Here is a 56,409-nt window from a genome sequence, read left to right as displayed (position 1 = left end):
GCGCAGGTTCATGGGAACCAATGTCGCTTTTCCGCCCAAGGCCTGAATTTCATCATCGACTTCTTCCAAGGCGGCAATGGTGCGGGCAATCAAAATCACATGCGCCCCTTCAGCCGCATATCGCAAGGCAACGGCGCGACCAATGCCGCGCGATGCCCCGGTGATAACCGCAATGCGGCCTTCTAATGCTTTTGCCATTGTTTATTTGCCTTTCTCAGCCAGCAGGGGAAGGGAAGGCTGCTTGTCGTCGGCAACCTCGTCATCGTGATCCTGCAGACGGGTCGGATATTCCCCGGTGAAACAGGCATCGCAGAACTGCGGACTGTCATTGTTGCGTTTGGCTTCGCCAACCGCGCGGTACATACCGTCGATGGAAATAAAGGCAAGGCTGTCTGCGCCGATGATTTTTGCCATTTCTTCCACATTATATTGACCGGCCAGCAATTTTTCACGGCGCGGTGTGTCGATACCATAGAAACAAGGCCATGCAGTTGGCGGGCTGGAAATCCGCATATGAACTTCGGCGGCCCCGGCATGGCGCATCATATCGACAATTTTCTTTGATGTGGTGCCGCGCACGATGGAATCATCGACCAGAACAATGCGTTTACCCTTAACGGAGGCAAGGTTGGCATTGTGTTTCATCCGTACACCCAAGTGACGGATTTCCTGAGTCGGTTCGATAAAGGTCCGCCCGACATAATGGTTACGGATAATGCCCAGTTCAAACGCAACATTGGCTTCTGCGGCATAACCGATGGCCGATGGTACACCGGAATCGGGGACAGGAACGACCATATCGACATCGACACCGCTTTCACGGGCCAGTTCTGCGCCGATGGCTTTACGAACTTCGTAAACGCTGCGGTTTTCAATCAAGGAATCTGGACGGGCAAAATAGATATATTCAAAGACACAGAAGCGACCTTTTTGCGGGCCAAACGGTTTGATAGACTGAATGCCGTCTTTATTGATGATGACGACTTCGCCCGGTTCCACATCGCGTACAAAATCGGCACCAATAATGTCAAAGGCGCAGGATTCAGAGGCGATAATATAGGTATCGTCCAATTTCCCGATGGCAAGCGGGCGCACACCGTTGGGGTCGCGCACACCGATCATGCTGTCTTTGGTCATCGCCACAAGGGAATAGGCCCCTTCGATTTGGCGCAGCGCATCAATGATACGATCTTCCACCGTTGCATAAAGGCTGACGGCGACAAGATGGACAATGACTTCGGTGTCCATATCGGATTGGAAAATACAACCCCGGCGTACCAAGGTGCGGCGCACGGCCTGTGTATTGGTCAGGTTGCCGTTATGGGCAATCGCAAGACCGCCGAATTCGAATTCCGCAAACAGGGGTTGAACGTTGCGCAAGACCGTGCCGCCGGTTGTGGCGTAGCGCACATGGCCAATGGCTGTGTTCCCCTTAAGCTGGTCAATCACCGCACTTTCAGAGAAGTTATCTCCGACCAGTCCCATACCTTTGTGGGAATGGAACTGTTGACCATCAAAAGAAAAGATACCGCAGGCTTCTTGACCTCGGTGTTGCAGGGCGTGCAGGCCAAGGGCAGCGTGCGCGGCAGCGTCTTTATGGTCGTAAATACCGAAGACGCCGCATTCCTCATGGAGCTTGTCGTCGTCGAAAGGGTTGGTGCTCATCAGGTCGATATCGGTCATGGCTTCTCGATGCTCGTCAAAGGCCCTATTGGGCGTTGCGGATAAGACGGTCCAGATTGTTGCGTTCCTGTTGGTCATATCCTTGTGGGTCCGTGGGTGGGGTTGTATCCGATTTCGCGTTCGGGGTCAGTATTTTTTCGAAGGTTTTTTGCAGTTCGATCGCGTTATTGGTTTTATCGCGGGTATCATCCGCTTTTTTCTTAATTTCGTCTGCTGTATCGCTGGGAACCAGTCCCTTTAAGAAGGACGTGCCTTGCTCGATCAGGGGCATGGTTTTTGCGTCCCGCATCCAGTTGGGTTGTTTGTCGGCCGGCAGCATCCATTCGATTGCCCCGTAAAGCAGACAAACGATAATCACGCCGCGCAACAATCCAAAAACAAATCCGAGGCTGCGATCCAACGGGTTTAGGGCACTGCCTTGAACCTGTTCTGCCACCAGTTTGGTGACAATGGTCAGGACAATCAAGGCAATGATAAAGGTGCCTGCCCCGGCGACAATATCGGCAATAAATTCAGTTTGGATCAGGTCGCGTACATAAGGGCGAACATACGGAAAACCATAAAGCGCACCAAAGGCCGCACCAACCCAGGAACCGATGGAAAGAACTTCGTGAACAAATCCGCGCGACAGTGCCAACAGTCCAGACAAAAGCAGAATCACAAAGACAACAATGTCCGTGATACTGATGGGCAGGTTTTCCATTCAATAAGGCTCCATTTTCCTTTGGGTCTATTTATCCTTCATCGGGAAGAAAGACAACAGTTCTTGTACGTGTCCGATCTCCCAAACTTCAAGGCCACTATCTTTCAGGCCTTTATCTTTATCTTTTTTAGTGCGTTTTTGTCGTTCCGGGATGATGGCGCGTGTAAAGCCCAGTTTTGCCGCCTCTTTCAGGCGCGATTCCATTTGTCCAACGGCGCGGACTTCACCGGATAGACCGATTTCACCGAAAATAACCGTTTCTTGCGGCACCGCAACCCCGCTTAGGGAAGATGCAAGTGCCGCTGCCACGGCCAAATCTGCGGCGGGTTCGGCAATTTTCAATCCGCCGGCAATATTAAGATAGACATCATTGCCACCCATGCCAAGGCCGCAACGGGTATCAAACACCGCCATGATCATGGCAAGGCGCGAACTGTCCCAGCCGACAACGGCGCGTCGAGGCGTGGCAAGGGCGGACGGGGACAGCAGGGCTTGAACCTCGACTAACATCGGACGTGATCCTTCGATCCCGGCAAAAACACAAGATCCGGTGACATCACCTTTGCGGTCGGACAGGAACAGGGCAGATGGATTGGGGACTTCCTGCAAGCCGCCTTCGGTCATTTCAAACACACCGATTTCGTCCGTTGCGCCAAAACGGTTTTTAACACCGCGCAAAATGCGGAACTGGTGTCCGCGATCCCCTTCGAAATAAAGCACCGTATCTACCATATGTTCCAGCACGCGTGGACCGGCGATTGTCCCTTCTTTGGTGACATGACCAACAAGAAACAGCACAAACCCCTGTCGTTTGGCATGACGGATCAATTCATTGGCGGATGATCTGACTTGCGAGACCGTTCCCGGTGCGCTGTCCAGTGTGTCGATATAAAGGGTCTGAATGGAATCAATGACCACCACATCGGGTTTTTCATCTTCCAGGGTGGTCAGGATGTTGCGCACATTGGTTGCAGAAGCCAGCTTGACCTTGGATTTTTCATGGCCGAGGCGCCGGGCACGCAAACGAACCTGATCGATGGCTTCTTCACCAGAAATATAGGCGGCATTGTACTCTTTGGATAGAGATGCCATGACTTGCAGCAAAATGGTGGATTTTCCGATCCCCGGATCACCCCCGACCAAAATCACGGAACCGGGGACAAGGCCGCCCCCGCACACACGGTCAAATTCACTGATACCTGTGATACGGCGCGGCGGTGTTTTTTCTTCCCCGTCCAGACTGACGAAATCGATTTTACGCCCTTTGACGGTGCCCATTCCCTTGGGGATGCTTTCCGGGACGGCCTCTTCGGACAGGGTATTCCATTCATTACAGGAGGTACATTGTCCCTGCCATTTATTGTAAGACGCCCCGCAGGACTGACAGACAAAAGATGTTTTGGATTTTGCCATTTAAGAAGAAAGCCTTATCGCCGAAATTAGAATACTGTTTATGGCATAGCGCAGGTGCGGAGGAAAGAGGGAATTACTTACGTTTGAAGGTTTCAACCAATTGATCAATTTCACCACTTTTCACAAGTTGGTCCATTGTGTTGTTGAGTTGCGGTAAAATTTCAACAAGGGGCGAAAGTTTCGAGATTGCAAAATATCCCGCCGTTTGTGATTTATAGATCAATGAGGTCTTGCGCAAATGTGTACAATTTTCTTTCTTGGAAAGGATATAATCCATAACCAGTTCTGTCCCGACAAAAGCATCCAGACGATTAACGCAGACAAGTTTCAGGCCATTTGATGTTCCATTGATCGGGATCTTTTGTATTCGGGTGTCCTGATCAAATTCCGGGAATGTCGTGGCTCCGCGTGCAACGCCGATACGATATCCATACAGGTCCGAGATACGTTTGATATCGTTCATACGGGCCGGATTGTAATAGATAACTTTATTGGTATGGGACTGGTATGGCGGTTCGATAAAAGCAAGATATTCTTCGCGGTTTCCCTGTTTGAGCAATCCTGTTTTCAGATCAAGTGCGCCCATTTGTAATTCACGCAGGCAGCGTTTCAGCGGGCATTTTTTAGGAATAATCCTCAGGTGAATATCGTGTTTTTTCTCGAGCTCAACGACCAGCTTGTCGAGAATGAGCTTGTCCAGCCCACCTGTCCAGTTTTTCCCTTCGGAGGTTTGCCAAGGCGGGAAATGTGAAAAACCAACGCGAACTTCAATATCTTTTGCACTTACCTGCGAGCTTAACACAAGGAAAATAAACAAAAAAGGAAGGGGGTGTCCCTCTTTTTGCAAGCAACAACAGACTTTCCTTATAAGTTCAAACATAATTTGGTCCTAAGCTATTTTCTTGGCGGTATGTTTATTAATGGTGCTTACCTCGTATAGGACAGTGTGCAATAAAGGTTGCCCCGCATATCGTTATGATCAAATGAGTAATGCAGTCCACGGCGATATTGATGGGTTGTTGCAACAATGTCGGTGCAGGATTTGTTATTGCGACTATACCCGGTTGGTTCTTTGCGACAAAGGCTCAGGGTCATTCCATTATCGTCTAGGCCGACCCACAGGGATGCTGTCTTTCGGTCGCGGGCAGAAGAGTGTATATCAATCAGCTTACCTTCACCGCGCACCAAGGTGAAACCGACAGGTTCGCCATCGCGCCAGCCGGGTTTGAAATCAATGACGGCCTTTTCCAGAACGCACTGAATGACATCGCCGTACCGGGCATGGCGATACTTGTAATCGATGCGGTCCTGATAGGCTTGTTCTTCCATTGTTTGACGTAAACGTTCTGCTTCGGCGCGGGCTTCGCGTTCCATGCGTTTTTGTTCATCAATCTCGGCCTGTTGACGGCGGGCCTGAAATTGCTGATCGGGATTTAAACGCATCCATTCTTCTTCGCTCATTCCCAAGGGATAACTGTTTAAGCATCCGCTCAAGAGAAGAAGGAAAGACGAAGCAATCAGGAAGCGGCGCATGATGTTACTTTCGAACCGCCATTTCAATGGGACCATCGGCACGCCCATTGATGAATTGCTGAACATAGGGGTTATCGCAATGATCAATGCTGTCAGCCGGGCCTTGCCAAATGATCTTCCCTTGATAAAGCATGGCGATACGATCTGCAATTTTGCGTGCACTTGCCATGTCATGTGTGATGGACAGGCCCGTGGACCCTAACTCACGCGTGACCTTGACAATCAGGTCATTGATGACATCGGCCATGATCGGGTCCAGCCCGGTTGTGGGTTCGTCAAAAAAGATAATTTCAGGATCGCCGGCAATGGCACGCGCCAGACCAACCCGTTTTTGCATGCCACCGGACAATTCGCTGGGATAAAGATCGGCAACCTCAGCCGGCATGCCAACCTGGGCAAGTTTTTCAATGGCGAGTTCCTTGCCTTGTTTGCGTGTGATGGTCTTGTCGGCAATGGGGCCAAAGGCGACATTTTCCCAGACGGGTAGGGAGTCAAATAACGCACCGCCTTGAAACAGCATGGAAAATTTGTGATTGATGCGTTCGCGATCACGCGAGCCCAAACCAACAACGTTTTCACCATCGACTTCGATGGTGCCGCTGTCCGGTTCCATCAGGCCAAGCGTACATTTCAATGTGACGGATTTCCCGGTTCCGGACCCGCCGATAATAACAACGGATTCACCGGGCATCACATCCAGATCAAGGCCGTTTAAAACGGTTTTGGGGCCGAAGGCTTTATGCACATTGCGCAGGCGGATTTTTGGAATATCGCTCATTTGTCAAAAAACATCATGGTGAGAAGATAATTGAAACACAGGATGAGGATGGAGGCGGAAACCACCGCATCCGTCGTCGCCTTGCCGACGCCTTGCGCGCCGCCCTTGGAGGTATAACCGTGATAGCAGCCCATCAGGGTAATGATAAAGCCGAAGACAGCCGCTTTCACCAGACCGGAGACCACATCCATATTTTCCATAAATTCCCATGTGGACTGGATGTAGTTGGAAGCATTGAAGCCCAATTGATAAACGGCAACCAGATATCCGCCCAACACGCCGATGATATCACCGATCAAGACCAAAATCGGTAACATGGTGATCCCTGCCAGAATGCGGGGCACAACCAGATATTTGAACGGGTTGGTGGACAGGGTGGTCAAGGCATCAACCTGTTCTGTGACACGCATGGTGCCCAGTTCAGCAGCCATTGAGGCACCGATCCGCCCTGTGACCATCAGACCTGCCAGTACAGGGCCAAGTTCGCGGGTGATGGAAAGAACCACCACATTGGCAATCGCACCTTCGGCAGAAAAACGGGAAAAGCCGGTGTAGCTTTGCAGGGCAAGGACCATTCCGGCAAAGACAGTTGTCAGCCCGACGACAGGCAGAGAGAAATAGCCGATTTCAATCATCTGGCGCAGAATGGCGCGCGGATAGAATGGCGGGCGGATACAGTGGGACAGGGCGGTCAGGGTAAACAGAACCAGACGACCGACCGAGCCAAAAAATTTCAGAACATAATGCCCGATAGGCTGAAGAAAATTCATTTTTTTATTGTGTCCCTATCCCTTGTAGACCCGCTTGTAACGACGACCCAGCGATGTCAAAATTTCATAGCCGATTGTCCCCGCCCAGTGTGCCAAATCATCCGGCGTATTATGAGGGCCGATGACATCGACGTACTGGCCTTCTTCGCATTTCATCCCACTGACATCAATGCCAATGGCATCCATCGATACCCGACCGATAACCCGTGCAGCTTGATCCCCCACATAAACCGTGGCCTTGGAACTGAGGCTGCGCAAGTAGCCATCGGCATAACCCACGGCGATTGTTGCCAGTTTTTGTCCCGCATGCAACTTGTAAGTGGCACCATATCCAACGCTTTGTTGAGTGTCAATCTCATGCACCTGTATGACCTTGCCTTGTAAGTGTACAGGATTTTGCATTGGGTTAGTGGTATGGGGTGTCGGGTTGATCCCATAAAGGGAACATCCCGGTCGCCCAAGATCGAAATGGGCCTGTTCCCCAAGGAAAATACCGGCGGAATTACACAGGCTGGCCCGTTTATGTTCAATCTGTTGAACAGCCTGCGCAAATGTTTCGATTTGTTGAATACTTAACGGATGGTCCCGTTCATCGGCACAGGCGAAATGGCTCATCAACACATCTATATCTAAACCGGATGGGATTTGCCCGATGTCTTTTGGGGCGATTCCCAGCCGTGTCATACCGGTATCGACCTGAATGTCGGCGCGGGCACGGTTTTGCCAGTCCTGAATTTGTTCAAGGCTGTTTAAAACCGGGACAAGGTTGTGCGTTGTGTAAACATCTGCACTGCCTTTAAACAGACCGCCAAGAATATGGATATCGGCGTCCGGCAAAATATGGCGCAATGCGACACCTTCGTCGGGCAGGGCAACAAAAAAGGTACGTGCACCCGCCTCCCACAAGGTTTTTGAAACCGGCTCAAGGCCCAGACCGTAGGCATCGGCCTTGACCACAACGGAACAATCCTTGCCGTTTAATTCGTCGCACAAGCGGCGATAGTTGGCTTGAATGATGCTGAGATCAATGCTCAGCAGTCCGCCTGCGGTTTCAAACATCAAAGCCTCGTCTTTGGGTTAATAGTCGGGGATATGTTCTTCGTCCAGATCCCCGAATTGGGTAAATTCGCCTTTGAAGTAAAGTGGAATATTGGCCAGCGGGCCGTGACGTTGTTTTGCGATGACAACTTCAGACCGGTTTTCCATCTCTTCCTTGCGTTGTTCCCACATCTGGTGACGTTCGGCAAACTTGTCGTCGCCTTCGCTTTCGCGTTTTACGGGTTCGCTTCGATCCAGATAATAAAATTCCCGATAGATGAACATCACCACATCGGCATCTTGCTCGATCGAGCCAGATTCACGCAAGTCGGACAGTTGCGGGCGTTTGTCTTCGCGTTGTTCCACTGCACGCGAGAGTTGGGACAGCGCAATGACGGGTACTTCCAGTTCTTTGGCGAGCATTTTCAGCCCCCGTGTGATTTCCGAGATTTCGTTCACACGGTTGTTTTTCGTTTCCGGGCTACCGGAGACAAGCTGCAAATAGTCAACGATAATACAATCCAGACCATGCTGGCGTTTAAGGCGGCGCGCACGTGTGCGCAGTGCACTGACGGTCAAGCCCGGTGTGTCATCAATATAAAGCGGCGTATCCATCAATTCTTGCGAGGCAGCAACGGTGCGTTCAAATTCTTCGTTCGACATTTCGCCTTTACGCATGGCGCTGGAATTGACCGCGCAAGCCTGTGACAGGATACGACCTGCCAACTGTTCTGCCGACATCTCAAGGGAATAAAAACCGACAACACCGCCTTCTTTGCCTTGGGACCGTTTATAGGCATAGGCCGCATTATAGGCGATACAGGTGACAAGCGCGGTTTTCCCCATAGAGGGACGACCCGCAAGGATCAACAGATCGGATTTGTGCAGACCGCCAAGGGCTTTATCAAGGTCACGTAGACCTGTGGTGACACCCGCCAGGCCACCACCGCGCTGGTGGGCGATTTGGGCTTGCTGGATGGCTTCAAACAGAGAATCGCGGAAACTTTTAAACCCGCCTTCAACCTCCCCCATAGAGGCAAGGTTGAACAAGGCCTGTTCAGCGGTCTGGATCTGGTCAACGGCGTTTGTGGTGACATCACCGCTATGGGCTTTATTGACCATTTCTGTCCCCAGATGGATCAATTCGCGCTTGATATAAAGATCGTAAATAATACGACCATATTCCGCCGCGTTGATGATGGTCACGGCAGAGGCCGCCAGTTCCACCAGATATTCGTTCCCGCCGATTTCACTGAGTTGCTGATCACGATCAAAGAAATTGCTGAGTGTGATCGGGTCGGCAATCTGTCCGCGTTCCATCAATGCGATACAGGCGGCAAAGACCTTGGTATGGATGGGGTCGGCGAAATGTTCCGGGCGTAAAAATTCCGAGATTTTATCATAAGCCTTGTTGTTCGCCATCAAGGCGCCCAGCAAGGCTTTTTCGGCTTCGAAGTTACAAGGCGGTGTGCGGAAACCTTCGATTTCCAGCACATTTTTCTTGCGCGCAGGCAGCCATTCCGTCTGGGTGGCAGGGGGCTGGATTTCAGCCTCCGCCAACTGGATATCACGGTCTATATCCGGGGTGTCAACGGGCGTATCCTGCGGGCCCATTTCATCTGGACCGGCGGCATAGTCGTCGGGATCGGCCAGCGGTGGCTCGTCAGCCCCGCCAAAAGGAATATCGTCGTCGGAATGTGTCATGGTCACGTTATAACATGCTTGTTCACAGAATGAATATATTTGTTACATGAGTTTGGCATTTCCGACGACGATTTTTTGGGAAAACCGTTTTTCAGCTTTCTATAACCTCAACGCCTTGCATCATACCCATATCTTCATGCATCAGGTTGTGACAATGGAAAACATACTTACCGGTGAAATCCAGAAAACGGGTTCTGAACTTGATGCGTTGAAAAGGCGGGAATTCCATCGTATCCAGCCATGTGCCCGGATCAATGCCGCCGCCGGAAACAACTTGAAACGGATTAACATGGATATGGAAGGGGTGGGGGTAGGCTGTATGGTTGTAAACGTCCCATTCCTCCACCGCATTCAGGGGAACTTTCCATGTATCGTCACAGGAAAAGGGCTGGTTATTGATGGTGAATTTGGGATGTTCACCATAGACGAAATCAAAATCAAGACGGCGCCCGAAAGTAACTTCACTTTCCGGGATCGGGGCCAGTTCCGGCGCAGTAGGCAGGGGGCCAGCGTATAGCGACATATCAGGAACGGCTTCGTCTTCGACAATTACAGTTGCCAGTGTGCCATAGTCGGGGCCACCCACCAGAAAATAGGTGCCGGGATCGAACCCTTTGACCAACACATCGGCCCGATTACCCGCAACCATATAAAGGCTTTCGATTTCTTTGGTCGCGGGCAGTGGGTTGCCATCACGACACAGCAATGTCATCGGCATTGTTGTGGTGTAGCGATAAGTCTGGATAGACAGGTCAAACGGCACCATATGGCTGGCATTGACCAGACGCCAGCGTTGTACTTGGCCTTTTTTAATGCGGATAACAGGCTGATATTGCCCGTTGATATAGGCCTTGTCTTCGTTGTTTAAGATGCTGAAACTTTCACATTTGCCGTCTTTGTCAAAGCGCTGGGTCTGGATGAAAATGACTTTTTCTTCTGCGGCCTTGATTTCCGGGATATCGTCCAGTTCACCACGTACAATCAGGCAACCTGCCATACCGCTGGCGACCTGCATGGCGGTCGAACCATGAACATGGGCATGATAGAAATAGGTGCCCGGCGGATGGGTCTTGGGAATATGGTATTCGTAATCGAAATGTTCCCCCGATTGCAGGGTGATAAAGATATCGTCGGCAGGTTTTTTTGGGGAGACATGCAATCCATGCAAATGCATATTGGTGACGTTAAAACCGCGTGGTGTGTTGTCGATACTGGGGTCGGGTTTGGTCAGGCATAGGCCGTCATAGGGACTGAAAGGCAGGTCGTTGCGCAGCGTCAGCTTTAACGTATCGCCTGCGCGCACATCCAGTGTATTGCCCAATGGTTTGTTGTTATAGCAGCGTAAGAAAACCTCTTTACCCGCCAGCTTGAAGTTTCCCATCCGGGCGATGACTTTGGTATTGAGTTCTCCGTCTCTGGATTGTTCGACTTCGGGCTGGTGCAAGGGTTCACCCGTATAAATCCATCCGGGGGTGGCTGTACATGCCCCCAGCCCCATGGCAGTTGCACCAACGCCACCGATCCCTTGCAAGAAACGGCGACGCGGCATGTTCAGCAATGAAGTATGTTTATCGTTCATGGTACTGTGCCCCTTATGCGTGCTGGAATGTTTCAAAAATATGATCGGCGCTGCGTACACTGATGGCCGCAGCCGTCAGGCTGGGGGAAACGGACCCGCTGGTGACGTACGTGCCGGTCCCGACGATAAACAGGTTGTTGTGATCGTGGCTGCGGCAATAGGGATCAACCACCGATGATTTTGGATCATTCCCCATCCGTGTGGTTCCGGCAATCATGGCCGCACCGCTGGCAATGCCGTGTTTGGCAACATAAGCATCAAAGGCTTTGCGGGTGGGTTTGGTCAGGGGATCGCCATACATATCGGTTTTGGCCCCCAACGCCCACAGCATATCCCATGCCCGTTTCCATGAAATGTAAACGCCTTCGACCGAATATTCGTCGATTTTATAGCTGATTTTGGGACGCGGTAACCCGGTATCATCCAATTGATCCCATGCCAGTGTCATGCGGTTTTCAGGGTCGGGCAGAACTTCGACGGAATTGTCGAAATAGACTTGGGTTGCCGTTGTGTTAAAGACCTGATTGCGCAACGCAGTTCCGAAGCGACCTTCTTTAATGGCGCGGTCTGCTTCGTTAAGGGGGCCGTTGGTCGGGTCAAACCCACCATTGATGATGATGGTGGCGATACTGGCAAAATCTTTGCGAAATTCCCCGTTGCGCAATTGCCAGAAAGCCCCTGTCGCATTGACCGGGCCGCGATAGGGATAAACCGGCATTGGGGCATAGCCACCGGCGTTAATGCCGACCATGCTCATTAAATTACGTCCGACCTGATCGCTGGAATTGGCGACCCCATGCGGGGCATGTTCATTTTTGGACATTAACAGCAGGCGGGGGCTTTCAATGCCGTGGGCCGCAAGGATAAACAGCTTGGCTTTGGCAATACCGTCCACCGGATTATTGGGATCTTCATAATTTCTAAAACGGATATGATCAATCTGTTGATCTGCACCGACTTCGATATGACGCACCACATGATTGGTATAAAGTTCAGCCCCGAGGTTTTGCGCTTTTTCCACATGAACACTGCCATCGTATTTTGCCCCGATGGGACAGATGAAGCGACAGCTGGCATTACCGCAACATTGTGGGCGACCGTCATAGGGAACGGCGTTGCGACAGTGGGGCATGGGGCCGACGGAATCACCAAGCTTATGCGCGGCGACATCGACCTGCTGATCCAGATAGGTTAAGGGCGTATAGGGCAGGGGGTAGGGATGCGGGTTTGGTGCAACCACTGTGTTATTGCCCGATACCCCCCATGCCTGTTCGACACGGGCGTAATAGGGTTCAAGCGTTTCATAGGAAATCGGCCAGTCTTCGCCGCGTCCATATGCTGTTTTCAGTTTGAAATCCTGCGGATACATGCGTTCGGCATGACCGGTAAAATGCCAGGATGTTCCGCCGACATTACGTAAATAAAGTGCGCCAAAGGCCACACGTTTCAGCGGATCGGTCTCGCCTTTTCCATCCTGAACATAATAATCAGTTGGGTCTTCTTCCGATGGAATGGGGGCCCAGGGTTCTTTGGGGTAGGGGGAGTTTCCACTTTTAACCGGGCTTTTCTTAAAACGCTGAACGGCTTCAACCCGATCAACAACCGGACCTGAATCGATCATGGCAATCTTCAGGTCTTTGTTGTGTATGTCTGCTTTTTTTGCCAGTTCATAAGCCATCAAACCACCAAACAGGCCGGCCCCGATGATGATGATATCGGCCTCGATATCCGTTTTGATCATTGTATCGTTCATTTATATGTTCCCCGTCCCGCTATAGGGATGTTGCCAATATCCAAAATGCCCACCGCATGTAACAGGGGGTTTGGTGAAGGTGCAGGCCTGCCAGACAAGGGCCTCGTCATAGGTGATGACCTCGAATGTACCGGCCGATGCCCCGGATTTGCGTTCAATGCGTCCGGTGTACCAAACACGGGCGAGCAGGCGCGCCTTTTCAAGATAACGCGGCCCCATTGATTTCAATTTTTGGTGAAGATGTTTTTCTGTTGTTTTGGCGGGGAGTTTGGCAAGCACGTCAATAAGACGCTGCCAGTTCTTGATGTCCTGTGGGGTCGCTCCTTGTGTGAGGGCACGATATATACGTTCACCTAATTGAATGTAGGAACGATCCAGTTCGATCCCGCATAAAAGGGAGGATGCTTTTAAAAAAGGCATCATGTCCGATGCGCGAGCACTACCGGAAAAGCTGGTTGTCAGGATGACGGCAGATGTTCCTGCAATCCCCTGAATAAAACGGCGACGTGATAAATCGGTGAATGAACGGCTGATCAAGGCCATTGGCAATATCCCTCCCTGAGTTTTGTCTTTTATTGATTACTTTAGGTTATTATGGGGAGATTAAAATAAGGAAGGCAAGTAAAATAATATCATATATTTATTATGTTAGCTCTATTTACACTAAATAAATGCATAAAACTTTTGGATGTGTATCTAGCCAATAAAAAACGCGCCCCATAAAATCAGGGACGCGCTTTTTTAAAGCCTTGAAAAGAGTATTCGAACTTACTCGGATACTTCTTCTTCAGCCGCTGCCTCTTCTACTGCGTCTTCCGCAGTTTCTTCGACAACTTCTTCGACTTCTGCTTCGTCTTCGTCAGAAGCTACTTTTACAGAACCTGTTTCGGCCTGAATGGCGGCTTCTTCTTCTGTACGGGCGATGTTTGCAACAACTGTTACAACCACTTCCGGGTGAAGTCTGACGCTAACATCGTGCAGGCCGATTGTTTTCAGTGCACGATCAAGGGTCACTTGCTGACGAGAGATGGTGAAACCAGCAGCGCTTACGGCCGTTGCAATGTCACGCGTGGACACTGAACCGTAAAGCTGGCCCATATCGCCGGCTTGGCGGATAACTGCAACCTTGATGCCGTCGAGTTTAGAAGCAACAGCTTCTGCTTCTTCTTTGGCTTTCAGGTTCGCGGCTTCCAATTGTACTTTTTGCGCTTCGAAGAATTTTACGTTTTCGTCAGAAGCGCGCATCGCTTTTTTCTGCGGCAGCAGATAGTTGCGAGCGTAACCGGGCTTAACAGTGACGAGGTCACCCATCTGGCCCAATTTTTCTACGCGTTCAAGCAGGATAACTTGCATTAGTCATTCTCCTGAAATGGGGGCTGCGAAGGAATTCTTTTTCGCAAACCGATCCATTGTTCAATCAATCCCAATCCAATGACTGGCAACGCCACCCATATGGATAAGAGCAACAGCAAATAAAAGGCGGCCAATAAAGCACCGGAAAAACGGGTCATGCGCACCAGCTTGTGAACCACAGTCAGGCCCAAAGCCAGAAACGGCAATGCCATTACCACTGTCAGGTTACGTGCGACATATTCAATGTCGCCGCTGGCCACAACAGTAACGGTTGCACAAGCCACAAACGCCCAGGATGCGAGGTCCGGCAATGTCAATTCCCCATATTTTGGGGAAGGACGAAGCGCTTTGCCCGATTTGGTCAAAACACCTTGTGCCAAGACGGCGTTTATAGTGGTCATCAACATCCACGAAACAAGGACCATCGCCGGAAAGAAGTGGCTCATCTGATCGACGAAACCTTCTTTATGCTCCGCTGAAAGCGAAGGGGCGATTGTACCAATCAGCGTGGACAAAAAGTCTTTGACCAATTGTGCAATACTGTCTGTCGGTGTGATCAAAAAGATCAAAGCCATAACAAACAGCGCGCTGCCGTAACCCGCAAAAGTCACAAGAATGTTGCCCAACGGGAACCATTCTTCACGACCATCTTGGGTGCGGGACGTTAAAGCCAACCTGATCGCAAGCCAACATGGAAGCGTATTCATCACTGCAAAAATTGATCCCGATAAGGGACCCCCCAGCAATGTGGCAAATACGATGCCAGTGAAGGCGGCAATGGCGGCAGGTTTGCCTCCGTTTCCCAATCCCACCAAAAACAGTGGGAAAGGCGCCAGATATGCAAGCATAAGAGCCAGGCCGGAACCCGTTACCAGCGATAACGCCAGTATCGCGCTCAGTGCGCCTGCGCCCACAGCGAAGAAAACGACCTTCATATTGAAAGGGAGTTTTTTGTCTTCACCGAGTTGCATTTCCATGCGCTCCTTTTATGCAAGGTAGAAACCTTGCAAAAACCAAGTTAAATAACTTAGTTGCTGCTGACGTACGGCATCAGGCCCAGGAAGCGGGCACGTTTGATGGCGCGAGACAGCTCACGTTGTTTCTTTGCAGAAACGGCCGTGATACGGCTCGGAACGATTTTCCCGCGTTCGGATGTATAACGTGAAAGCAGCTTTACATCTTTATAGTCGATTTTCGGTGCACCTTCGCCTGTGAACGGGCAAGATTTCCGACGACGGAAGAAAGGACGACGACCAGCCATTAGGATTCTCCCTCTTTTTTGCCGCGACGCGGACGCTCTTCACGACCTTTTTGCATCATGACAGACGGTTCTTCTTCGAGTTCTTCAACGCGAATAACGAGGTGACGCAGAACGTCTTCATTGAGACGCAGCTGACGGTCAAATTCGTCAATAGCAGCAGACGGAGCATCGAGGTTGAACAGAACGTAGTGGCCTTTGCGGTTTTTCTTCATGCGATACGCAATGTTGCGCAGGCCCCAATATTCGCGCTTCGTGACCTTACCGCCGTTTTCTTCGATAACGGACGCTAAAGAGTCTTGCAAACCCTCAACTTGGGCAGCCGAAGCGTCTTGACGTGCAATAAACACGCTTTCATAAAACGCCATAGATATAACTCCCTATGGATTGTCTCAGCCCTTGAAAATACTCCCCATGAGCATTTCTTGCAGGCATAGCCAGAACCGACCGGTTCCGGCAAGGAGGCAGTTTGAAAGGCGGGAATATACAGAATAATGTAGGGAATGCAAGGGAAATGAATCACATAGTGACCTTGAAATGAAGGCAAAAATTTCGAGGCGGGTATCCCCTTTTGTTTTCAATTGTGGATATACATGGTTATACTCTTCATCAAAAGAATATAAAGAACATCGTTGCGTAAGAATACCGAGTATTGAATATGAAACTTCGCAATAAATTGATTATCAGTTTTATATGTCTTGTCGGCATTCTGGGCTTTCCATTTCTTGTGATGGTTGTGACCAGTCAGGGAAGTCGTGACCATATCGACAAGATGGTTCATGTGAATGTGAAGGAGATCGAGTTCTCGTCCAATTTCAACTACGCAATTCAGCGAGTAAAATCGAATTTGCGTGAAATGATGTTGGAATTGTTGATTGACCCGAAAGCGGCGGAACTCTCTCGCGCCCGTGAAAATGTTGAGCGCAATATTGAATATTTGCAACGTATAGGGGCTGAATGGCAGGCCATTGTGGAAATGGACCTTGCTGAAAATCATAAAGATCAGGATTTCGATGCCCTAAATCTTGAAAAGGAAGAATTGGCAGAAGTGAGGGGCTTGTTGGTTCTCATGGAAAAATTCGTCAAAGCAACCAATGAGCTTATGGAATTATATAATGATAAGGTGGCAACGCCGGCGACACTTTATGAACGTTTTGAAAAAAATGTGGAACCAGTGTCCCAGATTATTCAGTCCAAGGCTTTTGAATTGCATAAAGACGCACTGAATGAGGCCAAGCGCGAAGGGGAGGCGTTTGAAAAAGAATTAATCTATGCCGAACAAATAACACTTCTTTTTGTGGTTTTTTCCTTTGTTCTGGCCTGTGTGATCGCAGTGATTATTGCCCTGCGAATGACAACGCCCCTCAAACAGTTAAGTGATTTGACGGCTCGCATTTCACCGGAAAACCTTGAGGAACGATTACCCGTTGGCGGCAATGATGAATTTAGCGTCTTGGCACGGCGGTTTAATGCCATGCTGGATTTACTGAAAGCCAATATTGAAAAACGCGAAGAAAGCGAACGCAAGGTTATTGAGGCAAATAACGAACTGGAACAAAAAGTTCGCGAACGTACAGCCACCTTGAAAGAAGCCCGCGAAGCTGCGGAGCGGGCCAGTGCCGCAAAGACTGAATTTTTGTCTTCCATGAGCCACGAACTGAGAACACCTTTGAATGCGATCCTTGGTTTTGCGCAGTTGCTTAATCAATCGCGGCGTTTTCCGTTGGCGGAAAAACAAAAAAAATCTGTTGATCAGATTATTATAGGCGGCAAGTTTCTTCTGGCGTTAATTGATCAGTTGCTGGAATTGAATAAAATCGAAGCCGGCGAGATGCAAATCGATCTGGACTGTGTGGCGGCCGAAGAGGTGCTTGCGGAAAGTCTTTCTTTTGTTTCAGCGCGTGCGCGTGATGAAAAGGTGATGATTGTCAATATGACGCAAGCCGAGACATTGCCTTATTTAAGAACCGACCAAACGCGATTGTGTCAGGTTTTGGTGAATTTGCTCTCCAATGGCATAAAATACAATAAAATAGGGGGCGAAGTCCGCATATGGACGGAGCTTCAAGAGGACCGTTTGAAAATTATTGTTGCCGATACGGGGGTCGGTATCAGCGAGGAATTACAGGATAAGTTATTTCAGCCATTTGAACGTTTGGGCCATGATGGCGGGCAGGTTGAAGGAACCGGGATTGGTTTGACAATCGCAAAGCGTATCATTGAAAGTCTCGGCGGACGTATCGGTTTTGAAAGTCGCAAGGATGAAGGCTCTGCGTTTTGGGTAGAGGTTCCGTTGTGTGATCAAATCGATAACACTGGCAATATCTGTCTTCCGGATACTGTCGTAGAAGACGTTGCGCAGTCAGGTGTTAGGCCTTTACATCGCAAAATTTTATATGTCGAAGACAATCGCGAAAATATTAAATTGATGACTGCGGTGATTCAAGAGGTGGAAGGTTGCGAGTTCCTTGTGAGTATGGATGGGGCAAAAGGCGTTAAAATTGCGCAGGAACAGCGCCCGGATTTGATTTTGATGGATATTTGTATGCCGGGGATGACAGGGTTTGAAGCCCTGAAGCAACTGCGCGCAAACCCGCAAACCAAAGACATTCCGGTGATTGCGGTCAGTGCATCGGCTATGCCCAACGATGTGCAAGCTGGGCAAGAGGCTGGATTTGATGAGTATGTGACAAAGCCATTTGATCTGGCTGATTTATTGACGAAAATATATCATTTTTTGGATCGTGTGCCCGCAGGCTGACCCGCAAGATATGCGCTGCAGGGGCAATGTTTCTTAGGTGATTATAAAGGTAATGCCTGTTGCTGAAAATTGAAAAGCTTGACGTTTTAAATATTAAGGCATCCCGACTTTGCCTTGCCTTTGGGGAATGTATCGCCTTGTGTGCGCCCTCGGGGGCGGGGAAGTCTGTCTTTTTAAAAGGGCTGGCTGATTTATTGGAAAATGAAGGAATACTTTCATTAAAAGATCAAGATCGTGATGTCATAGCTGCCCCGACATGGCGGCAACAGGTCACTTATGTTGGCCCAAAGGCCACTTGGTGGGATGATGAGGTCAAAGCGCATTTTCAAGACTTGGACTGGTTGGGGGATATGATGGAGCGTGTTGATCTTTCATCCGAGACGATGAACTGGCCGGTCAGTCGTTTGTCCAGTGGGGAGGCACAACGGCTTTGCCTGCTGCGGGCGTTGGAAGTTCATAAGAGGAATGAGGCCGGTATTCTGCTGCTGGATGAACCAACCTCGGCCTTGGATGATAAACGTGCGCGTCAAGTCGAAGCTTTGTTGCAGAACTATTTGACAGCCAAGCGCATTGGTCTTTTGTTTGTCAGCCATGATGAACGCCAAGTGGACAGGTTTGCCCAAAAAATCTGGCGTATTGAAGATGGCTTTGTCGTTGAAGAGGCAAAGCCATGATAACGATCGGTTATACAGAGCTGGCAATCGGTAGTTTATTGTTATTTATGCATGCGGCGGTGTCTTTATGGTATCGCACCGGTGTTGCCGTATCCTTGTTGGTTGCAGCCCTGCGTATGGTGGTGCAGCTTGCCCTTATGGCTTATGTGTTGCGTTATTTATTCGTCACCCAAGCCGGACTTTGGACATTGATTGCCGCCCTTGTGATGATCGGGTTTGCCGGATATGAAGTAACAGCCAGACAGAAACGGCGTTTGCGCGGGGTTTGGACCTATGGGGTTGGAACGGGCAGTTTGTTTATAGCGGCGGCGATTGTCACGCTGTTTGCTTTATTGGTGCAAATCAAGGCAGAACCCTGGTATCAGGCCCGTTATGTTATCCCGCTGTTGGGGATGGTTCTGGGCAATACCATGACAGGAATGGCGGTGGGATTGTCGCATGTCATGGATGTTCTTTACCGGGAACGCGATATGGTTGAAGCCCGTCTCGCCTTGGGCCACACCAAATGGCAGGCAACGCAAACGGTTGTCCGTTCTGCTTTGCAAACCGGGATGATCGGCATTGTCAATTCCATGTCGGCATCCGGTCTGGTTTTTATCCCCGGTATGATGACCGGGCAACTGATGGCCGGGGTTGACCCGGTGGAAGCGGCAAAATATCAAGCTTTGGTCATGTTTTTGATTGCAGGTGGCACAGCGATTGGAACCACATCAGCCATCTTTTTATCCGTTTGGCGGCTCAGTGATGGGCGTCATCGTTTGCGGTTGGATCGTTTGCACCTAATCAAGTGACAAGGTTTTCACAATATGGTCGCCGAAATCGTCGATAATGCGATTGCGTTCGCCTGTGCGGCGGTGCAATGCAATGCGAATTTCGGGCAAAGGGGGCAGGCCGTGTTGATCGTCAAGAATGGTTAAATCCGGCGGAACGGATGATCGGGCGAGAATAGCGACCGCCGTGTCAGCACGCACGGCGGCCAGTACAACGGATGTATTGCGACTGGTATAGGCAATGTGATAATCGCGTCCGGTCTCTTTGAGGATCGCGAGACCGCCATAACGAAACATGCATTTGCTATCAGATGAACTGAAAAGTGCAAGCGGAAGAGTCTCGCGCATATAAGCCATGCCCCCGGCGGCCCCCACCCAGACGAGTGGTTCGACCCGGACATCTTCACCGGTTGTGTTATTGGCTTGCTTGGTGATTAGGGCCAGATCAATCTCATGTCGATTGAGAGAGTCCAAAAGATCGATACTTAAATCACACCGGACTTCGATTTCCGCATTGGGATGGGCATGAGCAAAGGCATTGATGATGGTGGGCATAAAACTGCTGGCGTAATCATCCGGTGTGCCCAGCCGAACTGTACATTTTGTATCGGCTTCGCGAAAGGCGTGGATGGCTTCGTCTTGTAAGGCAAGTAAGCGTTTGGCATACCCTAAAAGTAAATGCCCGTGACTGGACAGGGAAACCGCCCGACTATGACGCTGAAACAGGCGCGCATCCAGTAAAAGTTCCAGCTTTTTAATCTGTTGACTGACAGCGGCTTGTGTCCGGTTCAGGATTTGGGCCGCGCGGGTGAAGCTGCCGCAATCGGCAACGGTGACAAAGGCTTTCAGGCATTCTGGATCAAGGGACATTTTGAAATAAGATTTTGTTATGGGTTTAATAAAATTAATTCGTTTTTATTATTTTAGTTTTTTGCGGTATTGTCCAGTCAAATTCAACTCCCTTTTGTTTCAAGGTTAAAACGATGCGTAGAAATCAAATCGTAGCCTTGCCGACGCTTAGTCCGCAGGCTTTGGCGATGATTGCTTTATTCTTTGGTGTTGCCTGTTTCAGCGTTGGCAATGTGATTACGCGCTTTGCGGATGTGGGGCCAACGGCGTCTGCTTTTTATCGTTTGTTTTTTGCTATGCCGATGATGTGGGGGTGGGGGATGATCTTTTTTCATTCACCCGCTGGAACGCAACGCGCCACTGTATCGCAAGTTTCATGGCGCACACTTGCCCCTTATGGAATCGCTTGTGGTCTTTTCTTGGGCGGCGAAGTTGCCTTGTTACACCATGCCTATATCAAAGGCAGCGTGGGTGTTGCGATTTTTCTGAATAATTTTGCACCGTTGTTTGTGATCTTGGGGGCATGGGTGTTTTTAAAAGAACGTCCCAGTAAATATGCCCTGTTGTGTCTTGTCTGTGCGGCCCCCGGTGCCTTTTTCATGTCCGGTCTGGATCCGGTTAATGGGGTGGTTGCGATGGGGGAAGGCAGCATCGAAGCCTTGTTGTCTGCGGTGTGTTACGCCGGGTTTCTTTTGTGTGGAACGCGGATGCGCCGATATTGCAGTTCAAAAACGGTTGTGAATTGGACGAATGCAACGGCTATTTTGATGTTGGCTCCTTTGGCAATCTTTAATCAGGAAATCTTGATTGCGCAAAGTTGGGAAGGCTGGGCCGTATTGATCGCAATTGCGTTTGTATCGCAGGTCTTGGGGATGAACCTTTATATTCAGTCAATGGGTGTCTTATCATCGACCTTTGTTTCGTTTTTCTCGCTCTCTCAGCCGATTATGACGATGATCTTGGCGTGGTGGGTGTTGGGGGAAACGCTGACAGGCTTACAAATGATCGGCGCGCTCATCATCTTGTTGGCCTTGAGTGTCAACAATTTGGCCCCTAAAAAAGGTTGTGTAGATAATTAAAGACAGAAAAAATCCCCTTTTTCTTGATCACAATGGAACAAATCTATATTTGTGTGCAACTGTAATTGAAGTTTAACATTGACTGAGGATTGTTCGTAAAGATGACCCGCGCATTTGTTTTCCCCGGCCAAGGCTCTCAGGCCGTTGGTATGGGTAAGGAACTGGCTGATGCTTTTGCCGTTGCCCGTGACGTTTTCCAGGAAGTGGACGAGGCGCTGTCGCAGAACCTCTCCAGGATCATGTTTGAAGGCCCGGATGATGAACTGGTCCTGACGGAAAACGCACAACCGGCTTTGATGGCCGTTTCAATCGCGGTCGCCCGTGTGTTGGAAACAGAAGGCAATATCAAACTTGCAGATCATTGCGATATGGTCGCCGGGCATTCCTTGGGCGAATATTCTGCGCTGGCAGCAATGGGTGCTTTTTCATTGGCGGATACGGCGCGTTTGTTGAAAGTTCGCGGACGCGCCATGCAAGCGGCTGTTCCGGTTGGCGAAGGGGCGATGGCGGCGTGCCTTGGTCTGTCCCTTGAAGATGCGCAAGCTGTGGCTGACGAGGCGGCACAAGGTGAAGTTTGTACGGCTGCAAACGATAATGCCCCCGGTCAGGTTGTTTTGTCCGGTGCGAAGGCGGCGATTGAACGCGCGATTGAGATTGCAAAAGAAAAAGGCGCGAAACGGTCTGTTTTGTTGCCGGTATCTGCCCCATTCCATTGTGCATTGATGCAACCGGCGGCGGATGCGATGGCTGAAGCGTTGGCCGATGTTACGATCCATGCGCCGAGTGTTGCGGTCGTTGCCAATGTGGCGGCTGAAAAAGTGATCGACCCGGAAGAAATTCGCAAGTTGTTGGTTGAACAGGTTTGTGGTTCCGTTCGCTGGCGCGAAGGTGTTCTGTATATGAAAGAACAAGGCGTGGAACAATTGGTCGAACTGGGAACAGGTAAAGTTCTGTCCGGTTTGGCAAAACGTATTGACCGTTCCCTGTCCGGTGTGGCCGTCAACGGTCCGGCGGATATCGAAAGTTTCCTTGGGTCACTTTAATCTTAAAAGGGTAAGATAGATATTATGTTTGATTTGACAGGTAAATGTGCACTCATCACCGGCGCATCCGGCGGGATCGGTGCAGAGATTGCAAAAGCATTGCATGCACAGGGCGCAACCGTTGGCTTAACCGGGACACGCGTTGAAGCCTTGGAAAAAGTGGCGGCTGAAATCGGCAATGAACGCGTTCATATTCTGCCGTGTAATTTGTCTGATGACGAGGCACTGGCTGCCCTGCCCAAGCAGGCGGAAGAAGCAATGGGGTCTTTGGATGTTCTGGTCAATAACGCAGGTCTGACCCGTGATAATCTCGCCATGCGCATTAAAGATGATGATTGGGATGCGGTTTTGAATGTCAACCTGACGGCAGCGTTTAAATTGTCCAAGGCTGTGTTGCGTGGCATGATGAAAAAACGCTGGGGTCGTATTATCGGTATTACGTCGATTGTCGGTGTGACGGGCAACCCCGGTCAAACCAACTACGCTGCATCCAAGGCCGGTATGATCGGTTATTCCAAATCACTGGCTTACGAAGTCGGTTCACGTGGAATTACAGTCAACTGTGTCGCACCGGGCTATATCGCAACCGCGATGACGGACGAACTGTCTGAGGATGTCAAATCCGCTATGTTGACCAAAATTCCGGCGGGCCGTATGGGCAACCCGGAAGAGATTGCAGCAGGGGTTGTGTATCTGGCATCAAATGAAGCGCAGTACGTTACAGGTCAGACCTTGCATATCAATGGCGGCATGGCGATGATTTAAAGGGCACAAAGCCCTCACATTAGGGCTTTCGCCTTGTGAAAAATTGTGCTACCAAACCTCAATCCTAGCTATGTAAGCTGGGAACGAGATCAAACAAGTGAGGGGGATGTCCCGTTTGTGCTTTGGGGCGGACCTTTTGTATCAATACCGTTAAGGGAATTATTAAGATGAGCGATGTCGCAGAGCGCGTAAAGAAAATCGTAGTTGAACACCTCGGCGTAGAAGAAGCAAAAGTTACTGAAAACGCTAGCTTCATCGACGATCTGGGCGCTGACAGCCTCGACACTGTTGAGCTGGTTATGGCTTTTGAAGAAGAATTCGGCTGTGAAATTCCGGACGATGCTGCTGAAAAAATCTTGACTGTTAAGGATGCTATCGACTTCATCGAAGCAAACGCTTAATTCCTTAAGCCAAGTGTTATGAGATGTGAGCGTCGGCCCTTATTTTGTGGTCTGCGCTCATTCTTGTTTCTACGCCTAACATTTTCTGACGACCTCAAAGGATTTTGATCAGACATGAGACGTGTTGTCATTACAGGCCTGGGTATGGTGTCTCCGTTGGCAAACGGAGTGAAACCGACTTGGGAAAAACTTCTGAATGCCGAATCCGGCATTAATGTCATCGAATCATTCGATGTTTCCGATATTCCTGCAAAAATTGCCGGACAGGTTCCCCTTGGTGAAGGCGCAGGTCTGTTCAATTCCGAAGATTACGTATCCAAGAAAGAGCGCCGCCGTATGGACGATTTCATCGTTTATGGGTTGGCTGCGGCAACCGAAGCTGTTGAAGATGCCGGCATTCAAACGGATGACGAAGAAGAACTGTTCCGCACGGGTGTGATGATCGGTTCCGGGATTGGTGGTCTTCCTGAAATTTCCAAAGGTGCAGTGACGGTTGAAACCAACAGTGTGCGTCGTTTGTCACCTTTCTTTATTCCGGCTAGCCTGATCAATCTGGTGTCCGGTCATGTTTCTATTAAATACGGTTTTAAAGGCCCGAACCACGCGGTTGTAACAGCCTGTGCAACAGGTGCGCACGCGATTGGTGATGCGGCCCGTATTATTGCCCTTGATGATGCCGATGTTATGGTTGCCGGTGGTGCCGAAGCCGCATGTTGCCGTCTGGGTATGGCGGGTTTTGCCCAAGCCAAAGCCCTGTCCACATCTTATAACGACGACCCGACAGCAGGCTCTCGTCCGTGGGATGAAGGCCGCGATGGTTTTGTCATGGGTGAAGGTGCCGGTGTTGTCGTGTTGGAAGAATATGAACACGCCAAAAAACGCGGTGCGAAAATTTACGGCGAAGTAATCGGTTACGGGATGTCCGGCGATGCCTATCACATTACGGCACCGGCTGCGGATGGTAATGGAGGTTTCCGTGCGATGCAAGCGTCCATTAAACGCGCAGGCATCAATGTAGAAGATATTGATTATATCAACGCACACGGGACTTCCACACCGTTGGGTGATGAGATTGAACACGGCGCTGTGAAACGTCTGTTGGGCGAACATTATAAAAAGCCGTCCATGTCATCGACCAAATCTGCCATCGGTCACCTGTTGGGTGCTGCCGGTGCGGTCGAGGCGATTTTTTCGTTGCTGTCTATCCAGAACAACGTTGTTCCGCCGACTTTGAACCTGCACAATCCGTCTGAAGGGTGTGATATGGATCTGGTGCCGTTGCAGGCGAAAGAACGCGAAGTTAATGTGGCCTTGTCCAACTCCTTCGGGTTTGGTGGCACAAATGCTTCTTTGGTTTTCAAGTCTATTGACTAAGGTGCTGGATGAGCGACGCTGAAAAGCCTCAATCAAAAAGTAAAAAGAACGAGCCGAAATCTTCCTTCAAGAAGGTTTCGGCTTTTCTTGTTGGTTTAATCGTTGTTGTGGTCTTTGCGGGCAGCGGTTTTTCCTATTGGTTGGCGAAAAACTTTACCCGGTCCTGGGTGTTGACGCAGGAAAAAGTTGTGATTATTCCGCAAGGCAGTGGAGTTGCGACTATCGCACAACTTCTGGAAAAAGAAGGCGTGATCAACAATGCGTTGGTTTTTCGGATTGTCTTGCGCTTTAACCAACTGGATAAACAGCTGAAAGCAGGGGAATATCTTTTTCCGGCCCGTGTGACACCAAAACAGGTGACGCGCATTCTGGAAGAAGGCAAAACGGTTCTGCATCGGTTCACAGTTGCCGAAGGTTTGACATCGGTTGAGGTTGTCGCGCAGTTAAACGCACAAGACGGGCTGAACGGTCAAGTGACGCATATTCCGCCAGAAGGGAGTCTCCTGCCGGAAACGTACAGCTATCATCGCGGAATGGCACGTGCTGCCGTTCTGTCTCATATGCAAGAGACGATGATAAAAACATTGGATGAACTGTGGGAAAACCGTCAAGAAGGTTTGCCGTTTAAAACCAAGGAAGAAGCCTTGATTTTAGCCTCGATTGTAGAAAAAGAAACAGGGATTCGTGCGGAACGCGCTTTGGTTGCCGGCGTATTCATTAATCGTTTGAAAAAACGTATGCGCCTGCAAACGGACCCAACGGTAGTCTATGGGATTACGATGGGGCAGGAATCTTTGGGACGGCCTTTGTCGCGCAAGGATCTGAAAACGCCCACGCCTTATAATACCTATACGAATTATGGCTTACCACCGGGACCAATTTGTAATCCGGGGCGTGCTTCTATTGAGGCCGTGCTTAATCCAGGTCAGACCGATGCGCTTTATTTTGTGGCGGATGGTACAGGCGGGCATGCGTTTGCCAAAACCTTGGTCGAACATAATCGTAATGTTGCGCAATGGCGAAAAATTGAAAGAAGTCGTGACTGATTGCCAAACGTCAAGGTATTAGCCTGTTCAGGACTGTTATAGGATGGGCAGATAAAGGAGATTGTCGTTATGGAAACGCACCTTGGAAATATGCTCGTCCTGATCGGCGCTGCGATTATATTGACGTTTATGATTTATCGTTTCTATCGCAACGGCGTTTATACCCGTACAGGCATGATTATCGGCTGGATCGGTCTGTGGATACCGACACTGTTTATGCTTTATCATCTCAGCCCTAAATTTTAGAGACATTCTCTATCAGTTGTGCGTGTTGATGGCCTTGATTTGTTCACGAACGGCGATCATGCGCTTGCATTGGCAGGGTAGGTCGTAAGGGTCGTCAAAACAAAGGCATTTTTCGCTTTTCTGCGGGTTTTTACAAGCCGCGTAGATTTCATGCACATAACTGACCAGTGTGTCACCGATTGCAAAGTGATAGTCATTCATGGCAGCCCCCTTTTCCCCATAGGTCATTATAGGAGAAATAGCAGGAATTCATATTACCATAAGGTATTAGCGGCTTGTTTTTTTGGATAAGCGATTTTGGATAAGACCGTAAAAATACACTGGTAATTGCGATGGGTTGCGAAACAACCAACCTAAATGACGCTGGCATTGCGTACAGTGGGCAAGTTGCCATTTGTAATCGGGAAACCAGCTGAATTCAGCACTTTCATGGCCCGTAGTCGAGCATCCCGATGCGTCCTGAAAACAGCCGATGGTGAAAATGATCCCGGCGGGATTAAAAACCGTATGTTCATGGTCGCCTCTCATTACAATTCGCCAATTGCCAAACGTAATTAGATGCCCACAGGCTGCACAAAACAGTTTTTCTTTTTCTGTTTCAAGCTGATTTTCAAGGCAGGCCTTATGTTGAACATCCAAAGGCATCGTTATTCCTTTTTCGGCATAAACGTGCTGAGGCCTTCAACCAGCCAGAGTGGCAGACTGGCAAATAGACGAGTCGCAAGGGCCATTGGCCAGGGGAATGTTATAATGGCTTTGTTTTTATCAAGGCCGTGTCGGATCAGACGAGCCGCTTTATCCCCACTCATCAGCAGGGGCATTTTAAAGGTGTTTTGGCGTGTGATGCCACTTTCAACAAAGCCGGGGCAAATGACATTGACCTTTAACCCGTCTTTGCCATATCGCAGGCGCAAGGCTTCACCATAGGCTTTGACACAGACTTTGCTGGCACTATAGGCAGGTGAACTGGCAAGCCCGCGAAACCCGGCAAGGGAACTCATTACGGCGATTTGCCCGGTCCCACGTGCCACCATTGTCGGCAAAAGTGGTAAGATAGTGTTTAAGGTTCCCGCAAGATTGACAGCGAAAATATCGCGCGTGCTTTCTTCCCAATTGTCGGCATTGCCGGACCCGTTGGAAATACCGGCATTGGCAATGATTAAATCAATTTTGTGTACTGTGTCGGTTTTGAGTAACCAGTCGGTCATGGCGGCGCGGTCGCAGACGTCTATCAAGGCGGTGTGCACATGTGCGCCTTTATTCTCGCACAAGTGCGCAATTGTGTTTAACCGTTCGCGGTTGCGTCCGCTTAAGGAAAGACGATGGCCTTCTTGTGCGTATTCAAGAGCCAAAGCGGCGCCAATCCCGCTGGAAGCACCCGTAATCAGAATATGTTTCATAGACAATAGCTTATCAAGAAAGGTATAAGGTCTGTCAAATATTGAATCGAAGGAGACTAAGTTCGTGCCCATCAATTCCATGACCGGTTTCGCCCGCGCCAGTGCTCAATATGGCAATTATAACTGGACTTGGGAAGTGCGAAGCGTCAATTCCAAGGGGCTTGACGTGCGATTGCGCATTCCATCCGGCTTTGATGTCTTGGATTTACCGGCCCGCAAGGCGATTTCTCAACGTTTTAAACGCGGTAGTGTGGCGCTCAGCCTAAATATCTCGCATAATCAGGATCAAACGGGATATCGGATCAATCAGGATTTGCTCAACCAATTAATTGATGTGATGAAAACGGTTGAAGCCAAAGTTCCCGGTGTGAATGCGCCTTCGGTTGATGGTCTGATGGGATTGCGCGGGGTCATTGAAACAGTTGAAGACAGCGAAAGCGAAGCGGACCGTGAAGCTGCTTTTGGCAAAATGATGATTAGTCTGGAAGAAGCACTGGATGATCTTCTGGATAACCGTATAAGCGAAGGTGGACGTATGGAAAGCGTTCTGTACGGTCATATTGACGAAATTGAACAACTCTGCACCAAAGCCGAAGCATGTGCAGGCGCACAACCCGATGTCTTACGTAAACGCCTGGTGCGTCAGTTGAAAGATGTAATGGAAGATTTGCCCGATCTGGATGAAGAACGCATTGCGCAGGAAGCGGCGATCTTGATGACCAAAGCCGATGTGCGCGAGGAACTGGACCGCTTGCGTGCCCATATTGAAGGCGCACGTGAGCTGCTGACCAAAGGCAGCCCTTGCGGGCGCAAACTTGATTTCCTCTGCCAGGAATTTAACCGCGAAGCCAACACCCTCTGTTCCAAGGCACAGGATGTGGACCTGACACGCATTGGATTGGACTTCAAAGCAACAATTGATCAGTTCCGTGAGCAGGTACAGAATATAGAGTGATCGTTCATGGTGGGTCACGGAGTTTTATAAATATATATAAAACAATGATTTAACTAAATTTCACCTGTTCATTCTGTTTCATCGTTTGTCACCATGTTTCGATAAAGTGGTGACAAGATCGGTGACAAAATATCGTATCGCCATTATAATATCTATTCTTGTCACCAATTTTGAATAGGTGTTGTCATGGCGATGCAGATCACCGCAGCGAAAATCAAATCTCTTTCAAAGTCTGGAAAGCCCGGAAGACATGCGGCGGGGGCAGGTCTCTACTTTCGTATCAGCAGTGTCGGCACCTCAAGCTGGATCGTTCGCTACACCGTTTTTGGTAAACGCCGTGAGATGACCCTTGGCAACTATCCTGCAATGTCGTTAGCGGACGCCTATGCTCGTGCCGCACAGATCAAAGAAGATTGCAAGAATGATGTTGACCCCTTAGCTGAACGGCATCGGGCTGAAATCGGCACATTCAACACGGTGGACGATCTGGCGAAAGATTGGCTGGAAGACTGCGCAAGACGCTTAAAACATCCTAAAATCCCAGAGAGAGTATATAACAAGGAAATTAAGCCTCTCATCGGCAGTCTCTCCCTCAGCCAAGTAACGCCCCGCGACATTCGCGCCGTTCTCAATAAAATCGCCAAAAGTGACAGACCAAGCATTGCAAATGATGCCTTGATGTATTGCAAACAACTTTTCCGCCACGGCATTAAACTTGACCTGCTCACCCACAACCCGGCTGAGCCTTTCAGCGTCAATGATGCAGGTGGTCTTGAGAAAAGCCGTAGTCGTGCCCTCAGTTTGGATGAACTCAAATCCGTCTTCGCCACATTCCGCGAAAACTCTGTGCAGTTCACCCGCGAAAACTATCTGGCAACCGCACTATTGCTTTGTCTTGGTGTGCGTAAAGGCGAACTTATCGCAGCCAAATGGGAGGAATTCGATCTTCAGAACAAACTTTGGAAAATCCCGGAAGCGCGCAGCAAAACAGAAGCCGCGATCACCATTCCGCTGGCGGACCCTGTGATTAAGTGGCTTGAAGAATTAAAGGTCCGTTCTTTCGGCTCTGAATATGTCTTTCCCAACCGCCGAACAACCAAAAGCGCACAGCATATCAGCCACGACACCCTCAATGCCGCCATTCAAAAGCTGTTCAAAGAAGGTAAGTTGTCCGTCGATCATTTCACCGTCCACGATCTACGACGGACCTTCCGCAGCCTACTGGCAAGCGAAGGCATCCCCGGCCACATCGCGGAACGGTGCTTAAACCATAAGCTAAAAGGGGTTGAGGGTATTTATGACCGTTACAACTATCTGGATGAACGTAGAGAAGCGTTAATGCGGATTAGTACAAAGTTGGAGGGAGTTGTTAAGTAGAGGGGTTGAAATTTATATAATGTTCTCTTTTGTTTTTGGCATCATTATATCCAAGTGCACCTAAAAACGGACAATAATTATATTACTGATAAAGACTATCTCATATTTCTTATTTTTCGTTCTTCCTCACGGAAGATTACGTTGTATTGGCTGATTAAATCACTTTGATGCTCTATTAGAATGCGGGCATTTTCTTTTCTGCTGTGATTGATGCTGTTTCGCAGAGCATCAATTGACTGATAGATAGTATCTTCTTTATCCGAAATCGGTTGAGACCAATCATTTCGTTTTGAAATATGTTTTTCTTTGTTTGCTCGTATAGCAATATTCTGAAGCGCTGAAAGAGTCGTAACAATTTTTAGGTTAATTTTATCAAGTTGTTCATCGCGCTCTTTATCGTCTAGTATTAGAATTGTTGATGTTATTTCCATATTTATATCTTCTAAAGCATCTAAATGTTTACGAAATGGATTTTGGATGCTGTCTTGGAAATGACTTACTTCAAGGTCTTCTTCCCTGAGTATTTTAGCAACTTTGTTTGTTCTGATTTGATTATATAAATTCCAACCAAGGCTTACAATAATAGCCAAGGCCGCTAAAATGGTCTTCAAATCCCAAAAGGCATCTTTGACCTGTTCGTCTTTGGGTGTGCTGTCACCTAAAGCAAATTCGGGATAGAAAAAAAAGAAAGCGCAAATAAGTATTACGCTTGAGGGTTTGATGATTCCCAACGCTCAATCCCGTGTAATACTTGTTTTAATACCAATGGTGTAGAATCAAATTTATATTTCTGTAAGAATGCTTCTTTGCCTCCAAGTGACTTTAAGCTATTAGAGAACATACCTAGGAAAAAAGAAGATGAGACAGCGTAAACATGTTCTGGAATAACAATTGTTACATTCTCTTCTTGAGTGTCAATGGAGTCTAAGCTGAAATTATCGCGAGCATTCTCTCCGCGCTCTTTGCCTGCAAGATTGTGAACCTTGCCATCATTTGTCATTGCTTCGAGGTTAATCATTTTCATCGCTAGCCGTTTTAGATAAATAGTCACTATCCAAATAAAAACGTAATGAGATTACGGTGCCTGGAATTTTTTGCTTGGTCGAGAAGACATAGTTATAATCTGGAGGAAAATCAAGAGAATTTGAAGGATTAAAGAATTGTGACCTTATTCCATCTTTATTTTGATGCATTGAATTATAGTTATCTTTTAGAAGAATGCAGGTGTTTCCTGAAATAATGCTGATGCTAGGGCTGAAGCATTTATGGTTGGTGCTCCCTAAATCATTTACCAGTTCAATTACATCCATGAAGCCTACGCCACCCTTACTTTTACTTTGCGTAAAACGTGAAATGCCATCTTGTAAAGCAAAAACCGTTGAAAGAGTTTCCTCAGAAAAGCTATTCTTATGTTTCTGAATATAGGTATTTAACCTTTTTAAGGTCTCGTTTGTCTCTGCTCTGGAAATCGATTCCGCAATTGTCATTCCGGTACTTACAAATGCGATGTGACAAGCATAGGTATCAATCTCTACATCAGCGATATGCCCAGACCTTCTGGCCATAAATCCTGCGACAACCCAATTTCCGTCACGATCTTGGCTACTATGTCTTTCTGCGTTATTAAGGATTTCCGTAACAATATTATTAACGCGATATTTCCCCTCACCTGAGAGCTCTAATGGTTTTTTTAATGCTCCGAGCCAGTCATCTATAGTTTCTACAAGGTCGTCAGAAACCTTGCTAAAAGTAGGTGCGTTTATTACAGAGTTTTGATTAAAAGATGTACCTTGCTTTCTTCTTTCTCGTAGACGGAAGCTCCACACATCAACGTTGTCATTATCAGCCGCTAAAGAAATATCCATATATTGTGCAAGACCGACTGCATCAAAAACCTTTTGAACCGGAGGAGCCATTTTGCCGCCTGTCATAAAAGGTGCTAGGTGCTGTTTCATCATTCCCCAAAGAACGTACGGACCGATGTCTTTGATAAGTTCATCGTCAAAATGAACAGAAGCAGAGAGTAAATAACTTTCTGATTTTACGATTTCAGCAAGAGCTTCTAATGTTTTGGTAGGATTATCGATAAAGGAAAAATTCTTTAGTGTAAATTCCTTAGAAGACTTCCGCTTTGGAATTGATCGCCATCGCTTGGTTCTTTCAGGATAAAGGTGGTCCAGCAGACTGGATTCCTTTTTCTGCCACACTAAATATCGTTTTGGAACAATTTCTTGGACTTGCCCGCTGGGAATTCTGAAATAGCAAAAGGTACGTCTGAATTTATTTTTATATTTCCCTCCATAGTGTCGATTTTTTTTACTTCGTGATAAGAAGTTTTTTTTCAAACGCCTAAGGTTGAGTTTATCCAAGTTTTGGATTTCATAGGGGGATATTTTTGATATTTTAGAAGGCCAAAATTTGTTTAAATTGCTTTTTGCGAGTTTTATATTGTTTGTCATGTCGCTTTCTTTAAATTGTATTTGGCTAATTAATCATATTTATTTATTCAGGTAAAGTGCATACGGACAAAAAGTGGTAGAGCGCTATCTTGTTATAACCATTCCTTCAAATTTAGGCTGAGTTTTAGTTAAGCCGTTAAATCGGCTATTGGCAAATAAGGTAATACGTTCTGACTTATAGGTGACCTTTTGGGAGAAAAAGGTGTGCCAATTTTATGATTTGATCTGGAAGGCGTGTGCAAGTATGTGTATTTACAACTTGCCAGAAATTTCAATCCATGACCTGATGTATCGTTTCAGCCGACAAGGTGATTGATGTGAAAACATCTTGCTTAACGCTTGAGTTTATCACTACCTGGCGGATGACTAATCTTCAAATGCCTGATGTAACATATACCCCTGAACATTAGTCGGGCTACCAGTTAATATCCCCTGTGTTCCCAAGTGGAAATCGGTCATATTACTTATCGGGTCCGTCACGCGATGACTTGTAAGATGTGATACTGCTCTTGATTGTCCGGGATGGACCGTGGTGTCTGTATCTGAAGATAGAATACTGGAGGGAGCATTCCATCCAAGATCAGGATTAAGTGAGTGGTTTCCTTGTTCTGATAGTTCGTTCAACCAATCAAGCTTGGGCATGGGGATGAACACTGATGCTAAGATTAAAATAACGGGCAAAATAAAAAGGTAACCGTTCAAAAGACTGGGGAGCAATAAAGCGATCCCTGCAAAAAACACACTCAATTTGATCGCGCGTTTTTTACGTCGATGGGCTTTATGTTCTTTCAAAAGGGTCTGTGCCAGTACATTGATTGCTGGAAAATCATCTGGCTGGGCGTGTGCGGCCCTGTCTCTGCGTCCGACACGGACGGCCTGTGCTTTAAAATTATGGATCGTAAAGCGATAATTGCCTTCTGTGCCCGTGGTTTTGTAATAATTCAGGTTCCGGGCAGCATTTGCGCCAATGCGTCTGGCATGATCTTTAAGAAGTTGTTTTGCGCTGTCCGGAGATTCTTGGGAACTGCCATGAACTTCCCAAGCTCCAGCATCAATAATTTCCCAACTCTTGAATTTATTGGATTTGGAAAACAGAAAGTCATCCGGCATTCTATATGTGTTAACGGTTTCTTTAGCTAAAACTGTGCAGTTTTTTGCTCGATAACCCTTTTGTGTCAAAATAGCTTCAAAATGAACTGGATGCCCTTCCAAGGAGTTGTCGGAAAGACAATTTAGTAAATCACGATAATGAAAAAAATAGGATTGACCGTCATCGCCGTGGATGAAACCATATTTTTTTTCAGCCATGTATGCGTGAATGATCCCGTCTTTCTTTTTGATGTCTGGTGTAGCATTGGGGGCAGACGAGTAGGAACGTAATGCCAGATAGGCTTTCTTTGCTTCCTGTTTGAAAGCTTTGAAATCTGAAAATTCTATATCCCTTTCATGCATCGTCTTATTGCGAATATCTGCAATTTTTCGAATGCGTAAGACCAGTTCCTTGGGTAGTTCACGCTGGACACTGGAAAGTTTGCTATGAAGCCCTTTTCCTTGCGCACCAAATTTGCGATCTAAGACCTTCTCAAATTCCCTTGAGATTTTCCAAATATCATTAAATTGCTCCACTTTATCCCCCGTATTGTATTCGTCTTGCGGCGCGCTTGGGTTGTATGTTGGATTTTCACCACTTATCCATAAGGTGTCAAATATAAATAAAAAAGCAATTTAAAGATTAAGTTCTCAGTTAATTGGTTGTCCGCAACGGACAACAGAAATACTCCCACAGTCCGTAGTGGACAACGCAACAATATCAATAACTTAATAGACAATTAAGTGCTGTTTTGCTATAGTCACTCCATCACATTCAGACAGAGTTTTATTCATGCGCCATCCGTTTAATCGGTTTTCGCAAACAGGATGACTCGTTCTGATTTTAGGCCACCATTGGGGATAGAAAGATGAATAGTGAAGATCGTCAGCTTTATGAGCTGATCCGGCAGACGTGTGAGGATCATGCGCGTTTACAGCTTGCCAAGAAGCTTCAGTCCATGTTGCCCATCCATGATCGGTGCAGTTTGGTATCGCTTATTGGGACGCCGAATGACCTGTCCAACTTGGATGCTCTCCAGACTTGGATCAAAGAGGTCATGGATTACGCACCGAAAAGCAGTCTGGAATTGACGCTGGATCACTGGTTTCAACGGTTACTCCATGATTTGATGTACCGTCTCAGCCAGCGAGGTGAGAGCCATGCGTGAATGGGATATCGTCGCCAATGGCCCTGTGATCGGGCAGTACAAGGATTTCCTCATCTATGAATGGGTCGAAAGCCGCAACGGCACCCGCTTTGATTACATTGGTGTGATTGATTTGGAGGCTGATGATCCTGTCTCCGTGACAATTGACGATATTATCTATGCGAGCGGTATTCATTATCGCCATTTTAAGGAGGTTGGAGGGGGCTTTGGCGATTTTAAGCACCCTGTGGAACAGCAGGTATGACAAGCGCAACCCTTGGATCGTTTTTGGCGTTTTTCGTCATTCTTGCTAGCACGCTCGATCGTCCAAGTCAGACATCAGATGCTTGGCGATGCTTCTTTGATCGTCTGATCCAGACAACGTCACTGGTACTTACGGGCGCAGTGGCGAACATCATTGGCGATCTTGTCAACAATTTGCGATAGGAGGCTCTCATGTCCCATGCTCAAGAATATCTGCTCATCATCGCTGTTTTCATCATTGGCAGCATTGTCTTGTCCATCCTGAACAAAATTTGCCATGGTCGTTTGCGTCTAAAGAAAAATCATCCTTTAAATCTAACATCGGCAAAATATCAGCAAGACTATGTAAACGGTTTGAGCGGAATTATCACAGGTCCGGCAAGTCTGTTGAGTAATGAAATTTATAGAAGTTTGAATGAAGATTAAATAGCTCACCCATGTCTTCCTTTTGGAATGCCGATACTGTTTTGAAGACCCCACCCACTCTCTCTGGAAAACCAAAAAACAGGGCCTTTTTCTTAATATTAATTATTTGACAGAAAGGGGGTTTCTGTCAAATAAGGGGAGCACCTTTGTCCAAAATGGCTGAAAACTGCCGTTCCAAAAGCAGAGAATTATGGGGAATATTCTCAGTAAATTTTAGCTTTACATGCCATTAAAATATGATCTGCAATTCCCTGAATTTTGTCGGCAGGAAAGAGAAAATGGCACTGGCAACGGATTTGAAAGAAGGGCTATTTGCATTCTGAGGTTGGCATTTCATACAAGGAATGCCAACCAATTGTGAAGCACCATTTAATGAATATATCTTTTATTTTTCAGATAACTTTGACGATAGATGTCTGCATAAAAAAGCGCTAATTGATTATAGATAATATTCGTTTCAATGGTCCCACATTTGGACGGACAAAATTTATTTTGCTGGTTAAGGCCAAATAAAAGATCGGCAAGCCCTCTGTAGGTTCTTTCTAAAGGCTCAGCATAGTATTGCAAAAAATCATCATCGTTCTCATAAAGCGGACGAGCAACTTTATATATCTTTTTCAGCAAACAGTTAGCCGACAATTCGTGCCCTTGATTCATGGTGTCGACATTTGGTGAATTTCTATGTTCTTCAGAGACGGCCCAACACGCATCGATAACAGCTTGAACTTCAGCCTCAGTTTTTTTGTGTTCTGACGATGGTTCATCGTTTGCCGCAGCAACAGGCCCAGTAATAACCAACAACGCAAATAATACTGAAAACAACGCTTTTGTCAGAAACGACATAATGACCTACCTACGAGAGCAAATAAATTTATCCTACTCTGTCATATGAATAGGCCAGAGTGAATATTTTTAAACACCCAAGCTAGAGAAACAGCCCACCCATGTCCTTCCTTTTGGAATTCTGAGGTTATTTTGAATACCCCACCCACTCTCTCTGGGTTTGTCGTAAAAAGCCCTTGCTGGTCCTAATATTATTTATGGGACCGAATGGGGGGCTCAGTCCCATAAGGAAAAAATGAACTTTAACCCCTTAAAATCAAAAAATTGAGGAGGGACAGTCCCGTAATTTATGGGACTGAATGGGGTATCTGGTCCCATAAAGCGCAAAAAATGACATTTCCTTTTAGTTCCAGAACACTTCTGAATAGGACGGATAACGAAAATATTTAACCTACAACGGGGCGATATAACGCCCGTTTAGGAAGCGACAACCAACGACAGGGTGATAGAGTTTTTCTCGATGAATCCAATGCTCATTCCCATACCCCTGAACTGGTGCATAGATTTTAACCATATCTCCATTCAGGGCGACAATCGGACCGCAATTTGTTTCCACTCCAACTTTGAATGACTTTCGATAAGTTGAAGCAAAGGTTTTTATCCGCTCAATACGTTTTTGTTCTTCTAGACGCTGTTGTTTCCGTTGGCGTTCTTTCTCTGCAGCTTCTGCTTGCCGTCTAGCCTCGGCTTCCAATTCTTTTGTTAAGGCAACATCACGTAATTGTATCGCCTGATTCACAAGCAAGTCAGGATCATAATTTTGATAGCGGTTTATAAAATTTGTATAATCAGTTGAAGTTTTGGCCTCATTAAATGTGCGACGATAATCTCTTCTTTTTTTGATTTTCGCCAACTCAATCTCTTGTTGATCTTTGACTTTTTCAAGTCTGTGCATTTCATCGTTTATAAAAGAAAACAGATTTGCTTCTTCAACGGCCTTTAAAATTTTCTCTTTATCCAAAGCTTGATGAGAACCGACAGCAGTTCCCCAAGAAAAAGGAATGGCAATTACATTTTTTGCCAATGACATTGTCAGGTTTGTATCTGTGAATTGGCTGGAACAGGGCGAATAAACCTTGTCATCATCTGAAAAATAATCACAGTTGAAGGTCATTGAGTTAAAATGTGTCAATTTTTCAAAATAAGGCTGAACATACTTAAAGTTTTCACTGACAAAAAGAACCTCTTGTCCCTTCTTTTGCCATTTTACCTTATGTGCCTCTCGTCGGGCTGATAAAGCCGTCCAACGCCCACTGTTGCTTTCAAGCAGGACAAAATAGCCCTTTCCAAGTCGACTGTTTTCTTTCAAACCGATCTCAACAAAGCCTGAATTTCCCGCTGAACTCTGCATTTCAAATTTCTCTGGCTTCGTGGTCGTGCATCCAGTCAACACAATCAACGCCAATAACACCCCAACCCTCATGACCTCGCCTCCTTATGAATTTTCCGTCAGTTATTTAAACTATACATGAAGTTATGTTCAACAATTTAATGTTGATGTGATGGTCATTTCTTCAAGTGGAGTCGATGCTTTGCCTATCGTCGTACAAGGACAGGGCAATGAAAGAATTTATCGGCACATTGATACGCACCGCACGTAAAAACAAGGCCATGACGCAAGAAGCATTGGCGGGGCAGATTGAGTTGAGCGTTCAGGCGATCTCTAACCTTGAGCGTGGCGAAACCTTGCCCACAATTGAGACCCTGTCCAAGTTGTCGCAAACATTGGACATCCCGGTGCAGAGCTTTTTTCAAGGGAATGCGCTTAGCACCCCTAAACGCAGCAAAATGGAAGCTGAATTTGTGGCTGAGATGCAGAAATTGGACGACAACAGCTTGGCAATTGCATTGAAGCAAATCCGAGCCTTGTCTGGTTAACCTGTTCAGTGTTTGTCGTTTGCCGCCCTGAGGATGGGCAACCCACCAAAATTTAGCATAAAGATGTGTCGTTTGACGTTATTTTTGGGAGATAGTCTTACGCGGACGAGAGTTAAGCCATTCTAGTACTTCATGTTCAAAATAACCGCTGGAGTTACTGCCCAACTCTACAGGTGCTGGAAATTCCCCACTTTGAACTTTACGCCATAGTGTTGAGCGTGAGAATTGCACGATCTTTAAAACATCAGTTGTTCGCATAATTTTTTTCATTGGTTCTCTCTGATCCTTGTCTTCCTATTTCGATCATATCAATGCAGGAATTAAGACCGCGCCCCATCCAGATGAGGTTTAAAGCAAGAAAAACGGGAGATGAAAAATCAGGTGGATTCTGAGTTTGCTTGGAATTAAGTTGGGGTTACACTTTTGAACCAGAGCGAATGAAAAGCTCAGCTAAATAAAATTGTTAGCTTTTTCAAAGTGGTGACAAAAATGGTGACTGTTTTGGCTTTTGAAACAGGTTTAACCTATTTAACTATTTGATTTTATTGAATTAAAAAATTTTAGCCTATGAAAAGGTACAGAATATTGAATAGTCTTGTGGTGTGAAAAAAGGGAACGAGAGATGAGTCATTCTATAGATCAATCTATAGCACGTCGCGGGCTGATGTTGGTTTTAACAGCGCCAAGTGGTTGCGGGAAAAGTACGATCACGCAAGCGCTTATGAAGGATGATCCGTCCATTGCGGTTTCCGTTTCTGCCACGACCCGCAGCCCCCGTCCCGGTGAAGAAGACGGGGTGCATTATTTCTTTATGGAAGAGGGGCGTTTTAAAGAAAAAGTGAATAATCAGGAGTTTCTGGAATGGGCGGAAGTTTTTGGTCGATTCTATGGAACGCCGAAAGAACCGGTTGAACAAGCCTTAAGTGCGGGTAAGGATGTTTTCTTTGATATTGATTGGCAAGGGGCAGAACAACTCCAGAACAATGCCCCGGATGATCTGGTATGGATTTGTATCCTGCCGCCAAGTCAGCAATCACTTGAAGATCGTTTGCGGGCACGGGCCCAGGATAGTGAGGATACGATTGCCAAACGCATGGCAGAAGCGGAAAGCGAAGCCAGCCATTGGGTTGATGCCGATTATGTGGTGGTGAATGACGATCTGGATAAAGCCACCCAACAGGTTCAGGCGATTTTACAGGCTGAACGTTTAAAGCGGGTTCGCCGTACGGGACTGGCTGATTTTGTAGCGACCCTGTGACCACCTTTTTTTAATTGGTAAAATTGAGGGGTGTTGCGGCTTGAATATAGTGCGGCTTTGCCTCTGCCCTAAATCCATTGTGGATTGCACTATGTTGGGCAGCATTGGCTTTCGCTTTGTCTTTAAAGGGGCCAAGGGCGAGGGAATATCTTAGAGTCTTTGCGGGATTGTTGTCCCGTTTCCAATGGATTAATTGCAGGTTTGGGTATTCTTTCTGTGCATTCACTCCTTTAATTGAGAGAATGCGCAAGATGTTTTCCCGCTCTGCTATAATATCGCTTAGCTCGGCAGACGTGCCGGCAATGACCCAATACATATCGTGTATGGCTTGATTGGTGTTGGATATGTCATCGGATTGATCTTTGATATCAAGGGCAAGTTCTGCTTGGCGGAGACGTTCGCGGATATATTCCTGTGTCTGGTGAGTGACTTCTTTGGCAACTTCGGTTCCGATGATTTCATTGACTTGTGGACTGATAAGCGATTTTTCAACTTGTGACATAATACTGTTGAAGCCGAGAAAACCAGCCACAACAATGATCAAGGTCACGGGTAAGGCGAGACGTTGAAATCTCGCGAGAACGGCATCTTGTAAGCGGTCTGTATAGATACGAAACTGCGCTTCTTCAATTTTAAGCAAGGCTTGTTTCAGATGTTCATTTTCTTCTTTTAAAGACGGATCGGGTGTTTGAGATTGGGGCGTCATTTTTAAGCCTGCCTGCCATAATGAAGAAGTGCAAATTTTAATTTAAACTGTTTTATAAATTTATATTCTAATTAAAATTGTATTTCTACAGGTAAAAAAGGCACCTTTTTGTGGAAGGTGCCTTTTTTTGAAACCATATAAAAAAGGTGCTTACTGCATTTTCTTCATATTGTGTTTCATGTTGCCGTTCGACGCACCCATAGCACCAGCGGCTTTGACCATGACCTCAACGTTGATTTCACCGGCTTTTTCAAAGACCAGTGTCAGCGGGAAGGATGTACCTTCCTTCAAACCTTCGTTCAGACCCATGAACATGATGTGATCGCCGCCCGGTTGTAACATTGTCATACCGTTGTTGACGGCAACGCTTTCAACCTGACGCATTTTCATCACGCCGTTATCGTGGATATGTGTATGTAGTTCGACTTTTTTGGAAATATTTGCTTTCGCAGAAACCAGTTTGTCAGCTTCCCCGGTATTTTTGATGGTCAGGAATGCAGCACCTGCACGGGCCATACCGGCTGAGGCACGTGCCCAGACGTTCTCAACAGAAATGTCACCGGCAAATGACGGCGTGCTCAACCCCAAAACAATCGCGGCAGCCAAGGCAAAACGTTTCATCATAGTCAATACTCCAATGTATAAGATTGCCACCTCTTATGCGCTGCATTAGGGCACTAAAAGATTGAAATGTCAACGAATTGGAACAGCTATTGGCTGGGTTTGTCCGCTTGATTTTTTGATCACACGAGAACCGTTAAAGTGAAGGTCTGAATATCTGCCGTAATGCGGCAATGGACGCAGGAGAGCATCGATCCCTGTGCCCGGTTTTAGCGCAATAATCAGGTAGGGCAGACCGTTTGCCAGTTTGGCAGCGCGGATTTGAGCGGTTATGTCCGGTGTGTCCGGTTCATCATTGGGGGGAAGGCGCAGGTCTTGTAATGTATCTGAGATGTCTTGATCTTCCCCCACGAGAATAAACGTTTTTTGCAGACTGGGTTTGTCTGAAATTTCAAAGGTGCCTTCAAGGAGTCGGTTCATCAATTGTTGTGCGACTGTGGGATGTTGCGCAAGTTTGCCCAACAGGGAAACCTCGACCTGATCACTGAGCATAATATCGCGTAAAATAGGCGGCGCCTCGTTTGGTCCCAGTCGGCGCAAGATATGGAAATCCGGGTCGAGGCTAATGGCATTTGGTCGATGTGGGACTTTTATTTTTGAATGAGAAAGACGCGAATTTGCGATTAAATGGTTTTGAAGTAAATCATCCCCGGTGCCGATGCTGACGGGGACAATGGTTTTAAAGATCGGATTGGTTTGCAAGATGGTGGCATCAATTTCCCAGCCATCTTCCCCCAAACGTTTTGCGCGTGCCGACAGGCTGGTGAAATGCGGTGCACCGGAAGATTGGGTCCATTGCTGGAAAAAGGAGGTGAGATCGGCCTGACTAACAGTCTCGAAACTGGTCTGGATATCTGTCCAAGTTGCTGACTTAAAGGCAAAACTCATCCAGAAATGACGAATGCCGGCAAAAAATTGTCGATCACCGAGGGTCTGTCGCAGCATATGAAAAATAAAGGCAACTTTATGATAACCAATAACTTGTGAGGCCGCACCGTGTTTGGAGACAAAGGTTGTGACGGGTTTGTCTTGATCAAGGGGCAGGGCATTATAATCGCGCAACCAACTGAGGCGCATATCACGGGCTTTGGTGGGGCTGGACAGTTCCGCCGTCATATAATCTGCCATGTATGTGGTTAAACCCTCGGCCCAATTGCCGTTGGCATAATCGGGGAAAACACCGTTACCCCAGTAATTATGCAAAATCTCATGGCCGAGCGAGCTTTCCATAATAAAAGGCAGATGCAAGACGCGTTGCCCCATATAGGTCAAACCGGAAAAGCCGTATCCGGCGGATATAGGGGCGGCGATAATGTGAAATTGTGAAAAAGGGAAGGGGCCGATCTGGTTTTGAAAGCGTGTGATGTATTTTGCACTGCGTTGCAGATAGGGTTGGCTGAGGTTTTCCATTCCCTCATAGAAATAAGTGCGCAGCGTTACGGGGCCTTGTTGCAATTGGCTGATTTTATAGGGTCCGGCAAATAAAGGAATGCCTTCGCTGGGCTGTTCCATTTGAAAGCGGGCACTATATTGATCCATTGTGATTTTTTCGTCACTGATTTTGCCGGGTAAAATGGTGGTGACGGGCGAGGTGACAGAGACATCAAATGTCAAAAAATCATCTGTTTGGGGATACCATTTGCTCGGAAGGTAAATGTCCGTTCCCCTGATAAAGGCCCCACCGCGCCAATCTTCAGGCGTATGATCTGTAGGGAATATCCAGTCATAAGAAAAGGTTTCGTTGGCTTTAGGGCGCGTCCCGTCCGGCAGTTGTACGGCCTTATTGGCGTGGCCTTGTACATTTAATAAACGTTTTCCCAGATCAACTTGAACGCTTAACGTAACATGCGTTTCAGCCCGTGCACCGACAACGAAAATAAAAAGGGTTAGCAGTGTGATGCAAAGACTGAGAAGTTTCCTCATTCTGCGTCATTCCAGTTGGGGAATTTGGCGATAATATCCATTGGCTGAGCATTGCGTTCAATTTCAAGGGGCAGCCATGTGCCGGGTGCTTGGCGTTGGATGATTTTGATTAATTGAGCCGTGTCTTCGACCAATTGCCCGGCCGCACTTAAGATAATGTCGTCTTTTTCCAGACCTGCGTCTTCGGCGATGCTTTCTTCGACAACCTGTTCAACGATAACGCCTGTTTTATTTTCGGCCTTTGCAATCCGGATACCCAGTATGGGGCGTTGGGTTGTCGGCTTTTCTTCCATAGCTTCCAAGCCGAAAATAGCATCTGCGTAACTGGGGCTAAGGTCGTTGCAATCCCATCCCAATGTCCAGGGCAGCAGGACGGTTGAGTCTAGCCCCAACCCTTGTAATTGATAGGGGACACCATAACGGTCCGCAAGGTGCCCACTGCCCATAACACCGATGACCAGCGGGTTTCCGCCTATTTTCTGCACACGGGCGAGTTCTTGTGCCATTGCACCGTCCCACGTGATTTGTGCTTCGACGAAACGTTGGAAGCGGGCTTCTGATTTTTGATCATCCTTTTTTTCGTCATCTGCCACATGAGGGTGTTTGCCAAATACTTTTTTAAGTTCACTCATATAATCCGGATGGGCTTTACGAGGAGGCGATACGCCTTCTTTCCGGTCTTCTTCAACACCGTCCCAACCCTTTTGCGAGATGGCACCAATGAGATCCATATCCACGTTCAAGGCCACAATGGGCAGGCGGTTCATACGGGCAAAACGAAACAGAGGCATGTATAGGTCAGGGTCGAATTTCCAGACCTCGTCCCAGTCGGTTTTTTGCAGAAACTCATCTTCGCTCAATTCCCCACGGATCCACGCATCCAGAACGGGTTGCAAACGTCGCGGGAACATTTCAAAACCGATAACGATGTTGGGGTTGTGGGCATAAAGCTGGGTAATGGTTTGCAGTTGCCAACGATGGTGCACCGCATCAGGATGCTGTTCGCCCAACAGGACCACTTGTTGTTTTGCGGCTTTTTTCAGAAGCGCTTGATTATCCAGTGGCAAACGTGTGGCCGGTGCAATCCATTGTGCGCGTTGAATGCAGCTTAAGTCTTGTTCTATATCCGTTGCTGGTGGTTGTGTATCCCCCATTGCATTTACAGTGGAGGCGAAAAGCAAGAAGGCGCTGGTGTAGAACAATGTTTTTTTTATCGACATCTCAAGGCACTCATATGTGTTCGCGTTATATTTGGACAGTAGTTTGTGACAATGCCTAAATTATGGCGAGGTTATTGCGGTTTAAGTTCGCTTGGATTGGGAATTTCACCGGCGATAATGCGCCATGCTTTTTTATTGAAAGAGGACAGCTGTAATTTCAACGCGGCCTGCAAGGCTTCCTGCGGTGTTGTCGCGGGAAGTTTATCTTGCAATGTATTTTCCTTGAATTGTTCAAGGGAGACCGCATCCATTATCACTTGTTCTTCCGCTTGATTGAACAGCGCGGTTGCCGAAAGAAATTCTTCATACCCGGTGGCAATATCAGGCAGGTTCAAGGTGATTTGATAGATTGGCTTTTGACCCAAATCCGGTGGGACTTCGGACATGAAGACCAAGGCACTGAAATCGAATTGATCATTGTCCATTGTGCAATTGAATGTGACTTGATAATCGGCAGAGACAAAGATTGTCTCTTCTTCGATCGCACGCCCTTCAAAAGTCAGGCTATAGTCACAAACGCCTTTGTTGTCGGCGGACAGGTCGATGTTTGACGTAATCGGTTCTTTTAAGGAGGCATCAATCATCGGGGTCAGGGATGAGGCATAGATATATCCCAGATTATTGCCTTTTTTACTGATCGCCAGCCATTGTGTTCCCTTCACCCGGCCTTTTACCGTAACAATATCACTACTTGGCAGTTGTACAACTTTTTCCCCGGTGCTGGCGGGGATATCGCGAACGTTGACATTATTTTTGATGACAAGATAAGGACCAGTATGACCTTCCAATGTTGAGGCATCGAACATCGGTGCGGCCAAAGCGTGCGTGGCAATGGTCATTGCAAAGGTGGTTGCGATTGCCAGCCCCTTGAGCGATTGATATTTCACTCTTGTACTCCATCCCCTTATAAGCGTTGTTGGCATAATAGCGGAATGTGTTTTGTTATACAATGCGATGAAGCCTCGACATTTATTCACGTTTGCGTCATAAGGCCTCAACTGCATGGAGAAAAGATCAATGGCTGTTGTCGAACTGGCTGAATTTGCCGCTGCCTTGAAACAATATGATCGTTTGATGGGGCTGGACCTCGGCACAAAAACCATTGGCGTGGCTTTGTCCGATGTAATGCGGATGGTCGCAACACCGCTGGAAACCTTGCCTAAATCCAAGTTTTCAAAAGATGTCATCAATCTCAAGGCGATTATTGCCAAAGAGGAAGTCAACGCCCTTGTCTTGGGTTTGCCACGTGAAATGGACGGCACCCTTGGCAAGCGGGCACAGGCAACTAAGGCATTTGCGTCAAATCTGGCGCGCGAAATTGACTTACCGATTTTGTTGTGGGACGAACGATTGTCCACTGTTGCGGTTGAACGGATGTTGATCGACGAAGCAGACATGACACGTAAACGCCGATCCGAAGTTGTTGATCGTGCGGCGGCGGCTTTTATCTTGCAAGGGGTTCTGGACGCATTGGGACATCAATATGGCTGATCATTCTATTCGACTTGACGATAAACTGGATGCTTATGTGCGCTGTGTCGGCATGCGCGAAAGTGAACCTTTAAGAAAACTGCGTGAACATTCCAAAAAGACATTGGTGAATGCACAGTTGGCGATTATGCCGGAAGAAGCCGGTTTTCTGGATTTGCTGGTGCGCCTGTGCGGTGCCAAGCGGATCGTTGAAATTGGCGTTTATGCAGGCTATTCCACCTTGGCCCTTGCTCAGGCTTTGCCCGAAGATGGCTATCTGGTGGCCTTGGAACGTGATGAACGTTTCCCCCCTGTTGGTCGTCCGTTTTGGGAAGAAGCCGGTGTTGCAGATAAAATTGATTTACGTTTGTGCGATGCCAATGAAGGGATTGAAAAAGTCCTGCAGGAAAATGGACCGGACAGTTTTGATTTTGCCTTTATCGATGCAGATAAAGCCAGTTACATGAATTATTATGAAAAATCACTGCAACTTGTGAAACCGGGCGGTGTGATCTGCGTTGATAATGTTTTGTGGTATGGGCGGGTTGTTGATGAAAAGGACAAAACCCATCAAACAGAAGCCATCCGCGCCATCAATGAACATATCGTTGCCGATGATCGGGTCGATATGTCCATGTTGACGTTGGGCGATGGCTTGACGGTTGTGCGTAAACGCTAGTTTAGGTCTGAATGAACTTTTGAACTTGTGTGGACAATTGTTCTGCCTGAACGGATAATTCGCTTGCGGCTTGCAAAACTTCGTCGGCGGAGGTTTCCGTTTCACTGGACGCTTGGCTGACGCCATCAATATTGACGTTCACCTCTTGTGTTGCAGCACTTTGTTCTTCAACCGCAGATGCAATTCCGCCGGAAATATCGTTAATTTCATTGATGATGGTTGTGATATCGGCAATGGCCTGTACGGCATTGGAGGTCTGGTTCTGGATTGTGGAAATTTGTTGACTGATTTGATCGGTGGCTTTGGCGGTCTGATTGGCGAGGTTTTTGACTTCAGACGCTACCACGGCAAAACCTTTCCCCGCTTCGCCAGCGCGTGCGGCTTCAATCGTGGCATTTAAGGCCAGAAGATTAGTTTGACTTGCAATGTCGGTAATAATGGACAGGACATCACCGATTTCTTGCGAGGCGGATTTAAGATTTTCAACCTGCGTGTTGGCCTGTTGTGCTTGACGAACGGCTTGATCCGAGATTTGTGAAGACCGTGACACTTGTGCGGAAATTTCGTTGATGGAGGCGCTCAGTTCTTCGGTCGTTGCACCAACATTGGCCGCCATGTTACGGGCCTGTGCGGCTGTATTCGCCATCGCTTCTGAACTTGCGCGCATTTCCGTTGCTGATGCCGCGACAAGATCAACGACATGCTGTACTTCGGTGGCAAAATTGATGCGGTCTGTAATCACCGACCATGTCAGCATGGCCTGAGCATAATTGCCTTGTGAATCGTAAACAGCCGTGACGTAGAGGTCGAGATGTTCATCCCCCAATTTAATTTTGGCTTTATGGGGCAGGTTGGATGGGTCACTTAAGAGGCGACGTTGATGTTCCGGGGCCTTATGGAAAATATCAAAGGTCTGCCCCAGAATTTCTTCGGCTTTACAGGGAAGTAAATGTTCCAGACCTTTCAATGTTTGAACGCTGGTTTCATTCATGTAGGTGATGGTAAAGTTCTCGGTTTCCACGGTAATAACGTTGATCGGCATTTGGTTTGTCATTTGCTTGAGACGTGCGGCTTCATCTTCAAGGCGCACTTTTTCTGTCACAACCGACCAGGTCAACATCGCGCTTGTATAAACGCCTGCTGCATTGAAAATAGGGGTGACAAGCAGATCCAGTTTTTCCTGTCCCAGTGTGATGATGGTCTGAAAAGGCAGATTATTTGGATTGCGCAAAATATCGCGTTGTCGTTCGGGCATCTTGTGAAAAACATCAATATTCGTTCCAACGATATGGGCGGCTTTTACCGGAATAAGATGTTCTAATTCCGTCAAGGTTTCAATGGAAAGCCGATTGGCATATGTAATATTAAATGTTTTAATGTCGCAGAACATGACGTTGATCGGCATGGCGTCAACAGCATCATGGAAAGAGCGATCAATATGTGTCTGGTTTCCAAAAAAGCCCATTTTTTTCTCCTGAATTCGATGCCTGAGTTGTATGTTTCTAAATGTCTTAAAATACTTAAGAAGGATAGTTTTAATTAATTATAAGGTGCGTAGCACTTCATTGTTTTGCAAGTGAGTATGAGTACTTAAGTTGATTTAGTTAAATCGTTAGTAGTAGGTTCATGGTTGATATTGTATTTGCATTGGGCCCCGTGTTTCTGTTGATCCTGCTCGGTCATGTCATTAAGGCGAAATGGGCTGAACAAGGGTTCTGGGCGCCAGCGGAATTAATGACATATTATGTCTTCTTTCCGGCCTTGTTGTTGCATACGACATCGCGCACCAATGTTGCGGATTTGCAAATTGCCCCGATGGCACTGGCCTTAATTGCCGCAACCGTTCTGACGGGGGCGATTGCCTTGAAAATAAAACCTGTTCTTGAATTGAACGGGCCGGACTTTTCATCTTTGTTCCAAGGCTCTATCCGTCCGAATTCCTATGTTGCCATTGCGGCAGCCTTTGCCTTGTGGGGCGAACCGGGCTTAACGTTGGTTGCGATTGCTATTGCCTTTATTGTGCCCTTGGTCAATTTTCTATGTGTCCTCGTTATGGAAACCTACGGAGCCCGCGAATTTCGTAACGAGGGGGCACCGCGTTTGACCACATTGTTAAATACGATTGCGCGAAACCCGCTGATTTTGGCCTGTTTCTTGGGGGTGTTCATCAATCAGACAGGGGCAAGCCTCCCCCCTGTTTTGGGGCCACTGGTGGAAATTCTAGGACGCGCGGCTTTGCCGATTGGTCTGTTATGCGTTGGGGCCGGGCTTGATTTTCAGGCGGTCCGTGACGCCGGTAAAACGGTTGTGGCTGCAAGTGTGAACAAGCTTATGCTTTTACCGTTGGCTTGTCTGGTCTGTTGTATGGCACTGGGGGTTGAGGGGATTACCCGTGATTTGTCGGTTTTATACGCGGGATTACCCGTTTCAGCCTCGTCTTACGTGCTGGCTCGCAAGATGGGGGGGAACGCCCCGGCAATGGCGGGGATTATTACCTTGACGACTCTGGCGGCAATGCTGTCGATGCCCTTGTGGGTGCTGATCCTGAATTGGTTCTGAAAACCGCAGAAACAGTATTGTTTCAACAGGTGCTTGCAAGGGCCGTGTCCATGTGCATATAGTCCGCCCCTATGAGCACCAGAGACAGAGAATTACGCTTCACGCACCGGCACCTTCTTGGGATCGAGGGTTTGTACCCGTTCGAGATCACCGATATTCTGGACCGGGCAGAAGTTTACGCCGCAGCCAACCGACGTCGTGAGAAAGTCGAACAATCGTTGGAAGGCCGCACGGTCATCAATCTTTTTTTCGAGAACTCCACGCGAACGAGAACGTCATTTGAACGCGCGGCAAAACGCTTGGGCGCGGACGTGATTAATATGTCTGTGGCGACCTCCTCGATTAAAAAGGGGGAAACCCTGATCGATACGGCGGTGACGTTAAACGCCATGCACCCGGATGTGCTGGTCGTGCGCCACGGGGATTCAGGTGCGGTTAATTTGTTATCACAAAAGGTGAATTGCGCGGTCCTGAATGCCGGTGACGGAACGCATGAACATCCGACACAAGCGTTGTTGGATGCCTTGACGATCCGCCGGCGCAAAGGCAGTATCACCGGTTTGAATGTGGCCATTTGCGGCGATGTTTTACATTCGCGTGTTGCAAGATCCAATGTGCATTTGCTCAGTGCGATGGGCGCGCGCGTCCGTCTGGTGGCCCCGACGACCTTGTTACCCTCGGCCATGCAGGTGTTGGGGGCCGAAATTTATAATGATATGCGCGAAGGCCTGAAAGACGTTGATGTCGTGATGATGTTGCGCCTGCAAAAAGAACGTATGGAAGGGGCTTATTTACCGTCTCAGCGGGAATATTTCCATTTTTATGGTCTGGATTATGAAATGCTGGCAAAGGCAAAAGACGATGCCTTGATCATGCATCCGGGTCCCATGAACCGGGGTGTGGAAATCGATTCTGACGTTGCCGATGATATTGAGCGTTCCGCCATTCAGGAACAGGTGGAAATGGGCGTTGCCGTCCGCATGGCCTGTCTGGAAATGGTAACCGCCAATCTGGATCAATGGCGCGAGGAGAACGGGAAATGAGTGTGAAAAAAGATATTGCCAACAAGCGTGTTGCCTATGTCAATGCCCGTTTGATCGACCCGGCAAGTGATCTGGATATTCGTGGCGGCGTTTTAACCGAAGGCGAAAAAATCGTCGATTTTGGCCCCGGTTACGCAAAAGCCAACGGTCATTATGGTGAAGTTGACGTCATTGATTGTGATGGGGCGTGCCTGATCCCCGGTCTGGTTGACTTACGTGTGCAACTTCGTGAACCGGGTGAAGAACATAAAGGCACCTTGAAATCAGCAGGGGAGGCTGCGACATCGGGTGGCGTGACCTCCATGCTCAGTTTACCAAACTCAACCCCTGTTACCGATGATATGAGTGTCGTTGAATTTGTCGCACGGCGTGCCCGCTTGTTGGGCTTGTCCAAGGTTTATCCCTATGGGGCGATCACCAAGGGGCTGGAAGGCAAAGACATGGCCGAAATGGGCATGTTGGCGGAAAGTGGGGCGGTTGCCTTTACAGATGGTATCCGCGCGGTTGCCTCACCCAAGGTCATGCGTAAGGCGTTGACCTATGCACGCAATTACGATTTGTTGATTGTGCAGCACCCGGAAGAGCCGTCTTTGGCGGAAGGCGGCGATATGAACGCCGGTGCTTTGGCGATCCGTATGGGCTTGACCGGTATTCCAACGGTGGCGGAAACCATTATGGTGGCGCGTGATGTGCGTCTGGCCGAAGATACCGGCGGGCGTTTGCATTTCGGTCATCTTTCCACGGCGGAAAGTATTGATATTATTCGTCGGGCAAAAGAACGTGGTGTTGCGGTGACGTGTGATACAGCCCCGCCTTATTTCTCATTAAATGAACTGGCGGTCGGTGAATATCGTACCTTTGCGAAACTCTCCCCACCTTTGCGCAATGAAGAAGACCGCCAAGCGGTGATTGAAGGCCTGAAAGACGGCACGATTGATGCCATTGCCTCGGACCATGCCCCGGAAGATGAAGATTCAAAACGTCTGCCGTTTGCACAGGCTGCTTTCGGTGGCGTTGGGTTGGAAACATTACTGGCAATCACGTTGGAACTGTATCACAACAAACATATGTCCTTGTTGGAATGCTTGAAAAAAGTGACCTGCAATCCGGCCAATATTGTCCGGCTTCCGGCCGGGCGTATTGCAAAAGGCGCGGCAGCGGACTTGTGCTTGTTTGATCCGGAACGTGGCTGGAAGATCGATGCCGATCAACTGCCGTCCAAGTCCAAGAACTCGCCGTTTGACGGACGTCTCGCTCAGGGACGATGTCTGCGTACCGTTGTGGACGGTCGCACCGTCTTTGAACTTTAAAAAAGATAAAGGAGTACTCCAGTGGGTACCTTACCTGTTATCGTGACCCATGAATGGCAGATGGCCGCTTTGCTCGGCTATTTGCTAGGGTCCATTCCGTTCGGCCTGTTATTGACCAAGTTGTTTAAAGCCGGTGATCTGCGCTCGATCGGTTCGGGTAATATCGGCACCACCAATGTGTTGCGCACAGGTCGTAAAGATCTGGCGGCGGCCACGTTGTTATTGGATGGCGGCAAAGGCGCCGTTGCCGTCTTGCTGGCCGGATATTGGTTTGCCCCGGATGCCGCGATTATCGCTGGGATGATGGCGGTGATCGGGCATAATTTCCCCATGTGGCTGAAATTTGAAGGCGGCAAAGGGGTCGCAACCACATTGGGTGTTTTATTGGCGATGTCATGGCCTGCCGGTTTGGTGACGGCTGCGACATGGTTGTTGGTTGCGCTGGCGTTGCGTTATTCGTCATTGGCTGCCCTTGTGTCTTTTGCCGCCTCGCCTTTTTACATGTATTTTCTGGGGGATGAAAATAAGGCGGTGTTGGCTGTCTTATTAGCCGCCCTTGGCATCGTGCGCCATCATGCCAATATCAAACGCCTGCTTGCCGGTGAAGAACCGAAAATCGGTCAAAAAAAATAAAGTCTTTGGCGTAAAATCAGCCTGAACCGTTCATAGCTTTTGTCATAACACTGACAGAGGAACGGTTCAGGCTGATGACGCATTTATTTTCCGATACAGAAAAACTGGCATGGCTGCGGTTGATCCGCAGCGAAAATGTCGGTCCCATTACATTTTACCGCTTGTTGGAACAATTCGGGACGGCATCCAACGCGTTGGATGCGTTGCCTGAACTGGCCCGCAAAGGCGGACGTAAGAAAAAAATTGCGGTTTGTTCCAAATCGGATGCCGAACGCGAAATGACCGAGTTGGCGGAAATCGGCGCAGAAGTGATTGTGCGCGATGAAGACCGTTATCCCCCTTTATTATCCCATATTGAAGATGCGCCTCCGGTTTTATGTGTGCGTGGACATACACATCTTTTAAAAAAGAAAGCCGTTGCCATTGTTGGCGCGCGCAATGCAACCTTGAACGGATGTAAATTTGCCGGACAGATTGCCCGTGATTTGGGCGAAGGCGGTTTGCTGGTCGTTTCCGGCTTGGCCCGGGGTGTTGATGGCGCGGCCCATGCCGCTGCGTTGGAAACCGGGACCGTTGGGGTGCAAGGCGGTGGCGTTGATGTGATTTATCCGCGCGAAAATGCGTCCTTATATAAAGAGATGACGTTGCGGGGCTGTGTGATCGCGGAACCAAAGCTGGGGACCAAACCGCAAGCCCGTCATTTCCCACGGCGCAATCGCATTATTTCGGGCATGTGCCGTGCGATTGTGGTGGTTGAAGCCTCCCCCCGGTCCGGTTCCTTGATTACCGCGCGGATGGCCTTGGAACAGGGGCGCGAAGTTTTTGCCGTCCCCGGTTCGCCATTGGACCCGCGTGCAGCCGGAACAAATGGCCTGATTCGCGAAGGTGCGCATTTACTGGAAAATGCGCAAAATATTTTTTATGAACTGGAAAGCCTGAAAAACACCCCTTTAAATGAAAGGAAATACCAATATTTTCAAGATGTTAAAACCACATTACCAGGGGAGGGTGAGCTAACCGAAGCTCGTAAGGTAATTGTAGAAAGTTTATCAATTTCACCAGTTTGTGTTGACGAAATCATTCGTCAATGCCAAATCTCTGCTTCCGTTGTGCAAACTGTTTTGTTGGAACTGGAATTGGCGGGGCATGTGGAACGCCATCCCGGGAACATGGTTTCTTCAATTATTTAAACGGTTTGCCGACATGAGTGCAGTTAGTGGAATAGAATTTAAGAAGATCGCTTATGAACGTAGTTGTCGTCGAATCGCCCGCAAAGGCCAAAACGATCAATAAATATTTGGGTAAGGATTATATCGTTCTTGCCTCATACGGTCATATACGCGATTTACCCGCCAAGGATGGTTCTGTACGACCGGACGAAAATTTCTCGATGGACTGGGAAATGGATGCGCGGTCCAAAAAACAGTTTAAAGATATTACGGACGCCATGAAGGGCGCGGATAAACTGTATCTCGCGACTGACCCTGATCGTGAAGGCGAAGCGATTTCATGGCATGTTCAGGAAGTGTTGGCGAATAAACGCTTGTTAAAAGGCGTTGATGTCAAACGTATCGTCTTCCATGAAATTACCAAACAGGCTGTCTTGGATGCGGTTGCCAGTCCGCGCGAAGTCAATCAGGAACTGGTTGAAGCTTATCTTGCGCGCCGGGCTTTGGACTATCTTGTGGGGTTCAACCTGTCGCCTGTTTTGTGGCGTAAATTACCGGGATCGCGTTCTGCCGGTCGTGTGCAATCGGTTGCCTTGCGTTTAATCTGTGAACGCGAAGCCGAGATCGAAGCCTTTAAGGCCGATGAATATTGGACAGTTGATGCCAAGTTCACGACCCCGAAACGCAAAACCATTGCCGCCAACCTGACCCATTTAAACGGGGACAAGCTTGCCAAGCTGGACATCGGCAATGAAGCGGCGGCGAACAAGGCGGTCGCTACGGTTGAAGCGGGCAGTTACACTGTTGCCGATGTTGAACGGAAAAAAACACGCCGTCATCCGGCCCCACCGTTTACCACATCCACTTTGCAACAGGAAGCCTCGCGCAAACTGGGATTTGGTGCAAAACGAACCATGCAGGTTGCGCAAAAATTATATGAAGGGATTAACCTTGGCGGGGAAACTGTCGGTTTGATCACCTATATGCGTACCGATGCGGTGAACCTGTCTAATGAGGCGATTTTTGGTGCCCGTGATTTGATCAAGGATCAATATGGCGACAAATATGTACCGGAAAGTCCACGCACGTATAAAACAAAAGCCAAGAACGCACAGGAAGCCCACGAAGCCATTCGCCCAACCGCAGTGACCCGTCGCCCGGAAGAAATGGCAAGATATCTGGATGCGGACCAGTTGAAACTCTACAGCCTGATTTGGAAACGAACGGTGGCCTGTCAGATGGAAAGCGCGGTTCTAGATCAAGTCGGCGTGGTTATCCAGAGTGCGGACAAGCAAACATGGTTGCGTGCCAGTGGCTCGGTCGTTGTGTTTGACGGTTTCCTGACGCTTTATCAGGAAGGCAGCGACGACAATGGCGATGACGAGAAAAGCGACAAAATTCTGCCGGACGTGCAAACCGGTGATACGCTGAACCTCGGCCCTGTGAATGCGGACCAGCATTTCACACAACCGCCGCCGCGCTATTCCGAAGCCTCCCTTGTTAAAAAGATGGAAGAATTAGGCATTGGGCGTCCGTCCACTTATGCCAGTATTATTTCGGTCCTTCAGGATCGTGATTATGTTCGTTTGGACAAGAAACGTTTCATTCCAGAAGATCGTGGTCGTCTGGTCACGGCATTTTTGGAAAACTTCTTTGAACGTTATGTTCAATATGATTTTACGGCGAACCTTGAAGACCAGTTGGATGAAATCTCCAATGGGGCGGAAGATTGGCAAAAAGTCTTGCGTGATTTCTGGGCTGCCTTTAGCGCGGCTGTCGAAGATACCAAAGAATTGCGCGTGCGTGATGTTTTGGATGCGCTGGATAAAGATTTGGAAGAGCATTTCTTCCATGAAAATGAAGAAGGCAAAGACCCGCGCGTCTGTCCGACTTGTGGCGAAGGCCGCTTGAGTTTGAAACTGGGTAAGTTCGGGGCCTTTATCGGTTGTTCGAATTATCCTGATTGCCGCTATACCCGTCCCTTGATTAAGGATGACAGTAGCGATGGTGCACTGCCTGATCTTGAAGCCGGACCGAAGGAATTGGGCCTTGACCCCGAAACCGACGAGATGGTCACCATGCGCCGTGGTCCATACGGTATTTATGTTCAGATCGGCGATATTGATCCGGAAGATAAAAAGAAAAAACCCAAACGCGCCTCATTGACGTCCGATATGAACCCGGCGGAAATGGATTTGGAAAAAGCTCTTAAATTACTTTCCTTGCCACGTAATGTCGGAATTTTCCCCGATACGGGGGAGATGATCAAGGCCGGGATCGGGCGTTTCGGTCCTTATGTCAGCGTTGGCAAAACGTTTGTTTCCATCAAGGAAGACAGTCCTTATACCATCGGTGAAAACCGCGCGATTGACCTGATCCATGAAAAAATGGAAAAGACACAAATGGTCGTGCTGGGCCAGCACCCGGATGAAAAGAAAGATATTATTCTGCAAAATGGTCGTTGGGGTCCGTTTGTTAAGGTCGGCCGGATCAATGCCCGCTTGCCCAAGGATATGGAACGTGAAGACGTCACCTTGGAAATTGCCATTGAGATGCTGAATAAAAAAGGGGCTGGTAAGAAGGCAGCGAAAAAGAAAACCGCTGCCAAGAAAACGACCAAGAAGGCACCGGCTAAAAAAGCGGCAAGCAAAAAAACCGCAAAGGCGGATGCGGCAGACGAATAATATAATTTTCCAAAGTGGATTGTGTAAAATCAATTCCTAATATAAGAAATAAATGATACGCTCTCTTCTTAATTGGGGAGGGGGGAACCTCCTGTTTTCATATCTGGAGGGATTGATGTTTGCGTTTCACAATATCAAGCTTGCTTATAAAATCAGCTTTGGGGTTATCGTTTCTGCGTTAATATCCATTCTCATCGTTGTGTTTTCGATGACACAATCGGTTGATGAAATTATTGCACAGTCGGAAAGCCGGGAGTTGAACAACCATTATGTTGCGATTTCCAGTGCGATAGAGGCCGAAGCCTATCGGGCGCAGTCCTTGGCCGCACTTGTGGCACAAATTCCACAGGCCAGCGATGCGTTTGCAAACGGGGAACGTGACCAATTATTTGAATTATTCGGTTCTTCCTTTCAGGCTATGAAAAAGAACTATGCGGTTCGACAGTTCCAGTTTCATAGCCCGCCCGCAACCTCGTTTGCTCGTATCCACAAACCGGAAAAATTTGGTGATGATCTTTCTGCCTTTCGCCATACGGTAACCCGAACCAATCAAACAAAAGAACCTGTTGTCGGGCTTGAAAAAGGGGTGGCAGGCCTCGGGGTACGTGGTGTTGTCCCTGTTTTTCAGGGCGGTAACCATATTGGATCAGTTGAATTTGGTATGTCTTTTGGGCAGGCTTTTTTTGATCGTTACAAGGCTCGCAACGCTGTAGATGTGTCTC

The 56,409-nt window shown here is 48.0% G+C and carries 60 protein-coding genes (2 of these 60 cut by a window edge); 26 read left to right on the top strand and 34 right to left on the bottom strand.

The features are described from left to right. The 17 genes from IEW74_RS04755 to rpsF all read right to left on the bottom strand — a co-directional run. Positions 1 to 198, bottom strand: the start of a protein-coding gene (locus IEW74_RS04755; RefSeq protein WP_188662184.1) for an SDR family NAD(P)-dependent oxidoreductase. The gene continues 513 nt to the left of window position 1, outside the view; only the first 198 of its 711 coding nucleotides appear in the window; it begins with the start codon at positions 196 to 198; its stop codon lies beyond the left edge, outside the window. 3 nt (positions 199 to 201) lie between these two features. Beyond that, positions 202 to 1,668 (bottom strand): amidophosphoribosyltransferase, encoded by a 1,467-nt coding sequence (gene purF, locus IEW74_RS04750; RefSeq protein WP_188662367.1) that lies wholly within the window; start codon positions 1,666 to 1,668, stop codon positions 202 to 204. A gap of 40 nt (positions 1,669 to 1,708) precedes the next feature. Then, positions 1,709 to 2,386, bottom strand: a complete 678-nt coding sequence (locus IEW74_RS04745; protein WP_188662182.1) for a CvpA family protein — start codon at positions 2,384 to 2,386, stop codon at positions 1,709 to 1,711. A gap of 27 nt (positions 2,387 to 2,413) precedes the next feature. Beyond that, positions 2,414 to 3,799: a DNA repair protein RadA gene (gene radA / locus IEW74_RS04740; protein ID WP_188662180.1), complete on the bottom strand. Its 1,386-nt coding sequence runs from the start codon at positions 3,797 to 3,799 to the stop codon at positions 2,414 to 2,416. 73 nt (positions 3,800 to 3,872) lie between these two features. Continuing rightward, complete coding sequence (locus IEW74_RS04735) at positions 3,873 to 4,679, bottom strand: substrate-binding periplasmic protein (protein WP_188662178.1); 807 nt, start codon at positions 4,677 to 4,679, stop codon at positions 3,873 to 3,875. A 47-nt stretch (positions 4,680 to 4,726) separates the two neighbouring features. Beyond that, a complete protein-coding gene (locus IEW74_RS04730) occupies positions 4,727 to 5,368 on the bottom strand; it encodes a hypothetical protein (RefSeq protein WP_188662176.1) in 642 nt (213 codons plus the stop codon). Continuing rightward, a complete protein-coding gene (locus IEW74_RS04725; RefSeq protein WP_188662174.1) occupies positions 5,337 to 6,110 on the bottom strand; it encodes an ABC transporter ATP-binding protein in 774 nt (257 codons plus the stop codon). Before IEW74_RS04725 ends, IEW74_RS04730 begins: the two co-directional genes overlap by 32 nt. Beyond that, entirely contained in the window at positions 6,107 to 6,880 is a 774-nt protein-coding gene (locus tag IEW74_RS04720) for an MlaE family ABC transporter permease (protein WP_188662172.1), read from the bottom strand. The genes IEW74_RS04725 and IEW74_RS04720 overlap by 4 nt, the downstream gene beginning before the upstream one ends. Positions 6,881 to 6,895: 15 nt before the next feature. Further along, positions 6,896 to 7,939, bottom strand: a complete 1,044-nt coding sequence (alr, locus tag IEW74_RS04715) for an alanine racemase (RefSeq protein WP_188662169.1) — start codon at positions 7,937 to 7,939, stop codon at positions 6,896 to 6,898. Positions 7,940 to 7,957: 18 nt separating this feature from the next. Further along, positions 7,958 to 9,622, bottom strand: coding sequence for a replicative DNA helicase (locus tag IEW74_RS04710; RefSeq protein ID WP_229734239.1), 1,665 nt, complete (start codon positions 9,620 to 9,622; stop codon positions 7,958 to 7,960). Between the two features lie 91 nt (positions 9,623 to 9,713). Next, a complete protein-coding gene (locus IEW74_RS04705; RefSeq protein ID WP_188662168.1) occupies positions 9,714 to 11,201 on the bottom strand; it encodes a multicopper oxidase family protein in 1,488 nt (495 codons plus the stop codon). A 13-nt stretch (positions 11,202 to 11,214) separates the two neighbouring features. Beyond that, a complete protein-coding gene (locus tag IEW74_RS04700; protein WP_188662158.1) occupies positions 11,215 to 12,954 on the bottom strand; it encodes a GMC family oxidoreductase in 1,740 nt (579 codons plus the stop codon). Continuing rightward, complete coding sequence (locus IEW74_RS04695) at positions 12,955 to 13,497, bottom strand: sugar dehydrogenase complex small subunit (protein WP_188662156.1); 543 nt, start codon at positions 13,495 to 13,497, stop codon at positions 12,955 to 12,957. A 225-nt stretch (positions 13,498 to 13,722) separates the two neighbouring features. Beyond that, complete coding sequence (gene rplI / locus IEW74_RS04690) at positions 13,723 to 14,307, bottom strand: 50S ribosomal protein L9 (RefSeq protein WP_188662154.1); 585 nt, start codon at positions 14,305 to 14,307, stop codon at positions 13,723 to 13,725. Beyond that, on the bottom strand, positions 14,307 to 15,284 hold the full coding sequence (locus IEW74_RS04685; RefSeq protein WP_188662152.1) for a DUF2232 domain-containing protein: 978 nt from the start codon (positions 15,282 to 15,284) through the stop codon (positions 14,307 to 14,309). The genes rplI and IEW74_RS04685 overlap by 1 nt, the downstream gene beginning before the upstream one ends. A gap of 50 nt (positions 15,285 to 15,334) precedes the next feature. Beyond that, the gene (rpsR, locus tag IEW74_RS04680; RefSeq protein WP_229734246.1) at positions 15,335 to 15,574 is read right to left on the bottom strand and encodes a 30S ribosomal protein S18; all 240 of its coding nucleotides are present in this window, start codon (positions 15,572 to 15,574) and stop codon (positions 15,335 to 15,337) included. Then, positions 15,568 to 15,933: a 30S ribosomal protein S6 gene (gene rpsF, locus IEW74_RS04675; RefSeq protein WP_188662149.1), complete on the bottom strand. Its 366-nt coding sequence runs from the start codon at positions 15,931 to 15,933 to the stop codon at positions 15,568 to 15,570. Before rpsF ends, rpsR begins: the two co-directional genes overlap by 7 nt. A gap of 290 nt (positions 15,934 to 16,223) precedes the next feature. Here rpsF and IEW74_RS04670 point away from each other — a divergent pair, with 290 nt between their 5' ends. From IEW74_RS04670 to IEW74_RS04660, 3 genes are read left to right on the top strand one after another with little or no spacing between them, the layout of a single operon-like run. After that, the gene (locus IEW74_RS04670) at positions 16,224 to 18,326 is read left to right on the top strand and encodes an ATP-binding protein (protein WP_188662148.1); all 2,103 of its coding nucleotides are present in this window, start codon (positions 16,224 to 16,226) and stop codon (positions 18,324 to 18,326) included. Between the two features lie 59 nt (positions 18,327 to 18,385). Next, positions 18,386 to 19,000, top strand: coding sequence for an ABC transporter ATP-binding protein (locus IEW74_RS04665; protein WP_188662146.1), 615 nt, complete (start codon positions 18,386 to 18,388; stop codon positions 18,998 to 19,000). Then, complete coding sequence (locus tag IEW74_RS04660) at positions 18,997 to 19,791, top strand: ABC transporter permease (RefSeq protein ID WP_188662143.1); 795 nt, start codon at positions 18,997 to 18,999, stop codon at positions 19,789 to 19,791. The genes IEW74_RS04665 and IEW74_RS04660 overlap by 4 nt, the downstream gene beginning before the upstream one ends. On the opposite strand, the gene IEW74_RS04655 is transcribed toward IEW74_RS04660, so the two are convergent. Next, positions 19,780 to 20,640, bottom strand: a complete 861-nt coding sequence (locus tag IEW74_RS04655; RefSeq protein ID WP_188662141.1) for a LysR family transcriptional regulator — start codon at positions 20,638 to 20,640, stop codon at positions 19,780 to 19,782. The two genes, IEW74_RS04660 and IEW74_RS04655, sit on opposite strands and share 12 nt — an antisense overlap. 113 nt (positions 20,641 to 20,753) lie before the next feature. On the opposite strand from IEW74_RS04655, the gene IEW74_RS04650 reads away from it, so the two are divergent. The 7 genes from IEW74_RS04650 (at position 20,754) to IEW74_RS04620 (ending at position 26,573) form a co-directional block, all read left to right on the top strand. Next, positions 20,754 to 21,698, top strand: coding sequence for a DMT family transporter (locus IEW74_RS04650; RefSeq protein WP_188662139.1), 945 nt, complete (start codon positions 20,754 to 20,756; stop codon positions 21,696 to 21,698). 101 nt (positions 21,699 to 21,799) lie between these two features. Next, the gene (gene fabD / locus IEW74_RS04645; RefSeq protein WP_188662137.1) at positions 21,800 to 22,741 is read left to right on the top strand and encodes an ACP S-malonyltransferase; all 942 of its coding nucleotides are present in this window, start codon (positions 21,800 to 21,802) and stop codon (positions 22,739 to 22,741) included. 24 nt (positions 22,742 to 22,765) lie between these two features. Continuing rightward, positions 22,766 to 23,506: a 3-oxoacyl-[acyl-carrier-protein] reductase gene (gene fabG / locus IEW74_RS04640; protein ID WP_188662135.1), complete on the top strand. Its 741-nt coding sequence runs from the start codon at positions 22,766 to 22,768 to the stop codon at positions 23,504 to 23,506. Positions 23,507 to 23,673: 167 nt separating this feature from the next. Then, entirely contained in the window at positions 23,674 to 23,907 is a 234-nt protein-coding gene (locus IEW74_RS04635; protein WP_188662133.1) for an acyl carrier protein, read from the top strand. A 114-nt stretch (positions 23,908 to 24,021) separates the two neighbouring features. Beyond that, complete coding sequence (gene fabF / locus IEW74_RS04630) at positions 24,022 to 25,281, top strand: beta-ketoacyl-ACP synthase II (protein ID WP_188662132.1); 1,260 nt, start codon at positions 24,022 to 24,024, stop codon at positions 25,279 to 25,281. 8 nt (positions 25,282 to 25,289) lie between these two features. Beyond that, complete coding sequence (gene mltG / locus IEW74_RS04625; protein WP_188662130.1) at positions 25,290 to 26,327, top strand: endolytic transglycosylase MltG; 1,038 nt, start codon at positions 25,290 to 25,292, stop codon at positions 26,325 to 26,327. Between the two features lie 69 nt (positions 26,328 to 26,396). Next, on the top strand, positions 26,397 to 26,573 hold the full coding sequence (locus tag IEW74_RS04620; protein WP_188662120.1) for a hypothetical protein: 177 nt from the start codon (positions 26,397 to 26,399) through the stop codon (positions 26,571 to 26,573). Positions 26,574 to 26,585: 12 nt separating this feature from the next. On the opposite strand, the gene IEW74_RS04615 is transcribed toward IEW74_RS04620, so the two are convergent. The 3 genes from IEW74_RS04615 to IEW74_RS04605 all read right to left on the bottom strand — a co-directional run bounded on the left by IEW74_RS04615 (position 26,586) and on the right by IEW74_RS04605 (position 27,973). Then, positions 26,586 to 26,774 (bottom strand): hypothetical protein, encoded by a 189-nt coding sequence (locus tag IEW74_RS04615; protein WP_188662118.1) that lies wholly within the window; start codon positions 26,772 to 26,774, stop codon positions 26,586 to 26,588. Positions 26,775 to 26,840: 66 nt separating this feature from the next. Further along, entirely contained in the window at positions 26,841 to 27,218 is a 378-nt protein-coding gene (locus IEW74_RS04610) for a cereblon family protein (RefSeq protein WP_188662116.1), read from the bottom strand. 2 nt (positions 27,219 to 27,220) lie between these two features. After that, positions 27,221 to 27,973: an SDR family NAD(P)-dependent oxidoreductase gene (locus tag IEW74_RS04605; RefSeq protein WP_229734238.1), complete on the bottom strand. Its 753-nt coding sequence runs from the start codon at positions 27,971 to 27,973 to the stop codon at positions 27,221 to 27,223. A gap of 64 nt (positions 27,974 to 28,037) precedes the next feature. Here IEW74_RS04605 and IEW74_RS04600 point away from each other — a divergent pair, with 64 nt between their 5' ends. Together IEW74_RS04600 and IEW74_RS04595 are read left to right on the top strand one after the other, a co-directional pair. Then, on the top strand, positions 28,038 to 28,928 hold the full coding sequence (locus IEW74_RS04600; protein ID WP_229734237.1) for a YicC/YloC family endoribonuclease: 891 nt from the start codon (positions 28,038 to 28,040) through the stop codon (positions 28,926 to 28,928). 186 nt (positions 28,929 to 29,114) lie between these two features. Continuing rightward, a complete protein-coding gene (locus IEW74_RS04595; RefSeq protein ID WP_188662112.1) occupies positions 29,115 to 30,305 on the top strand; it encodes a tyrosine-type recombinase/integrase in 1,191 nt (396 codons plus the stop codon). 95 nt (positions 30,306 to 30,400) lie between these two features. On the opposite strand, the gene IEW74_RS04590 is transcribed toward IEW74_RS04595, so the two are convergent. The 4 genes from IEW74_RS04590 to IEW74_RS04575 all read right to left on the bottom strand — a co-directional run bounded on the left by IEW74_RS04590 (position 30,401) and on the right by IEW74_RS04575 (position 34,390). Continuing rightward, entirely contained in the window at positions 30,401 to 31,036 is a 636-nt protein-coding gene (locus IEW74_RS04590; RefSeq protein ID WP_188662110.1) for a hypothetical protein, read from the bottom strand. Further along, positions 31,009 to 31,323 (bottom strand): hypothetical protein, encoded by a 315-nt coding sequence (locus IEW74_RS04585; RefSeq protein ID WP_188662108.1) that lies wholly within the window; start codon positions 31,321 to 31,323, stop codon positions 31,009 to 31,011. The genes IEW74_RS04590 and IEW74_RS04585 overlap by 28 nt, the downstream gene beginning before the upstream one ends. Beyond that, positions 31,316 to 32,764: a hypothetical protein gene (locus IEW74_RS04580; RefSeq protein ID WP_188662106.1), complete on the bottom strand. Its 1,449-nt coding sequence runs from the start codon at positions 32,762 to 32,764 to the stop codon at positions 31,316 to 31,318. The genes IEW74_RS04585 and IEW74_RS04580 overlap by 8 nt, the downstream gene beginning before the upstream one ends. 366 nt (positions 32,765 to 33,130) lie before the next feature. After that, positions 33,131 to 34,390: a cold-shock protein gene (locus IEW74_RS04575; RefSeq protein WP_188662104.1), complete on the bottom strand. Its 1,260-nt coding sequence runs from the start codon at positions 34,388 to 34,390 to the stop codon at positions 33,131 to 33,133. A gap of 332 nt (positions 34,391 to 34,722) precedes the next feature. Here IEW74_RS04575 and IEW74_RS04570 point away from each other — a divergent pair, with 332 nt between their 5' ends. From IEW74_RS04570 to IEW74_RS04560, 3 genes are all read left to right on the top strand, one after another. Continuing rightward, complete coding sequence (locus tag IEW74_RS04570) at positions 34,723 to 35,022, top strand: hypothetical protein (RefSeq protein WP_188662102.1); 300 nt, start codon at positions 34,723 to 34,725, stop codon at positions 35,020 to 35,022. Beyond that, positions 35,015 to 35,266 carry a hypothetical protein gene (locus IEW74_RS04565; protein WP_188662100.1) on the top strand — a complete coding sequence of 84 codons (252 nt, stop codon included), beginning with the start codon at positions 35,015 to 35,017 and terminating at the stop codon, positions 35,264 to 35,266. The genes IEW74_RS04570 and IEW74_RS04565 overlap by 8 nt, the downstream gene beginning before the upstream one ends. 191 nt (positions 35,267 to 35,457) lie before the next feature. Further along, positions 35,458 to 35,691 carry a hypothetical protein gene (locus IEW74_RS04560; RefSeq protein ID WP_188662098.1) on the top strand — a complete coding sequence of 78 codons (234 nt, stop codon included), beginning with the start codon at positions 35,458 to 35,460 and terminating at the stop codon, positions 35,689 to 35,691. A gap of 369 nt (positions 35,692 to 36,060) precedes the next feature. Here the strand turns inward: IEW74_RS04560 and IEW74_RS04555 are convergent, their stop codons facing one another. Together IEW74_RS04555 and IEW74_RS04550 are read right to left on the bottom strand one after the other, a co-directional pair. Beyond that, positions 36,061 to 36,534, bottom strand: coding sequence for a hypothetical protein (locus IEW74_RS04555; protein WP_188662096.1), 474 nt, complete (start codon positions 36,532 to 36,534; stop codon positions 36,061 to 36,063). Positions 36,535 to 36,925: 391 nt separating this feature from the next. Further along, entirely contained in the window at positions 36,926 to 37,957 is a 1,032-nt protein-coding gene (locus tag IEW74_RS04550; RefSeq protein WP_188662094.1) for a hypothetical protein, read from the bottom strand. A 137-nt stretch (positions 37,958 to 38,094) separates the two neighbouring features. Between IEW74_RS04550 and IEW74_RS04545 the strand changes: the two genes are divergently transcribed. Continuing rightward, a complete protein-coding gene (locus IEW74_RS04545) occupies positions 38,095 to 38,412 on the top strand; it encodes a helix-turn-helix transcriptional regulator (RefSeq protein ID WP_188662092.1) in 318 nt (105 codons plus the stop codon). Between the two features lie 78 nt (positions 38,413 to 38,490). Here IEW74_RS04545 and IEW74_RS17580 read toward each other — a convergent pair whose 3' ends face one another. After that, complete coding sequence (locus IEW74_RS17580; RefSeq protein WP_373283781.1) at positions 38,491 to 38,670, bottom strand: helix-turn-helix transcriptional regulator; 180 nt, start codon at positions 38,668 to 38,670, stop codon at positions 38,491 to 38,493. A gap of 364 nt (positions 38,671 to 39,034) precedes the next feature. On the opposite strand from IEW74_RS17580, the gene gmk reads away from it, so the two are divergent. After that, positions 39,035 to 39,670, top strand: a complete 636-nt coding sequence (gene gmk / locus IEW74_RS04535) for a guanylate kinase (protein WP_188662087.1) — start codon at positions 39,035 to 39,037, stop codon at positions 39,668 to 39,670. Positions 39,671 to 39,680: 10 nt separating this feature from the next. Here the strand turns inward: gmk and IEW74_RS04530 are convergent, their stop codons facing one another. The 5 genes from IEW74_RS04530 to IEW74_RS04510 all read right to left on the bottom strand — a co-directional run bounded on the left by IEW74_RS04530 (position 39,681) and on the right by IEW74_RS04510 (position 45,027). After that, positions 39,681 to 40,376 carry a hypothetical protein gene (locus IEW74_RS04530; protein WP_188662085.1) on the bottom strand — a complete coding sequence of 232 codons (696 nt, stop codon included), beginning with the start codon at positions 40,374 to 40,376 and terminating at the stop codon, positions 39,681 to 39,683. A gap of 150 nt (positions 40,377 to 40,526) precedes the next feature. After that, positions 40,527 to 41,000 (bottom strand): copper chaperone PCu(A)C, encoded by a 474-nt coding sequence (locus IEW74_RS04525; RefSeq protein WP_188662083.1) that lies wholly within the window; start codon positions 40,998 to 41,000, stop codon positions 40,527 to 40,529. Positions 41,001 to 41,069: 69 nt separating this feature from the next. Further along, positions 41,070 to 42,920, bottom strand: coding sequence for a M1 family metallopeptidase (locus IEW74_RS04520; RefSeq protein WP_188662081.1), 1,851 nt, complete (start codon positions 42,918 to 42,920; stop codon positions 41,070 to 41,072). Next, positions 42,917 to 44,140: a ChaN family lipoprotein gene (locus IEW74_RS04515; protein ID WP_188662079.1), complete on the bottom strand. Its 1,224-nt coding sequence runs from the start codon at positions 44,138 to 44,140 to the stop codon at positions 42,917 to 42,919. The genes IEW74_RS04520 and IEW74_RS04515 overlap by 4 nt, the downstream gene beginning before the upstream one ends. 71 nt (positions 44,141 to 44,211) lie before the next feature. Next, the gene (locus tag IEW74_RS04510) at positions 44,212 to 45,027 is read right to left on the bottom strand and encodes an SH3 domain-containing protein (RefSeq protein ID WP_188662077.1); all 816 of its coding nucleotides are present in this window, start codon (positions 45,025 to 45,027) and stop codon (positions 44,212 to 44,214) included. A gap of 130 nt (positions 45,028 to 45,157) precedes the next feature. Here IEW74_RS04510 and ruvX point away from each other — a divergent pair, with 130 nt between their 5' ends. Together ruvX and IEW74_RS04500 are read left to right on the top strand one after the other, a co-directional pair. Beyond that, on the top strand, positions 45,158 to 45,631 hold the full coding sequence (ruvX, locus tag IEW74_RS04505) for a Holliday junction resolvase RuvX (RefSeq protein ID WP_188662075.1): 474 nt from the start codon (positions 45,158 to 45,160) through the stop codon (positions 45,629 to 45,631). After that, positions 45,624 to 46,289 carry an O-methyltransferase gene (locus tag IEW74_RS04500; protein WP_188662073.1) on the top strand — a complete coding sequence of 222 codons (666 nt, stop codon included), beginning with the start codon at positions 45,624 to 45,626 and terminating at the stop codon, positions 46,287 to 46,289. The genes ruvX and IEW74_RS04500 overlap by 8 nt, the downstream gene beginning before the upstream one ends. A gap of 1 nt (position 46,290) precedes the next feature. On the opposite strand, the gene IEW74_RS04495 is transcribed toward IEW74_RS04500, so the two are convergent. Continuing rightward, positions 46,291 to 47,754 carry a methyl-accepting chemotaxis protein gene (locus tag IEW74_RS04495; RefSeq protein WP_188662071.1) on the bottom strand — a complete coding sequence of 488 codons (1,464 nt, stop codon included), beginning with the start codon at positions 47,752 to 47,754 and terminating at the stop codon, positions 46,291 to 46,293. A 161-nt stretch (positions 47,755 to 47,915) separates the two neighbouring features. On the opposite strand from IEW74_RS04495, the gene IEW74_RS04490 reads away from it, so the two are divergent. From IEW74_RS04490 to IEW74_RS04460, 7 genes are all read left to right on the top strand, one after another. Continuing rightward, positions 47,916 to 48,848, top strand: a complete 933-nt coding sequence (locus IEW74_RS04490) for an AEC family transporter (RefSeq protein ID WP_188662068.1) — start codon at positions 47,916 to 47,918, stop codon at positions 48,846 to 48,848. 71 nt (positions 48,849 to 48,919) lie between these two features. After that, positions 48,920 to 49,891: an aspartate carbamoyltransferase catalytic subunit gene (locus tag IEW74_RS04485; RefSeq protein ID WP_188662066.1), complete on the top strand. Its 972-nt coding sequence runs from the start codon at positions 48,920 to 48,922 to the stop codon at positions 49,889 to 49,891. Further along, a complete protein-coding gene (locus IEW74_RS04480; protein ID WP_188662064.1) occupies positions 49,888 to 51,201 on the top strand; it encodes a dihydroorotase in 1,314 nt (437 codons plus the stop codon). Before IEW74_RS04485 ends, IEW74_RS04480 begins: the two co-directional genes overlap by 4 nt. A 60-nt stretch (positions 51,202 to 51,261) precedes the next feature. Then, positions 51,262 to 51,834, top strand: coding sequence for a glycerol-3-phosphate 1-O-acyltransferase PlsY (gene plsY / locus IEW74_RS04475; RefSeq protein ID WP_188662361.1), 573 nt, complete (start codon positions 51,262 to 51,264; stop codon positions 51,832 to 51,834). 74 nt (positions 51,835 to 51,908) lie between these two features. Continuing rightward, a complete protein-coding gene (gene dprA / locus IEW74_RS04470; protein WP_188662062.1) occupies positions 51,909 to 53,024 on the top strand; it encodes a DNA-processing protein DprA in 1,116 nt (371 codons plus the stop codon). Between the two features lie 53 nt (positions 53,025 to 53,077). Next, complete coding sequence (gene topA, locus IEW74_RS04465; protein WP_188662053.1) at positions 53,078 to 55,687, top strand: type I DNA topoisomerase; 2,610 nt, start codon at positions 53,078 to 53,080, stop codon at positions 55,685 to 55,687. Positions 55,688 to 55,802: 115 nt separating this feature from the next. Continuing rightward, a protein-coding gene (locus tag IEW74_RS04460; protein WP_188662051.1) for a methyl-accepting chemotaxis protein crosses the window boundary here: on the top strand, positions 55,803 to 56,409 show its beginning. 1,727 nt of this gene lie beyond the right edge of the window; only the first 607 of its 2,334 coding nucleotides appear in the window; its start codon is at positions 55,803 to 55,805; its stop codon lies off the right edge, out of view.

The organism is Terasakiella brassicae (assembly GCF_014641495.1).
In the GTDB taxonomy this organism is placed as follows: domain Bacteria; phylum Pseudomonadota; class Alphaproteobacteria; order Rhodospirillales; family Terasakiellaceae; genus Terasakiella; species Terasakiella brassicae.
The sequence above is the reverse complement of the archived record's forward strand: the minus strand, read 5'-3'. Positions and strand labels throughout refer to the sequence as shown.

Coding starts and splice junctions, on each gene's coding strand:
- IEW74_RS04735 (WP_188662178.1), bottom strand. CDS start 4,679: ATGTTTGAACTTATAAGGAAAGTCTGTTGTTGCTTGCAAAAAGAGGGA.
- IEW74_RS04725 (WP_188662174.1), bottom strand. CDS start 6,110: ATGAGCGATATTCCAAAAATCCGCCTGCGCAATGTGCATAAAGCCTTC.
- IEW74_RS04700 (WP_188662158.1), bottom strand. CDS start 12,954: ATGAACGATACAATGATCAAAACGGATATCGAGGCCGATATCATCATC.
- IEW74_RS04480 (WP_188662064.1), top strand. CDS start 49,888: ATGAGTGTGAAAAAAGATATTGCCAACAAGCGTGTTGCCTATGTCAAT.
- IEW74_RS04620 (WP_188662120.1), top strand. CDS start 26,397: ATGGAAACGCACCTTGGAAATATGCTCGTCCTGATCGGCGCTGCGATT.
- IEW74_RS04705 (WP_188662168.1), bottom strand. CDS start 11,201: ATGAACGATAAACATACTTCATTGCTGAACATGCCGCGTCGCCGTTTC.
- IEW74_RS04490 (WP_188662068.1), top strand. CDS start 47,916: ATGGTTGATATTGTATTTGCATTGGGCCCCGTGTTTCTGTTGATCCTG.
- IEW74_RS04585 (WP_188662108.1), bottom strand. CDS start 31,323: ATGATTAACCTCGAAGCAATGACAAATGATGGCAAGGTTCACAATCTT.
- IEW74_RS04565 (WP_188662100.1), top strand. CDS start 35,015: ATGCGTGAATGGGATATCGTCGCCAATGGCCCTGTGATCGGGCAGTAC.
- gmk (WP_188662087.1), top strand. CDS start 39,035: ATGAGTCATTCTATAGATCAATCTATAGCACGTCGCGGGCTGATGTTG.
- plsY (WP_188662361.1), top strand. CDS start 51,262: ATGGCCGCTTTGCTCGGCTATTTGCTAGGGTCCATTCCGTTCGGCCTG.
- ruvX (WP_188662075.1), top strand. CDS start 45,158: ATGGCTGTTGTCGAACTGGCTGAATTTGCCGCTGCCTTGAAACAATAT.
- IEW74_RS04545 (WP_188662092.1), top strand. CDS start 38,095: ATGAAAGAATTTATCGGCACATTGATACGCACCGCACGTAAAAACAAG.
- fabF (WP_188662132.1), top strand. CDS start 24,022: ATGAGACGTGTTGTCATTACAGGCCTGGGTATGGTGTCTCCGTTGGCA.
- IEW74_RS04530 (WP_188662085.1), bottom strand. CDS start 40,376: ATGACGCCCCAATCTCAAACACCCGATCCGTCTTTAAAAGAAGAAAAT.
- IEW74_RS04610 (WP_188662116.1), bottom strand. CDS start 27,218: ATGCCTTTGGATGTTCAACATAAGGCCTGCCTTGAAAATCAGCTTGAA.
- mltG (WP_188662130.1), top strand. CDS start 25,290: ATGAGCGACGCTGAAAAGCCTCAATCAAAAAGTAAAAAGAACGAGCCG.
- IEW74_RS04615 (WP_188662118.1), bottom strand. CDS start 26,774: ATGAATGACTATCACTTTGCAATCGGTGACACACTGGTCAGTTATGTG.
- IEW74_RS04555 (WP_188662096.1), bottom strand. CDS start 36,534: ATGTCGTTTCTGACAAAAGCGTTGTTTTCAGTATTATTTGCGTTGTTG.
- IEW74_RS04550 (WP_188662094.1), bottom strand. CDS start 37,957: ATGAGGGTTGGGGTGTTATTGGCGTTGATTGTGTTGACTGGATGCACG.
- IEW74_RS17580 (WP_373283781.1), bottom strand. CDS start 38,670: ATGCGAACAACTGATGTTTTAAAGATCGTGCAATTCTCACGCTCAACA.
- IEW74_RS04560 (WP_188662098.1), top strand. CDS start 35,458: ATGTCCCATGCTCAAGAATATCTGCTCATCATCGCTGTTTTCATCATT.
- IEW74_RS04745 (WP_188662182.1), bottom strand. CDS start 2,386: ATGGAAAACCTGCCCATCAGTATCACGGACATTGTTGTCTTTGTGATT.
- IEW74_RS04580 (WP_188662106.1), bottom strand. CDS start 32,764: ATGACAAACAATATAAAACTCGCAAAAAGCAATTTAAACAAATTTTGG.
- IEW74_RS04720 (WP_188662172.1), bottom strand. CDS start 6,880: ATGAATTTTCTTCAGCCTATCGGGCATTATGTTCTGAAATTTTTTGGC.
- IEW74_RS04635 (WP_188662133.1), top strand. CDS start 23,674: ATGAGCGATGTCGCAGAGCGCGTAAAGAAAATCGTAGTTGAACACCTC.
- dprA (WP_188662062.1), top strand. CDS start 51,909: ATGACGCATTTATTTTCCGATACAGAAAAACTGGCATGGCTGCGGTTG.
- fabD (WP_188662137.1), top strand. CDS start 21,800: ATGACCCGCGCATTTGTTTTCCCCGGCCAAGGCTCTCAGGCCGTTGGT.
- IEW74_RS04500 (WP_188662073.1), top strand. CDS start 45,624: ATGGCTGATCATTCTATTCGACTTGACGATAAACTGGATGCTTATGTG.
- IEW74_RS04655 (WP_188662141.1), bottom strand. CDS start 20,640: ATGTCCCTTGATCCAGAATGCCTGAAAGCCTTTGTCACCGTTGCCGAT.
- IEW74_RS04685 (WP_188662152.1), bottom strand. CDS start 15,284: ATGGAAATGCAACTCGGTGAAGACAAAAAACTCCCTTTCAATATGAAG.
- IEW74_RS04695 (WP_188662156.1), bottom strand. CDS start 13,497: ATGGCCTTGATCAGCCGTTCATTCACCGATTTATCACGTCGCCGTTTT.
- radA (WP_188662180.1), bottom strand. CDS start 3,799: ATGGCAAAATCCAAAACATCTTTTGTCTGTCAGTCCTGCGGGGCGTCT.
- rplI (WP_188662154.1), bottom strand. CDS start 14,307: ATGCAAGTTATCCTGCTTGAACGCGTAGAAAAATTGGGCCAGATGGGT.
- IEW74_RS04605 (WP_229734238.1), bottom strand. CDS start 27,973: ATGAAACATATTCTGATTACGGGTGCTTCCAGCGGGATTGGCGCCGCT.
- IEW74_RS04485 (WP_188662066.1), top strand. CDS start 48,920: ATGAGCACCAGAGACAGAGAATTACGCTTCACGCACCGGCACCTTCTT.
- IEW74_RS04495 (WP_188662071.1), bottom strand. CDS start 47,754: ATGGGCTTTTTTGGAAACCAGACACATATTGATCGCTCTTTCCATGAT.
- IEW74_RS04515 (WP_188662079.1), bottom strand. CDS start 44,140: ATGTCGATAAAAAAAACATTGTTCTACACCAGCGCCTTCTTGCTTTTC.
- IEW74_RS04670 (WP_188662148.1), top strand. CDS start 16,224: ATGAAACTTCGCAATAAATTGATTATCAGTTTTATATGTCTTGTCGGC.
- IEW74_RS04525 (WP_188662083.1), bottom strand. CDS start 41,000: ATGATGAAACGTTTTGCCTTGGCTGCCGCGATTGTTTTGGGGTTGAGC.
- IEW74_RS04570 (WP_188662102.1), top strand. CDS start 34,723: ATGAATAGTGAAGATCGTCAGCTTTATGAGCTGATCCGGCAGACGTGT.
- IEW74_RS04520 (WP_188662081.1), bottom strand. CDS start 42,920: ATGAGGAAACTTCTCAGTCTTTGCATCACACTGCTAACCCTTTTTATT.
- IEW74_RS04710 (WP_229734239.1), bottom strand. CDS start 9,622: ATGACACATTCCGACGACGATATTCCTTTTGGCGGGGCTGACGAGCCA.
- alr (WP_188662169.1), bottom strand. CDS start 7,939: ATGTTTGAAACCGCAGGCGGACTGCTGAGCATTGATCTCAGCATCATT.
- IEW74_RS04595 (WP_188662112.1), top strand. CDS start 29,115: ATGGCGATGCAGATCACCGCAGCGAAAATCAAATCTCTTTCAAAGTCT.
- rpsF (WP_188662149.1), bottom strand. CDS start 15,933: ATGGCGTTTTATGAAAGCGTGTTTATTGCACGTCAAGACGCTTCGGCT.
- topA (WP_188662053.1), top strand. CDS start 53,078: ATGAACGTAGTTGTCGTCGAATCGCCCGCAAAGGCCAAAACGATCAAT.
- IEW74_RS04650 (WP_188662139.1), top strand. CDS start 20,754: ATGCGTAGAAATCAAATCGTAGCCTTGCCGACGCTTAGTCCGCAGGCT.
- IEW74_RS04660 (WP_188662143.1), top strand. CDS start 18,997: ATGATAACGATCGGTTATACAGAGCTGGCAATCGGTAGTTTATTGTTA.
- IEW74_RS04730 (WP_188662176.1), bottom strand. CDS start 5,368: ATGGTCCCATTGAAATGGCGGTTCGAAAGTAACATCATGCGCCGCTTC.
- fabG (WP_188662135.1), top strand. CDS start 22,766: ATGTTTGATTTGACAGGTAAATGTGCACTCATCACCGGCGCATCCGGC.